42 protein-coding genes are annotated in these 57,671 nt (G+C 69.6%); 14 read left to right on the top strand and 28 right to left on the bottom strand.

Going from position 1 to position 57,671, the window contains the following annotated elements; genetic code table 11:
• Nucleotides 1-69: 69 nt before the first annotated feature.
• Both ACFQV6_RS32325 and ACFQV6_RS32320 read right to left on the bottom strand, forming a co-directional pair.
• Complete coding sequence (locus ACFQV6_RS32325) at nt 70-1,203, bottom strand: sugar ABC transporter substrate-binding protein (protein ID WP_378031433.1); 1,134 nt, start codon at nt 1,201-1,203, stop codon at nt 70-72.
• A 357-nt stretch (nt 1,204-1,560) separates the two neighbouring features.
• Nucleotides 1,561-2,988, bottom strand: coding sequence for an NAD-dependent succinate-semialdehyde dehydrogenase (locus ACFQV6_RS32320; protein WP_378031432.1), 1,428 nt, complete (start codon nt 2,986-2,988; stop codon nt 1,561-1,563).
• A gap of 270 nt (nt 2,989-3,258) precedes the next feature.
• Here ACFQV6_RS32320 and ACFQV6_RS32315 point away from each other — a divergent pair, with 270 nt between their 5' ends.
• Nucleotides 3,259-5,013 carry an alpha-amylase family glycosyl hydrolase gene (locus ACFQV6_RS32315; RefSeq protein WP_378031431.1) on the top strand — a complete coding sequence of 585 codons (1,755 nt, stop codon included), beginning with the start codon at nt 3,259-3,261 and terminating at the stop codon, nt 5,011-5,013.
• 174 nt (nt 5,014-5,187) lie between these two features.
• Here ACFQV6_RS32315 and ACFQV6_RS32310 read toward each other — a convergent pair whose 3' ends face one another.
• The gene (locus tag ACFQV6_RS32310) at nt 5,188-6,807 is read right to left on the bottom strand and encodes a DUF222 domain-containing protein (protein WP_378031430.1); all 1,620 of its coding nucleotides are present in this window, start codon (nt 6,805-6,807) and stop codon (nt 5,188-5,190) included.
• A gap of 72 nt (nt 6,808-6,879) precedes the next feature.
• Entirely contained in the window at nt 6,880-7,323 is a 444-nt protein-coding gene (locus tag ACFQV6_RS32305; RefSeq protein WP_378031429.1) for an NUDIX hydrolase, read from the bottom strand.
• 274 nt (nt 7,324-7,597) lie between these two features.
• On the opposite strand from ACFQV6_RS32305, the gene ACFQV6_RS32300 reads away from it, so the two are divergent.
• Nucleotides 7,598-8,221, top strand: coding sequence for an L-threonylcarbamoyladenylate synthase (locus tag ACFQV6_RS32300; RefSeq protein ID WP_378031428.1), 624 nt, complete (start codon nt 7,598-7,600; stop codon nt 8,219-8,221).
• 51 nt (nt 8,222-8,272) lie between these two features.
• Here ACFQV6_RS32300 and ACFQV6_RS32295 read toward each other — a convergent pair whose 3' ends face one another.
• The 4 genes from ACFQV6_RS32295 to ACFQV6_RS32280 form a co-directional block, all read right to left on the bottom strand.
• Nucleotides 8,273-9,706, bottom strand: a complete 1,434-nt coding sequence (locus ACFQV6_RS32295; protein WP_378031427.1) for an SGNH/GDSL hydrolase family protein — start codon at nt 9,704-9,706, stop codon at nt 8,273-8,275.
• A gap of 296 nt (nt 9,707-10,002) precedes the next feature.
• On the bottom strand, nt 10,003-11,127 hold the full coding sequence (locus tag ACFQV6_RS32290; protein ID WP_378031458.1) for a lytic polysaccharide monooxygenase: 1,125 nt from the start codon (nt 11,125-11,127) through the stop codon (nt 10,003-10,005).
• Nucleotides 11,128-11,149: 22 nt separating this feature from the next.
• A complete protein-coding gene (locus ACFQV6_RS32285) occupies nt 11,150-14,035 on the bottom strand; it encodes a glycoside hydrolase family 48 protein (RefSeq protein ID WP_378031457.1) in 2,886 nt (961 codons plus the stop codon).
• 172 nt (nt 14,036-14,207) lie between these two features.
• Nucleotides 14,208-16,985: a cellulose binding domain-containing protein gene (locus ACFQV6_RS32280; protein ID WP_378031426.1), complete on the bottom strand. Its 2,778-nt coding sequence runs from the start codon at nt 16,983-16,985 to the stop codon at nt 14,208-14,210.
• 559 nt (nt 16,986-17,544) lie between these two features.
• Here ACFQV6_RS32280 and ACFQV6_RS32275 point away from each other — a divergent pair.
• The 4 genes from ACFQV6_RS32275 to ACFQV6_RS32260 all read left to right on the top strand — a co-directional run bounded on the left by ACFQV6_RS32275 (nt 17,545) and on the right by ACFQV6_RS32260 (nt 22,928).
• On the top strand, nt 17,545-19,047 hold the full coding sequence (locus ACFQV6_RS32275; protein ID WP_378031425.1) for a UDP-glucose dehydrogenase family protein: 1,503 nt from the start codon (nt 17,545-17,547) through the stop codon (nt 19,045-19,047).
• Nucleotides 19,048-19,437: 390 nt separating this feature from the next.
• Nucleotides 19,438-20,805 carry an ABC transporter substrate-binding protein gene (locus ACFQV6_RS32270; RefSeq protein ID WP_378031424.1) on the top strand — a complete coding sequence of 456 codons (1,368 nt, stop codon included), beginning with the start codon at nt 19,438-19,440 and terminating at the stop codon, nt 20,803-20,805.
• A gap of 234 nt (nt 20,806-21,039) precedes the next feature.
• A complete protein-coding gene (locus ACFQV6_RS32265; RefSeq protein ID WP_378031423.1) occupies nt 21,040-22,017 on the top strand; it encodes a carbohydrate ABC transporter permease in 978 nt (325 codons plus the stop codon).
• Entirely contained in the window at nt 22,017-22,928 is a 912-nt protein-coding gene (locus tag ACFQV6_RS32260; protein ID WP_378031422.1) for a carbohydrate ABC transporter permease, read from the top strand. Before ACFQV6_RS32265 ends, ACFQV6_RS32260 begins: the two co-directional genes overlap by 1 nt.
• A gap of 284 nt (nt 22,929-23,212) precedes the next feature.
• On the opposite strand, the gene ACFQV6_RS32255 is transcribed toward ACFQV6_RS32260, so the two are convergent.
• The 17 genes from ACFQV6_RS32255 to ACFQV6_RS32175 all read right to left on the bottom strand — a co-directional run bounded on the left by ACFQV6_RS32255 (nt 23,213) and on the right by ACFQV6_RS32175 (nt 45,124).
• On the bottom strand, nt 23,213-23,881 hold the full coding sequence (locus ACFQV6_RS32255; protein WP_378031421.1) for an ABC transporter ATP-binding protein: 669 nt from the start codon (nt 23,879-23,881) through the stop codon (nt 23,213-23,215).
• A complete protein-coding gene (locus tag ACFQV6_RS32250) occupies nt 23,881-24,996 on the bottom strand; it encodes an ABC transporter ATP-binding protein (RefSeq protein ID WP_378031420.1) in 1,116 nt (371 codons plus the stop codon). Before ACFQV6_RS32250 ends, ACFQV6_RS32255 begins: the two co-directional genes overlap by 1 nt.
• Before the next feature lies 1 nt (nt 24,997).
• Nucleotides 24,998-27,691 (bottom strand): FtsX-like permease family protein, encoded by a 2,694-nt coding sequence (locus ACFQV6_RS32245; protein ID WP_378031419.1) that lies wholly within the window; start codon nt 27,689-27,691, stop codon nt 24,998-25,000.
• Nucleotides 27,688-30,660, bottom strand: a complete 2,973-nt coding sequence (locus ACFQV6_RS32240; RefSeq protein ID WP_378031418.1) for an FtsX-like permease family protein — start codon at nt 30,658-30,660, stop codon at nt 27,688-27,690. Before ACFQV6_RS32240 ends, ACFQV6_RS32245 begins: the two co-directional genes overlap by 4 nt.
• Before the next feature lie 163 nt (nt 30,661-30,823).
• Nucleotides 30,824-32,725, bottom strand: coding sequence for a hypothetical protein (locus ACFQV6_RS32235; protein ID WP_378031417.1), 1,902 nt, complete (start codon nt 32,723-32,725; stop codon nt 30,824-30,826).
• Nucleotides 32,726-32,963: 238 nt separating this feature from the next.
• A complete protein-coding gene (locus ACFQV6_RS32230; protein WP_378031416.1) occupies nt 32,964-33,380 on the bottom strand; it encodes a hypothetical protein in 417 nt (138 codons plus the stop codon).
• Nucleotides 33,381-33,633: 253 nt separating this feature from the next.
• A complete protein-coding gene (locus ACFQV6_RS32225; protein WP_378031415.1) occupies nt 33,634-34,002 on the bottom strand; it encodes a hypothetical protein in 369 nt (122 codons plus the stop codon).
• Nucleotides 34,003-34,074: 72 nt separating this feature from the next.
• Nucleotides 34,075-34,467, bottom strand: coding sequence for a hypothetical protein (locus ACFQV6_RS32220; protein ID WP_378031414.1), 393 nt, complete (start codon nt 34,465-34,467; stop codon nt 34,075-34,077).
• A 244-nt stretch (nt 34,468-34,711) separates the two neighbouring features.
• On the bottom strand, nt 34,712-36,070 hold the full coding sequence (locus tag ACFQV6_RS32215; RefSeq protein WP_378031413.1) for an MFS transporter: 1,359 nt from the start codon (nt 36,068-36,070) through the stop codon (nt 34,712-34,714).
• 1 nt (nt 36,071) lies between these two features.
• Nucleotides 36,072-36,383 carry a Rieske (2Fe-2S) protein gene (locus ACFQV6_RS32210; protein ID WP_378031412.1) on the bottom strand — a complete coding sequence of 104 codons (312 nt, stop codon included), beginning with the start codon at nt 36,381-36,383 and terminating at the stop codon, nt 36,072-36,074.
• Nucleotides 36,380-38,842 carry a nitrite reductase large subunit NirB gene (gene nirB, locus ACFQV6_RS32205; protein WP_378031411.1) on the bottom strand — a complete coding sequence of 821 codons (2,463 nt, stop codon included), beginning with the start codon at nt 38,840-38,842 and terminating at the stop codon, nt 36,380-36,382. Before nirB ends, ACFQV6_RS32210 begins: the two co-directional genes overlap by 4 nt.
• Complete coding sequence (locus ACFQV6_RS32200; RefSeq protein WP_378031410.1) at nt 38,842-39,189, bottom strand: molybdopterin oxidoreductase; 348 nt, start codon at nt 39,187-39,189, stop codon at nt 38,842-38,844. The genes nirB and ACFQV6_RS32200 overlap by 1 nt, the downstream gene beginning before the upstream one ends.
• A 1-nt stretch (nt 39,190) precedes the next feature.
• On the bottom strand, nt 39,191-41,335 hold the full coding sequence (locus ACFQV6_RS32195) for a molybdopterin oxidoreductase family protein (RefSeq protein ID WP_378031456.1): 2,145 nt from the start codon (nt 41,333-41,335) through the stop codon (nt 39,191-39,193).
• 93 nt (nt 41,336-41,428) lie between these two features.
• Complete coding sequence (locus tag ACFQV6_RS32190; protein WP_378031409.1) at nt 41,429-42,100, bottom strand: sirohydrochlorin chelatase; 672 nt, start codon at nt 42,098-42,100, stop codon at nt 41,429-41,431.
• Between the two features lie 168 nt (nt 42,101-42,268).
• Nucleotides 42,269-43,369 (bottom strand): uroporphyrinogen-III synthase, encoded by a 1,101-nt coding sequence (locus tag ACFQV6_RS32185; RefSeq protein ID WP_378031455.1) that lies wholly within the window; start codon nt 43,367-43,369, stop codon nt 42,269-42,271.
• Between the two features lie 172 nt (nt 43,370-43,541).
• A complete protein-coding gene (locus tag ACFQV6_RS32180) occupies nt 43,542-43,832 on the bottom strand; it encodes a hypothetical protein (RefSeq protein WP_378031408.1) in 291 nt (96 codons plus the stop codon).
• 383 nt (nt 43,833-44,215) lie between these two features.
• Complete coding sequence (locus tag ACFQV6_RS32175; RefSeq protein WP_378031407.1) at nt 44,216-45,124, bottom strand: diiron oxygenase; 909 nt, start codon at nt 45,122-45,124, stop codon at nt 44,216-44,218.
• A gap of 51 nt (nt 45,125-45,175) precedes the next feature.
• Between ACFQV6_RS32175 and ACFQV6_RS32170 the strand changes: the two genes are divergently transcribed.
• From ACFQV6_RS32170 to ACFQV6_RS32150, 5 genes are read left to right on the top strand one after another with little or no spacing between them, the layout of a single operon-like run.
• Nucleotides 45,176-45,904: a TetR/AcrR family transcriptional regulator gene (locus ACFQV6_RS32170; protein ID WP_378031406.1), complete on the top strand. Its 729-nt coding sequence runs from the start codon at nt 45,176-45,178 to the stop codon at nt 45,902-45,904.
• Complete coding sequence (locus ACFQV6_RS32165; RefSeq protein WP_378031405.1) at nt 45,901-46,233, top strand: DUF4873 domain-containing protein; 333 nt, start codon at nt 45,901-45,903, stop codon at nt 46,231-46,233. Before ACFQV6_RS32170 ends, ACFQV6_RS32165 begins: the two co-directional genes overlap by 4 nt.
• Nucleotides 46,223-47,692 carry a flavin-containing monooxygenase gene (locus tag ACFQV6_RS32160; RefSeq protein WP_378031404.1) on the top strand — a complete coding sequence of 490 codons (1,470 nt, stop codon included), beginning with the start codon at nt 46,223-46,225 and terminating at the stop codon, nt 47,690-47,692. Before ACFQV6_RS32165 ends, ACFQV6_RS32160 begins: the two co-directional genes overlap by 11 nt.
• Entirely contained in the window at nt 47,689-48,555 is an 867-nt protein-coding gene (locus ACFQV6_RS32155) for an SDR family NAD(P)-dependent oxidoreductase (protein ID WP_378031403.1), read from the top strand. Before ACFQV6_RS32160 ends, ACFQV6_RS32155 begins: the two co-directional genes overlap by 4 nt.
• Entirely contained in the window at nt 48,552-49,388 is an 837-nt protein-coding gene (locus tag ACFQV6_RS32150) for an alpha/beta fold hydrolase (protein ID WP_378031402.1), read from the top strand. Before ACFQV6_RS32155 ends, ACFQV6_RS32150 begins: the two co-directional genes overlap by 4 nt.
• Nucleotides 49,389-49,523: 135 nt before the next feature.
• On the opposite strand, the gene ACFQV6_RS32145 is transcribed toward ACFQV6_RS32150, so the two are convergent.
• Together ACFQV6_RS32145 and ACFQV6_RS32140 are read right to left on the bottom strand one after the other, a co-directional pair.
• Entirely contained in the window at nt 49,524-50,390 is an 867-nt protein-coding gene (locus ACFQV6_RS32145) for a hypothetical protein (RefSeq protein ID WP_378031401.1), read from the bottom strand.
• A gap of 364 nt (nt 50,391-50,754) precedes the next feature.
• Complete coding sequence (locus ACFQV6_RS32140) at nt 50,755-51,936, bottom strand: citrate synthase 2 (RefSeq protein WP_378031400.1); 1,182 nt, start codon at nt 51,934-51,936, stop codon at nt 50,755-50,757.
• A gap of 67 nt (nt 51,937-52,003) precedes the next feature.
• Here ACFQV6_RS32140 and ACFQV6_RS32135 point away from each other — a divergent pair, with 67 nt between their 5' ends.
• Together ACFQV6_RS32135 and ACFQV6_RS32130 are read left to right on the top strand one after the other, a co-directional pair.
• Entirely contained in the window at nt 52,004-53,290 is a 1,287-nt protein-coding gene (locus ACFQV6_RS32135; protein WP_378031399.1) for a citrate synthase family protein, read from the top strand.
• 767 nt (nt 53,291-54,057) lie between these two features.
• Complete coding sequence (locus ACFQV6_RS32130) at nt 54,058-54,693, top strand: nitroreductase family protein (RefSeq protein WP_378031398.1); 636 nt, start codon at nt 54,058-54,060, stop codon at nt 54,691-54,693.
• Nucleotides 54,694-54,867: 174 nt separating this feature from the next.
• Here the strand turns inward: ACFQV6_RS32130 and ACFQV6_RS32125 are convergent, their stop codons facing one another.
• Nucleotides 54,868-56,649: an ABC transporter ATP-binding protein gene (locus tag ACFQV6_RS32125; protein WP_378031397.1), complete on the bottom strand. Its 1,782-nt coding sequence runs from the start codon at nt 56,647-56,649 to the stop codon at nt 54,868-54,870.
• Nucleotides 56,650-57,059: 410 nt separating this feature from the next.
• On the opposite strand from ACFQV6_RS32125, the gene ACFQV6_RS32120 reads away from it, so the two are divergent.
• A complete protein-coding gene (locus ACFQV6_RS32120) occupies nt 57,060-57,452 on the top strand; it encodes a MarR family winged helix-turn-helix transcriptional regulator (RefSeq protein ID WP_378031454.1) in 393 nt (130 codons plus the stop codon).
• The last annotated feature ends 219 nt before the right edge of the window (nt 57,453-57,671 follow it).

Here is a 57,671-nt window from a genome sequence, read left to right as displayed (position 1 = left end):
TTGGTGGTCAACCTTGGCTGTTCAGCCCGGCGCTCAGCCCGGCGCTCAGCCCGGCGCTCAGCCCGGCGCTCAGCCCTGGTTGATCAGGCCGGCTCGCTGGCAGGCCTTCCTGAACTTGGCGGTGCAGAGCGTCTGCGCCGAGACGAACTCGTCCTCCACCACGAACTTGATGTTCTTGAAGGTGATGGCGACCGGCGTGAGGCTGACGAACGGGATGTAGGCGCCCGACTGCGGGTCCTTCAACTTCTCCGAGACGCTCGGCTTCACGTCCTTGAAGAGGTTGATGGCCAGCTTCGAGGCCTCGTCCGCCTCCTTCTTGATCGACTTGTAGACGGTCATGCACTGGTCGCCGGCGAGGATGTTCTGCAGACCCTGAACCGTCGCGTCCTGCCCGGTGACCGGCACGTCGCCGTTGAGCTTCTTCTCCCGCAGCACCTCGATGGCCGCGTTACCGAGGCCGTCGTTGGCGGCGAGCACGCCGCCGATGTTCGGGTACTGGTCCAGCATCTGCGTGAAGATCTCGCGGGCCTCGTCGTTGTCCCACTCCGGGACGAACTGGTCCGGGCCCTTGGTGTAGGTCGCCGACTCGTACAGCGGCTGCAGAACGCCGTCGTAGCCCTCCTTGAACAGGGTGGCGTTGTTGTCCGTACGCGACCCGTTGAGCTCGGCAACGATCGGGTTGACGCGCTTCTTGGCGGAGAGGCACTGCTGAAGGTGCTGCCCCTGAAGCTTGCCGACCAGGTTGTTGTTGAAGCTCACGTAGTAGTCGGCGCCGCCGTTCAGCGTCATCCGGTCGTAGTCGATGACGGGGACCTTGCGGGCCTTGGCGCGATCGATCACGGCCTTGCCGCTGACCGAGTCGAGGTTCGCGATGACCAGCACCTTGACCTCGTCGCTCAGCATCTGGTCGGCGATCCGCTTGAACTGTTCCTTGTCGCCTTCGGCGTTCTGGATCTGGTACGGCACGCCGGCGTTCTCGAACGCCTCCTTGAGGTACTTCGGGTCGTCGTCCTTCCACCGCTGCGAGCTCTTGGTGTCCGGCAGGATCACGCCGATGCCACCCTTGCCGGAGGAGCTACCGCTGCCGGTGGTCGCCGTGCCGCTGTCGCCATTGTCACCGGGATCGCCGCCGTCATCACAGGCAGTGAGGGTCACCGATGCCATCAGGCCGGCGGCGACCAGAGCGAGCAAAGACTTTCGCATCGCGATAGGTGTCCTCTCAGGGGTGACCCGAGCTGCGGGGGGCGCCGAACGGTCCGCCAAGTATCGGCCAGTGAGCCACGGACGCAACATCGGGAGGGGGGCCAGAGGAAAAGATTATTCATTTCTCAACCGTTACTGCCAAACCATCACGGAGCGTAGCTGCGCCGTGATCATCCGTACCTAACGTGAGGGCCGTTCGCATGATGGCGAACGGCCCTGTCGGCGGTGTATTGACCTCGAAGGGCCGGCGCAGTTCCGGAACGGCGCGAGCGCTGCCCGGCAGAGCAGCCTGAAGAGTGCGCCAGCCTCAAGAGTGCGCCAGCCTCAAGAGTGCGCCGGCCCCAAAGAGTGCTTGCCCTACCAGTTGAGGGCGATGTACTTCGACTCCAGGTACTCGAGCAGACCCTCATGGCCACCCTCACGGCCGATACCGCTCTGCTTCACTCCGCCGAACGGTGCCGCCGGATCGCTGACCAGACCGCGGTTCAAGCCGACCATGCCGGCGTCGATCGCCTCGCTCACCCGGAGACCGCGGGACAGGTCGGCGGTGTAGACGTACGCAACAAGGCCGTACTCGGTGTCGTTGGCGAGCCGGACGGCCTCCTCCTCGCCGTTGAACGTCACGATCGGCGCAACCGGGCCGAAAATCTCCTCGCGAAGAATGGGCGCGTCGGCCGCCACCCCGGTCAGCACCGTCGGCGGGTAGTAGTAGCCAGGCCCCTCAGGGCGGCTGCCACCGGTCACCGCCTCCGCCCCGCTGTCCAGCGCCGCCCGGACCAGCCCGTCGACCTTCGCCACGGTGTCCTCGTTCACCAGCGGGCCGACCTGGGTCTTCTCGTCCGTACCGGGGCCGACGACCAGGCCCGACATGCGCTGCGCGAGCCGGCGGGCGAACTCGTCGGCGAGCGGCGACTCGACGTAGAACCGGTTCGCGGCGGTGCACGCCTCCCCGCCGTTGCGCATCTTGGCGATCATCGCGCCCTCGAGCGCGGCGTCCAGGTCGGCGTCGGCGAAGACCACGAACGGCGCGTTGCCGCCCAGCTCCATCGACGTGTTCACCACGGTGTCAGCGGCCTGCGCGAGCAGGGTCCGGCCCACCTCGGTCGAACCGGTGAACGAAAGCTTGCGCACCCGCTGATCGCGCAGCATCGCCGAGACCACCTTGCCGGAACTGCGCGACGGCAGCACGTTGACCACGCCCTCCGGCGCACCCGCCTCGGCCAGGATCGCGGCCATGGCGAGCGCGGTCAGCGGGGTGTCGCTGGCCGGCTTCAGGATCACCGTGCAGCCCGCGGCGAGCGCGGGGCCGATCTTGCGGGTGGCCATCGCGGCCGGGAAGTTCCAGGGCGTCACCAGCACACAAACACCGACAGGCTGGCGTACGACGAGAATGCGGTTCGCCCCGGACGGCGCGGTCGCCAGCACGCCCTCACCCCGCACCGCCTCCTCCGCGAACCAGCGGAAGAACTCAGCCGCGTACGTCACCTCGCCCTTGGCGTCGACGAGCGCCTTGCCGTTCTCCAGGCTGATCAGCTTGGCGAGCTCGGATGCGCGCTCGGTCATCAGCTCGAAGGCTTTGCGGAGCACCTCCGACCGTACCCTCGGAGCTGTCGCAGCCCAGGCCGGACCCGCAGCAGCAGCGGCCTCCACCGCGGAGATCGCGTCCACCTCGCTGCCGTCGGCGACCGACGCGATCACGTCGCCGGTCGCCGGGTCGAGCACGTCGAAGCGGCTGCCCGAGGAGGCCGGCACCCACTTGCCGCCGATGAACAGTTCGGTTTCCACAACAGCTCCTCATCTAGATCCGCGCATATCGGTCCCGCGCCGAGTTCCGAGTCCCAGCATGGTCCGGATCTCTGTCCCCCGCCACGCATCCCTGACACCGTGTTGTCTCGTCGGCTGTCTCGCCGGCTCCCCCACCGTGTTCCACGCCCCACGCATTCCTGTACTTGCGTCGGGCACACTGCCCTCATGACGGAGCAGCGCTCATGAGAAACAGCTCTCATGACGAAACAGCGCTCATGACAAAACAGCGCTCATGACAAAACAGCGCTCATGACGGAGTGGTGGCGGGACGGTGTCGTCTACCAGGTCTACCCGCGCTCCTTCGCGGACGCGTCCGGGGATGGGGTGGGCGACCTCGCGGGCCTGACGGCCCGGCTCGATCACATCGCCGGCCTGGGTGCCGACGCGATCTGGCTGACGCCGTTCCAGCGTTCACCCCAGAAAGATCATGGGTACGACGTGAGCGACTACATCGACGTCGACCCCCTCTTCGGCGACCTCGCCGAGTTCGACGCGATGCTGGCCCGCGCACACGAGGCCGGACTCCGCGTGGTCATCGACATCGTCCCGAACCATTGCTCGTCAGAGCATCCCGTCTTCCAGGCAGCGTTGAGCGGCGACGCGTCCGCCCGCGCCCGTTTCCACTTCACGGACAGTCCCGGCCCAAACAGTCCCGGCCCAAACGGTCCCGGCCCAAACGGCCCCGGCACGGGCAGCCCCGGCACAGGCAGCCCCGGCACAGGCGATCCCGGCACAGGCGATCCCGGCACAGGCGATCCCGGCGTTATGCCCAACAACTGGCCCAGCGTCTTCGGTGGGCCGGCTTGGAGCCGTGCTCCCGACGGCGCTTGGTACCTGCACCTCTACGCCCCCGAGCAGCCCGACTGGAACTGGCGGGATCCGCGTACCGCGCCGTTCTTCGACGAAGTGGTGCGCTTCTGGTTCGACCGGGGCGTCGACGGGCTACGGGTTGACGTGGCGCACGGGCTGTTCAAGGCCCCCGGCCTGCCGTCGCTGCCACCCGGGATCGAACCGGAACCAGGCAGGCTGCGAGGCAATCCCCTCGCCTGCGATCAGCCGGAGACACCCGATGTCTACCGGCGGTGGCGGGCGATCGCAGACACGTACGATCCGCCGCGCATCCTGATCGGCGAGGTCAACCTGGCTCCGGAGCGGGTAGCCCGCTACGTCGGGGCGGACCGGCTGCATCAGGCGTTCGCCTTCGGGTTCGTGATGGCCCCGTGGGATGCCGACATCTGGCGGGAGACTGGCGAGCAGTTACTGCGGGAACGCCCGGTCACCTGGGTGGTGGAGAACCATGACGTACGCCGAACGCCCACCCGGTACAGCGATAGCGGCGCCCCCACTGCCAGCCATCCCACTGCCAGCCAACCTGATACCAGCCACCCCGCTGCCGGCCATCCCGCTGCCGGCCAACCTGATGCCGGCCCACCCGGTTCCAGCCCACCCGGTTCCAGCCCACCCAACGCCGGCCGGGCTCGTGCCGCGCTGATCACGATCCTCGGGCTCCCCGGCGCGGCCTACCTCTATCAGGGCCAGGAGTACGGGTTGCCGGAGGTCGACGTACCCGCGGAGGCCCGGCAGGATCCCGCATGGCGGCGCGCAGGCACGTCTCGGGACGGTTGCCGCGTACCTCTGCCGTGGACCGAATCGCCGGCCGGCGCGTACGGGTTCAGCCCGCCCGGCGCAGCGCCGCCCTGGCTGCCGGTCCCGGACGGCTGGGGCGCATACCTGGCGTCGCCCACCCTGCCGTTGTGCCGGGCGGCCATCGCGCTACGCCGCCGCCTGCACGCTGACGGTGTGCTCTCGGCGGACGACCCGGTTTTGTGGTCGGTGGACGGTGACCAGCGGTTGATCGCTCGCCGCCCCGGACTCACCCTGGTGGTGGCGATGGGTTCGGCACCGGTGGCGCTGCCGCCCGGAACGCCACTGCTGACCAGTTCACCGTTGACCGCGGACGGGCGTCTACCTCAGGACGCCGCGGCTTGGCTGAGCACGCAATGAACCATCCCAACAACGAGCCAATCCAACAAACGAGCCAATTCAGCAACGAGTCATTCCAGCACCCCCCCCTCCAGCGACGCTCCCCTTTAGCGACGCCCCTTCCAGCGACGAACCAACCCAGCGATGACCCCCTCCCCGCGCACGCGCTCTGATTGCACGGGCCTTCCGGGAACCTCACGTGCGCCGGTGGAATTCGTTGACGCGGGGCGTGCGCTGCGAGTCGAGCCATGCGGGTGGCAGGAACTCCGGGTGTCCATCAGGTCCGGGCCGGATCTGCCAGCCCATGCCGTCGTCGTGGATGACGCGGTGGTGACGATCGCAGAGCAGGGCGAGGTTGCCGAGGTCGGTAGGCCCGCCGTCGGCCCAGGCGATGATGTGGTGGGCGTCGCACCAGCGAGCCGGCCGGTCGCAGCCTGGGAACGTGCAGCCCTGATCGCGGACGACCAGCGCCCGCCGCAGTGACCCGGTGACCAGCCTGCGGGCCCGGCCGGCGTCCAGGATCTGGCTTTCCCCGTCCAGGATCAGGGGCAGGATCCGGGCGTCGCAGGCCATCCGCCGCACAGTTTTCGCCGACACCGTCTCGCCGGTGTCGAGGGTTCCGCCGGTGAGTTCCTTGCGCAGTGGGTCGTAGCCGACGGTCACGGCCATCTGCGGCCGGTCGCCGCCGTGCTCAGGTAGCGCGCCACCGTTCAGAATCAGCCGGCACACCTCCACCAGCGCATCAGCCCGCCGCTGCCCTGGCGATCGCGTGTCCTCAGCGGAAACGCCTGACCCAGCTTGTCCCAGCGAGCCACCTGGTGCGGACGGTTCGGCCTGTGCCGACGAACCACCATGTGCCGACGAACCACCATGTGCGGACGAACCACCATGTGCCGACGAACCACCATGTGCCGACGAACCACCATGTGCGGACGACTCAGCCTGTTTCAGCGACCCACTCCGACCGAGCGAGCCCCCTTGCGCAAGCGAGCCGATGAACGCCCCGGTTTCGCCAAGCGATCCCCCTTGCGCCGCCGAACCGAGTTGCGCAGCCGAACCAAATCTCGCAGCCGAACCAATTCTCGCTGCCGACCCAACTTGCGCAGACGATCCGAGTTGACCGGGCGGCCCCGCCTGCGCAGGGGATCCAGCCGGCTTGCACAACGGGTCGATGGCCGCGAAGACGGCCGCCGCGGCGTGGGCGTCCAGGAGGCCACGGAGCCGAATGCGGCCGTCGCCGAGGGGACTCAGCGTGAAGAATCGCTGTTCGTGGGCCTGCTTCTCGGCCTCGCGCAGCCGCGCCTCCTCCGCCGCCTCCGCGACCTCGGGTGCAACGTGTTCCAGGATCCGCCGCCCGCAGGCGCGCAACCCTCTGGGATCCAAGCGCGGCGCCCACTCCGTCAGCAGGACGGCCGCCTGTTCCCGGGCGTCCGCGTCCAGGCCCTTCGGCAGCTCGCCGACCGTGGCCGCGATGGCGCTCAGCTGCTCGGCGTTGATTCGGCCCTCGCTGAGGGCTCGGTCCAGGATCGGGTCGGTGTGGAGGAGCTTGGCGTGTGTGACCATCTGAGCCGCGCTGCCGGCGCTGACCCGCAGCCGGCCGCGCAGCCACACCGCGGTCGAGGTGGCCGCGTGCGCGGCGGGGATGGCGCGCCCGTCGATCTCCCGCACCACGTGCAGCATGGCCGCCTGGAGCATCTGTTGCGCCGTATGGAGTCCGTCGAGCGCGGTGAGCAGGTCACCCTCCGACAGCGGCCACACCGGCGCCTGGGCGCACGACGCCGCTGTCTCGCTGAGCTGCTCCACGACTTCCCGCACCCGACCATCTTCGAACACACGTACGACAAATGCAGGACGCCCCGAGCCGCCCCTCAGATGAAGCACAAAGCCTCAAACGAGGCTTCGGGCGATCTCTGCCAGCTGCGGCGGCTCCAGGCGGTCGGCCAGCGAGCTCAGATCAGCCGGGGCCACCCAGGCGTGTTCCAGGAGTTCGATCTCCTCGTACGGAAGAAGCCCCTCCCGGACCACCAACGGCCGTGACGTGCTGAATCGCGCCATGAAGAACTGCTCGGCGCCCACGAAGTGGCGGCCCTTCCACCAGACGTCGCGCTCCACGTCGACGTAGGCCGGACCGATCGCACCCGCATCCAGGCCCGTCTCCTCGACCAGCTCGCGCCGCGCCGCTTCCAGGGGCGTCTCCCCCGGGTCGATGCCGCCGCCGGGCGGCTCCCAGAGCCGCGATCCGTCGGACGGGTCCTCCCAGTGGAGCAGCAGAATCCGGCCGTCGGCGTCGAGACAGATCACACGGACGGCGGGCCGGTAAACAGGATCCATGATCCGACCCTACGCATCGAGATCCGCGGCCCTCCGATCCCGAGCCCTTCGATCCCGAGCCCTTCCCATCCCGAGCCCGGGTGATCCCGAGCCCGTGATCCCCGAGCCCGTGAACCCCGAGCCCGTGAACTCCGAGCCCGTGTGGTCCCCGAGCTGCACGAGCGCCCGAGCTCCGAAGTGCGGGCTTGACAAAGTCTCCAGCTCTTCGAATACCGGGGCCGCGATACGCGAGCACTGTGATCCGTGACAACGGCGTGAGCCTAAGCTTGGACGAGTGGCCAAGTACTTCGACGTGCACCCCGACAACCCGCAGCCGCGGACGATCCACCAGGTCGTGGATCTGGTTCGTAAGGACGGGCTGATTGCGTATCCGACCGATTCGTGTTTCGCGCTCGGCTGCCAGATGGGGAGCAAGGACGCCCTGGACCGGATCAGGACGATCCGGCACCTCGACGACCGGCATCACTTCACCCTGATGTGCCACGACTTCGCTCAGCTCGGACAGTTCGTGCAGATCAACAACGCGCTGTTCCGGGCCGTGAAGGCGTCCACGCCGGGCCCGTACACGTTCATCCTGCCGGCCACCCGCGAGGTGCCACGGCGTCTGCTTCACCCCAAGAAGAAGACCGTTGGGGTACGGATCACGAGCCACACCACAGCCCAAGCCATCCTCGCCGAACTCGGTGAGCCACTGGTCTCCAGCACGCTGCTGCTGCCCGGCGAGGAGGAGCCGATGACGCAGGGCTGGGAGATCAAGGAGGCTCTCGACCACTCCGTCGACGCGGTGGTCGATTCGGGCGAGTGCGGCACAGAGCCCACCACGGTGGTCGACCTGTCCGGAGGCGCCCCGGAGATCCTGCGGGTGGGCGCCGGTGACCCCACCAGGTTCAGCGACTGAACTCCGAAGGCCTCAACCCGAAACTCAACCCGAAGGCAGTCCCGAAAGCAGTCAGGTGAACAGGTCCAGTGGCACGGCCGTGGCCAGCGCCGCCATTCCGGCATCGCTCGGGTGCAGGTGGTCCCCGCTGTCGTAGGCGGGCAGCATTCGCCGCGGACGGGCGGGATCACGGATCACCGCGTCGAAGTCGGCCACCGCGTCGAAGGCGCCGGTCGTACGCAACCAGGTGTTGAACCTGACCCTCTCGATCTGGTTGGCCCGGCTGTCGAAGTGCGCGGGAGCCCCGCCGAACGGCAGCATCGTCCCGCCGATCACCCGCAGCCCCGCCTTGTGCGCACGCGCGGCGAGCTCGCGATGCCCGGCGATCAGGTCCTCAGCGGTGGTGCCCGCCGACCGGCCCAGGTCGTTCACACCGATGAGCGTGATCAGGTGCCGGACGCCGGAGTGGGCGAGGACGTCCCGATCGAAGCGGCTCAGCGCCGACGGCCCGATGTGCGCGGAATGCCCGGCCCGTTTCGCGACGGGACGTCCGGTGGGTCGCTCGTAGCCGGTGAGCAGCCGATTCCCGCTGATCCCCAGATTGAGAACACCGAGCTCGAGACCAGCGTCGCTCACATCAGCACCGCTCACATCAGCACCGCCCAGATCAGCACCGCTCACATCAGTGCCGCCCAGATCAGCACCGCCCAGATCAGTGCCGCCCATATCAGTGCGCTCTTGGCCTGCCAGGCGCAGCCGGGTGGCGAGGAGGTCGGGCCAGCGGTGGTTGGTGTTCGTGCGGCTTCCGACGCCGCAGGTGATGGAGTCGCCGAGGGCGGCGATCGCGGCGCTGTTCCGGCTGGTGCGCACGTCGACGCCGGCGAGGAGGAAGTAGCGGCCGTACCGGCGGCGCAGGCCCAGGGAGATCGAGGCGGGATCCAGGTGGACGATGTCGCGCAGGGCGGTGACGTTGCCCTTCGCGACGACAGTGGTCTGGAAGGAGCGCGGGCTGGCGGTCTCGAGCCTGGTCCGCTCCGGGAAGTAGAGGCTGATCACCAGGTCGGCGCCGGGCGGCACGGTCAGGTCGGCGGGGTCGCTGACAAGGGTTCCGCCCGCGGGGAGGACCGCGGTGCGGCGGCCGGCGAAGGTGAGCGGCCGGTCGGTGCCGGGGATCACGGCGGTGCTGGCGCCCGTCCCGGCGCGCAGTCCGATCCGGGCGGCGCCGAGGTGCACGGCTGTCGTACCGAACTCGTTGGTGAGGCGAACGGCCGGTTGGTCACCGCCGAGGCTGAGGTGGACGACCTGTCGTATCGTCTGGTTCGCCACCACGATCAACTTGTCGGGCTCCACGGCTGTGGGCGCGGTGGCCCAGGTGCCGACCCGGGTGTGCGACTGGCGTGCCGGATCGCGCTGTCCCGCGGCACCCGGCGTGGCCGCCACCAGGGCCGCACCGGCGCCGCCGAGGAGCAGCGCCCGCCGCGTGGTCGCCCGGCCGAAGGCCGCCAACCGGCCGGAGCCGGGCAGGCCGGAGCCGGGCAGGCCGGAGCCGGGCAGGCCGGAGCCGGGCAGGCCGGAGCCGGGCAGGCCGGGACCGAGCGCGCCAGCGCTGGAACTGCCCGCGCTGCGCCCACTGGAGCTGATGAGAATATTTTTCCGCTTTATGGCGATAAAGCTAAAGAACGCCCCTTCGTCCCGTCAAGACACCCGGAAGACGCACCAGCCCCCGGCCGTGTGACTCTCGTCGCACGACCGGGGGCCGTAGGTGGAGCAATGGACCCCAAAGGGTCGCTATCGGGCCAGATCTATGGCGTCGTACAGGTCAGGTTGTTGACCGTCGGCGCAGTAGCTCCCGAGGCCAGGAACCCGAACGTGACGTACCCGTTCGCCGGCACCGAACCGTTCCACGCCTCGTTCTTCACGTTGATCAACGATCCGGTGACCGTCGACTTACCGCTCCAGACCTGAGCCAGCGTCTGGTTGCCGGGGAACGTCCACGAGATGTTCCAGCCGTTCACCGGCGTGGCACCGGCGTGGACCATCACCTCACCCTGGAACCCACCGCTCCAGGCAGACGTGATCGAGTACATCGCGCTGCAACCGCCCGTGCCCGGGTTCGGGTTGGACGGGCTCGGGCTCGGGCCCGGGTTGGAAGGGCTCGGGCTGGAAGGGCTCGGGCCCGGGTTGGACGGGCTGGGGCTGGCGGGCGTCGACGGGCTGGGCGACTGGGTGCCGCCGTTGCCGACGCCGGTGACCTCACCGTTGCCGCCGTCGAAGACCACGTCCGAGCAGCCGTAGAAGGTCTCCGTGCTGTCCGAGCGCGACCACACCGAGTAGATCAGGTGCTTGCCGGTCTTGCCGCTGGGCAGCTTCCCGTTCCAGTAGTAGTGCCCGTCGTCGGTGCCCGGGCCGCCGTTGGCCGCCGGGTTGGTCACCTGATCGAACGGCGTCGGCTCGAGGTCGCCCCAGGCCAGCGGCTTCGTCGGGTTGTAGCCGTCCTTGGTGATGTAGAGCGAGAACGTACCGGGGTGCTTGGCCCAGTTGTTGTACTTGAACTGGATGTTCGCCCCGGCGGTCAGGTGCGTGGTCGGCCAGTCGTTACGGGCCAGGTTGAAACCGGTGAAATTGTACGGTCCACCGGTGCCGCCGCTGCACAGCGTGCCGTCCGGGAGGAACCCGTTGACCCGGCCGGCACCGTCGGAGCGGAGCACGGCGAACCAGTTGTAGAGCGAGTTCACCCCGCTCTGCGCGACCGCGGCCGCGCAGGCGGCGTTCTTCGGCTCGATGGCGCCGGTCTGCGGGTTACGGCCGTCCTGGTAACAGAACCAGGTACGGCTGCCCGGGACCTGAATGGCGCCGTGTGCCTGAGCCGGCGACGCTGGCAGTGCCAGGATCCCGGCTGCCGCAGCGAACAGGGCCACGGCAGCCATACGGAAGGTTTTTCTCACTTGATCACCCCTGGGGGAAGAGCCGGGCGTAGTCGGCGTAGCCGGTGGCTACATCGACCTGGGCCCAGAACCGGTGATAGTTGAACGTGGGCGCGGGTCCGCCCTTGAGGTACGCGTCGACCTTCGGGAAGTCGGGGTCGCTGCGGTAGAAGGAGCGGATGTCGAGGAACGACACACCCGGCTGGATGACGTCGCCGTTCGGCATCTCGCCGCGCCAGCCCTGCGGGATGTAGATGCCCTGGCCGGTGGAGGCGTTGTAGGTGTCGTCCATCCGGTTGTAGTCGGCGCGGGTCTCGGTCACCGAGACGCCCTTGCTGTCCTTGTACGCCCAGATCGCGTCGAGCAGCCCCTTGGCGGCCGTCTTCGCCTGTGCGTTGCCGGACTTCGCGGCGTAGTAGGTGAGCAGCTTGGCGTAGGAGCCCGCCACACCGAGGTCCTGGCCGCGGCTGGTGACCTCGACGTGCAGGTTGGTGTTGGCCTGCGGGTTCGAGGCGTTCCAGGTGTTCGGCGCGCCCGTCCACTCCATGTCGGACGGGATGAGGAAGCTGTCGTCCTCGATGGTGGTGTTGGACAGCGCCCACGGCACCCACTTGTCGAGCACCGACTTGGCCTTGGCGTCACCGGTCAGGTAGTAGTACTCGGCCAGCCGCTCCAGCGACCAGGTCTGCATGCCGAACCAGCGGTTGGACGGCGGGTCCTCGTAGACCGGGGCTTCGACGTACGCGAGACCGTAGAAGGTCGGCGTGCCGGCCGGGCGTGCCGAGTAGTTGCCGTTCCAGCTGTTCGTCGCACCGCCGGCGATGGCGCCCTCGGACGACTGCAGCCACTGGTAGAACTCGAGCTGCCGGTTGAGGCTCGCCTGCCAGTCCGCTTTCGCGGTCGGCGACTTCGGGGCGAACGCGCTGACGTTGCTCAGGATGTACGCCGCCATCGGGTTCTGGTAGCCGAAGTGGCTGGTGCTGGAGCCGATGCGCCACGCCCATCCGGCGCTGGTGTCGTACGCGCCACCCCAGGCGTAGTACCACGACATCAGGTTGTTCGAGCTGCTCTTGCCACTGCCCGCGGCGCAGGAGGTGGAGGCGCAGCCGGGGTTCTTGAAGTACTTGTCGTAGAACGAGTACCGCAGGTAGTCACCCATCTTGGCGGCCTTGGCGACCGCGTCGGAGATCTGCGACTGCTTGCCCTGCTGGGTCGCCCAGGTGTACGCCCAGTACGCCACCTGCACCGCGCGCGAGTCCGCGTCCGGGGCGTTGGTGTACTTCCACTGCTTGGCGTACGAGGCGTCCTTGGTGAACAGGTCGAGGTAGCCGTTCGGGCCGCCGTGCGCGAACGTGTCGCAGGACGGCTGCGGGACGGTCTCGAAGGTCGACTCCTGCGGGCCGCGCTGGAAGGTGTTGATGTAGGTGACGCGGGAGGTGCCGTCACCGCAGTGCCCGAAGCCGTACGTGTTGTCGACGTCGAGCAGCCAGTGCATGCCGTAGATGTCGTCGGTGCCGTACGCCGCCTTCAGCTCGGCGGCCAGCGGGTCGGTGCCGACCGAGACCCCGGTGTCGAGCTGCGACGGGTACTGCGACGGCAGCGGGTACTCCGCGGCGTACGTCGCCGGCTTGGCCGGGTTGTAGTTGGCGTTCGTCGGCTGGTCGGCGTGCGACGGGATGATGTACTTCTCCATCGTCGCCCAGGCGTTGTTGAACGGCGCCCAGTCGCCGCTGACCTGGCCGTGCTCGGCCTCGAGCCAGAGCCAGTAGCTGAACGCCTCACTGGTGGTCTCGTGGCCGTGGTCGGGTGCCTCGTCGATCAGCGTCTCGATCGAGTGGTAGGGCACACCCTCGGGGCTGAAGTACCCGTTGGCCGGGTTCTTCAGGTCGTTGTAGAGCTGCGTGAAGCGGGTGTCGACCGAGCCCTCTTCGACGACCGTGACCCCGAGCTGGGCCGCGGTGTAGCCGTTGGCGGTGGCCGAGATGGTCGCCGTGGCACCCGCGGCGGCGGTACTGGCCGCTGCGACAGTCACGGTCTGGCCGGTGCTCCAGTTCGACGTCGTGAAGGTGAGCGTCGCCGGTGTCACGGTGACCGCTGTGGAGCCGGCCGACCGTGCCACTGCCACGCTGACGTTCGCGGTCGGCGCCTTGCTCAGCGCGAGCTTGTAGGAGCCGCTCTTCCCGGGTGAGATCGAGAGCGAGGTGGCGTCGGCGAGGATCGCCGGGGTGGTCGCCGCGTCGACGAAGACCGGGACGTCGGCGGTGCTGCTCTTGAGGCCCGCGCCGTCGAAGGCGACGGCCTGCACGTGGTAGGCCGCCGACTGGGCGGGGACACCGCTCCAGGTGTACGTGTACGGCGCGGCCGTGTCACTGCCGAGCAGCAGCCCGTCGTGGTAGAACTCGACCCGGCTGATGGTCTGCCCGCTCGCCGCCGTGGCGGTGGCCGCGATCGGGATCGACGCCGGTGCGGTGTACCGGGTGTTCGCGGCCGGTGCGGTGATCTGCACGGCCGGCGCGTTGGCGGTCTGGTTGCAGGTGGTGCCGTTCAGCGTGAACGCCGTGGGTACCGGGTTCGCCGACCCGAACGTGCCGTTGAAGCCGGTGCCGATGGTGGCGTTGGTGCCCAGGCTGCCGTTCCAGGCGGCGTTGTTCACGGTCACGTGCTGGCCGGACTGGCTGTAGGTGCCACTCCAGCCCTGCGTGGCCTTCTGTGCGGCGTCCGGGAAGTCGAACTCCAGCCGCCAGCTGGTCAGCGGGTCACCGGTGTTCTTGATCTGGATGTCGCCGGTGAAGCCGCCGGTCCACTGGCTCTGCACCTTGTACACGACCGTGCAGCCGGCTGCGGCATACGCCGGTGCACCGCCTGCCAGAATCGCGCCGGCGCCGAGGACGGCGACGCCGGCGGTGGCAATTCTGCGCCTCGCATTCAGGCTGCGGCCATTTCTCAGACCAAGACGGCGTACGCGTACGCCTCCTGAGTTTTTGGAACGAAACAGTTCCACGGGGTTCCTTTCCGCGAGGCGGTGGCGTCCCTGGTGGAGGAACGGAACGCCACCGCCCCAGCCTTCGGGGAGCGGGAGGGTGTTACCGGGTGGAGCAGGTGATCGGGGACGGGACGGGGTTGGTGGTGCCGGTGTTGCTGCCGAGGAATCCGAAGGTCGTGGATGCCCCGGACGTGAGGGCGCCGTTGTAGCCGGCGTTGACGACGGTCACGGCGGTTCCGGTGCCTGAGGGGACCGAGGTGGCGGTGCCGCCCCAGCTCTGGGTCACGGTCTGCCCGCCGGTATAGGCCCAGCCGACGCTCCAGCCGCCGGTGGTGGCGGTGCCGTTGTTCTTCACGGTCACCTCACCCTGGAAGCCGCCGCCCCACTGCCCGGTGACCTTGTAGGTGGCCGTGCAGCCACCAGCGCCGGTCGAAGGGCTGGGCGAGACGGACACCGAAGGCGAAACAGACACCGAAGGCGAAACAGAGACCGAGGGCGAGACAGACACTGAAGGCGAGACAGACGCCGACGGCGAGACCGAGGTCGAGGGTGAGGCCGACGCGCTGCCCGACGGGGACGGTGAGGCGCTGCCGCCCGTGCGGTCGGCGTACAGGATGCCCCTGCCGTTGGTGCCCAGGTAGACGCGGCCCCAGATGCGCGGATCGCCGGCCAGGGCGTCGCCGGCGTTCCCGTACTGGTGCTGGTCGTCGTTGATGCGCACCCAGCTCGCGCCGGTGTTGTCGGACCGGAACACCCCGGTGACGCCGTCGACGGTGCCGACCAGGAAGACCGCGGGCCGGGTCGCGCCCGGCGCGGCCTTGCCGAAGGCGACGTTGATGCCCGACGTCACCGTGGACACCTTGGTGAACGTCGCGCCGGAGTCGGTCGAGCGCAGCAGCCCGGTCTCCCCGGCCACCCAGACCTCACCGGCGGTACCGGGTACGGCCTTGAGGTTGACCCTGCCGGTGGACGGCATGATGGCGCCCGGCCCAACGCTCGACGCGGTGAAGGTCACCCCGCCATCCGTGCTGGTGTAGAACTTGCCTCCGGCGTACCCGTAGAAGGTCTTGGGGTTGATCCGGTCCGATTCGACCTTGGCGCCGGCGGGGATGCCTGCCGACGCGGTCCAGGTGCTGCCCCGCGTGGTCGAGTAGTGCACGCCGGCACCGACCGGCGACCAGACCACCGCGTTGGCGTCGGTGCCGACCGCGACATTGCCGCCGCCGGTGATGCCCGCCGGCTCCTGGCCCGCGTACCAGGTCTTGCCGCCGTCGTTGGAGACGCCGATGTGCTGCGGGACGGCACCACCGGTGTCGCTCGGCGCGTTGCCGACGCGGACGAAGAACGACGGGCTCGCCTCGGCGAAGTCGATGCCGGTGTTGCTGCCCAGGGCCGGGGTGTCGTGGAAGTTCGCCGGCACGGTGTCGAGGTCGGCGTGGTGGAAGCCGCCGATGTCGCCGAGCGCGCTGACCAGCGGGGCGCCGGTGGGCGGGCTGGCCAGGTCGAGGACCGCGGTCTCCTCGAGGCCCTTGGCGAACGGCTTGATGGTGAACGTGGTGTTGGCGTCCCAGTTGGTGAGCTGGGTGGTGCCGTAGACGGTGGCGCCGGTGCCGTAGAGCAGGCGGTTGGAGTCGAACGGGTCGATCGCCAGCGACTCGTTCATCCAGCCGAGCTTCGGGCTCTCCTCGGGTGCCTGGGCGGTGCTGTTGAAGTCCAGCCAGGGGTTCGCGGAGATGTCCATGGTGAAGCGCTTGGTGCGGCTGGGGTAGCCGTTCCAGTCCCAGATCCGGGTCCAGGTGGCGCCGTAGTCGGTGCTGCGGAAGAAGATCGCGTCCGGCCACCAGGAGATCTGCGTGGCGACCATCAGGGTGCCGGGCTTCTGGGCGTCGACGGTCAGGCCCGAATAGCCGAAGTAACGGTCGGCGACCGGCATGGGTGAGATGTCGGTCCAGGTGCCGGTGGTGGTGTCCAGGCGGGCGACCTGGCCGGCTGCTCCGTCGTACGGGCCACCGGTGTCACTCGTCGCGATGAACAGGTACTTGCCCTGTACGACACCCTTGTGCGCGATGTACCCGGTCGGCTGGCCGGCGACCCGCTCCCAGGTGGCGCCGGAGTCGAGCGACCGGTAGACCGGGTTCTCCTTGTCGGCCACCCCGACGTAGATCGCGGGCGAGGCTGTGCTTCCGGCCTGCCCCGGGTCGAAGGTGACCCACGTGAGGCCCTGGTTCTGGCTGAGGTAACCGTTGGTGTCGGCCGGGTCCTGGACGTAGTTGCCGACGTTCGGGAAGTTGCTGACCTTGGCCCAGGTGACGCCGAAATCGGTGCTCCGCCAGAGCCCGTTTCCGCCCTCGGCGGCAAAATAGACGTTCCGGTTGTTTCTCGGGTCGACGGCGAGCCGCTCCCCCATGCCGCGACCCGGCATGTTGCCGCCGACCTTGAACGGCAGAGCGGTCTTCTGCCAGGTCGCGCCCTTGTCGGTGGACCGCAGGATGGCGCCGTTGTTCGGGTCCCAGCTGTTGGTGTACATGCCGACCGCGGCGTAGACGCGGTTCGTGGCGACCGGGTCGGGCGCGATGCTGAGGACACCGTTGTAGCCCCAGTCGCTCTGTCCCACCCAGTCGAGAAGGGGCGTCCAGCTCTGCGCGGTCTGGTTCCACCGGTAGGCGCCACCGATGTCGGTACGCGCGTAGATCAGGTTCTTCTCACCCGGGTTGAAGACGATGCCAGGAACGAAACCGCCGCCGTCGATCCTGACGTTCTTCCAGGTGTAGGGCTCGGTGGGGGCCGCCGTAGCCGAGTGTGGGCCGGACACGACGGCGACCGCCGTCGCGGCTACGACCAGGGCGGCTATGAGAGCACCGCCGGGGGACCTACGCATGCAACACCTTCCATCGATGGGGCATATCGACGAACGTTCATGTGGGAGCGCTCCCAGAAGCGTCGGTCGCCGTCATCGTGATGTCAAGAGCCGGAAACTCCGCGTTGATATCCGGGTTATGTCTGCCGCCCGGCGGATCGGGTCGCCGGCCGGTCGGCGGGGCCGACCGGCCGAGCCTTCATCGGCCACTCGGACGACTACGGAGCGCAGTCGTCCGATATCGCATCGGCGCAGGTCGACGCCGCGACCGGGTTCAATGGGACAGATGTGGGTAACCGGGCTTCCCAGCGCAGGACGAAGGGGTCCATCCAGCGACAAAAGGACGCGGTTTCCGCTGTGTATCATTCGGCGGAACACGCAGGCCGACGCCACCGGAACGTCATCCGGCCGGCCGGTCAGGCAGCCGGTTGGCCGTCACCGGCGGTACGTGGCGTAACCACGGCCGGCGAGTTCCAGGCCCGCGCGTCGGGCCTGTGTTATGAAGCCCGCGCGTCAGAGGGCTTGGGGTAGTCAGAGGGCTTGGGTATCAGAGGGCTTGGGTATCGGTGGAGGAGATTGCATGAAGGTTTGCGTTGTCGGTACCGGCTATGTCGGCCTGACCACCGGTGTCAGCCTCGCCTTCCTGGGCCATGAGGTGACCTGCGTGGACCTCGACCAGGCCAAGGTCGACATGCTGCGGGCCGGACGCTGCCCCATCTACGAGCCCGGGATGGAGGACCTGCTCTCCGAGGCGGCGCCGAACCTGACGTTTACCACCTCGTACGAGGACGCTGTCCCCGGTGCTGACGTGGTGTTCGTGGCGGTGCAGACCCCGTCGGCCGAGGACGGCAGCCCGGACCTGCGCTACCTGCGCAGCGCGGCGGAGAGCGTGGCGCAGGCGCTGGACCACGAGTTCACCGTCGTGGTGAACAAGTCGACGGTCCCGATCGGCAGCGGCAACTGGGTCGACGCCATCCTGCGCGACTCCTTCGACCAGCGCCCCGCCAACGGTGCTGCTGGTAACGGTGCTGCTGGTAACGGTGCTGCTGGTAACGGTGCTGCTGGTAACAGCGCGGCTGGTAACAGCGCGGCTAGTAACAGCGCGGGTAGTAGCAGCGCGGCTAGTAACAGTGCCGGGGCCAAGAACAGCGGGGGCACCGAGTTCGCGGTCGCGTCGAACCCGGAGTTCCTCCGTGAGGGCAACGCCATCGCCGACACCCTCTACCCGGACCGGATCGTCATCGGATCGGACAACCCGCGCAGCCTCGAGGTGCTCAACCGCCTCTACCGGCCGATCATCAACCAGACCTTCACCGCGCCGTCCTTCCTGCCGCGGCCCGAGGACGTCAACGCGGTGCCGCTGGTCTCCACCGACCTCGCGTCGGCCGAGCTGATCAAGTACGCGGCCAACGCCTTCCTGGCCCTCAAGATCAGCTACGCCAACGAGATCGGCCAGCTCGCCGCGAAGGTCGGCGCCGACATCACCGAGGTGGCCCGCGGCATGGGCCTCGACCAGCGGATCGGCTCCCGGTTCCTGCAGCCCGGCGTCGGCTGGGGCGGCTCCTGCTTCGGCAAGGACACCAAGGCGCTGATCGCGACCGCCGCCGAGTACAACCTCGAGATGCCGATCGTGAAGGCGGCCCGCGACGTCAACAGCCGGCAGCGCGCCATCGCTGTGGAACGGCTCCAGGACGAGCTGCGCATCCTCAAGGGCCGCAAGATCGGCCTGCTCGGGCTGGCGTTCAAGCCGAACACAGACGACCTGCGTGACGCCCCGGCTCTGGACATCGCGAACTCGCTGCTGGCCCGCGGCGCCCGGGTGAAGCTGCACGACCCGGTGGCGACCGAGCGGTTCCGGGCCGAGCAGCCCGAACTGGCGCCCTACCTGAGCGAGACGATCGACGACCTGTTCGCCGACTGCGACGCGGTCGTCCTGGTCACCGAGTGGGCGCAGTACCTCGAACTTGACTGGTCCAAGTTCCTCGGGCTCATGCGTACGCCCATCGTGCTCGACGGCCGCCACGTCCTCGACGCCGAGCGCATGCGGCGCCTCGGCTACAAGTACCTGGCAGTCGCCGGCTGACGGGGCCGCCTCCCCGATCTACCCGAACCGCCGTGGTGGCCCTGAGCCGCCGCGGCGGTTCTTTTTGCGGGTGAACCGCGAGATGTGCTACTTGGCGGCAGAAGCTGCTAGCCCCGAAGGATAACAAAACCGACTCACTGCGACCGATAACCCCGATTCGCGCGGCCAAATGTGGGTATAACAGGGCAGAGGATGCCCACTCGGGTGCATCCTTCCGCCAATCTTCTTAACCGGTTAAGGCACTTGAGCGTCGCGGCTATATCGTTACCGACTCGATCACGCGGAAATCATTGCGCAACCTGCCGGTTACCTCTTGACTGTTGGTCAAGAAGCGCTTCGGACGGCGACGTCGTTCTGACGTCGGAGGCGCTATATGACATAGGGAGCGGTATGTTCGGTCACAGTGGGAGTTCGCGATCCCGGGTCGCGCTCGCCGGTGCCCTCAGCGTCGGGCTGGCGTTCAGCCTGACCGCTTGCGGCGGCAGCGACGATTCCGAGGGCGGTTCCACCGACAGTTCGGCGGCGGCCATCGACTGCGCGCCTTACGCGGCGTTCGGTGACATCAAGGGCAAGACGGTCACGATCTACACGGGCATCGTGACCCCCGAGGACACCCCGCACAAGGAGTCCTACAAGCCTTTCGAGCAGTGCACCGGTGCCACCATCAAGTATGAGGGTGACAAGGCATTCGAGACCCAGATCCTGGTTCGCGCGCAGGCCGGCAACCCGCCGGACGTCGCGTTCGTTCCGCAGCCTGGTCTGCTGCAGCAGCTGGTCGCCACCGGTAAGGCCGTCGAGGCCCCGAAGGAGACCTCTGACAACGTCGACAAGCACTTCGGCGCCGACTGGAAGGCGTACGGGACGGTCGACGGCAAGTTCTACGCCGCGCCGCTCGGCGCGAACGTGAAGTCCCTGGTGTGGTATTCGCCCAAGGAGTTCAAGGACGCCGGCTACACCGTTCCGACCACGCTGGACCAGCTCAAGGCCCTCAGCGACAAGATGGTCACGGACGGCAAGAAGCCGTGGTGCGCCGGCATCAGCAGCGGTGAGGCAACCGGCTGGCCGCTCACCGACTGGATGGAAGACTTCATGCTCCGGCTCTCCGGGCCGGAGACCTACGACAAGTGGGTCAAGCACGAGATTCCGTTCAACGGCCCCGAGGCCACCGCGGCTCTCGACGCCGTCGGCGCCTACCTCAAGAACGACCAGTACGTGAACGGCGGCCTCGGCGACGTCAAGAGCATCGCCAGCACCACCTTCCAGGACGCCGGCCTGCCGATTCTGGAAGGCACGTGCTCGCTGCACCGCCAGGCCAGCTTCTACGCGGCCAACTTCCCGAAGGACACCCAGATCGGCGAGGACGGCGACATCTTCGCCTTCTACCTGCCGGGCAAGGACGAGACCGCCAAGCCCGTTCTCGGCGGTGGCGAGTTCGTCCTGGCGTTCGCGGACCGTCCCGAGGTCAAGGCGTTCCAGACCTACCTGTCCAGCGACACCTGGGCCAACGCCAAGGCGAAGCTGTCCTCCGGCTGGGTCAGCGCCAACAAGGGCCTGGACGTCAACAACCTGAAGAACCCGATCGACAAACTGTCGGCCGAGATCCTGCTCGACCCGAACTCGCAGTTCCGCTTCGACGGCTCGGACATGATGCCCGCCGCGGTCGGTTCCAACGCGTTCTGGAAGCAGACCACGAACTGGATCACCGGTCAGGACACCAAGGCCACCGTGGACAACATCGAGAAGGCCTGGCCGAAGTAATGCGGCCGAAGTAATGCGATAGCACCACCGCGGGGCCGGTCGGGGATGCCCGACCGGCCCCTAGCAGTCTCAGCAACTTTGCACTTCACTGATTTCTCGCGCTCCGGACCTTTCGCGCTTCAGATCTTCTCGCGTTACCGATCCGGCCGAGCTTAAGATCCATTCAAGTTTGAGAACCACCAGCGCAACAGACCCACCCGTGCTTCGGAACCCGCCCAAGGAGGAAGGGGCAGCGTGTTCACCACCGCCTCCACCACCTCAGACAAGATTCTGCAGATGTTCGCAGCGATCCTGCTGTTCGCTGCCGCCGTCGGCGTAATCTTGTTCATTGCCGGACGTTTTGCCGGCAAACGTGATAAAGCAGTCGCCTACCTCTATCTGGCCCCCGTCATTTTGATGCTCAGCGTGGGGCTGCTCTATCCCGGTCTTCGCACCATCTACCAGTCGTTCTTCGACGCCGCGGGTGACGCGTTCATCGGGATCGACAACTACAAGACCATCTTCACCGACTCGGAGCAGCTGGTCGTGCTCCGGAACACCGCGTTCTGGGTGCTGCTGACCCCGTTCCTGGCGACCGGCGTGGGCCTGCTCTACGCGATCCTGGTGGACAAGGCGAGCATCGAGTCGTTCGCCAAGGCACTGATCTTCCTGCCGATGTCGATCTCCTTCGTGGCGGCTTCGGTCATCTGGAAGTTCATGTACGAGTACCGCCCCGACCAGGGCAATGTGAAGCAGATCGGCCTGATCAACCAGTTCATCGTGTGGGCCGGCGGCAAACCGGTGCAGCTGCTGATCGAATCGCCGCTGAACACGTTCCTGCTGATCATCGTGATGATCTGGATCCAGGCCGGCTTCGCGATGACCGTGCTGTCGGCGGCCATCAAGGCGATCCCGGACGACATCATCGAAGCCGCACGGCTCGACGGCGTCACCCCGTGGGGCATGTTCCGCTTCGTCACCCTCCCGGCGATCCGCCCGGCGGTCGTGGTCGTGCTGACGACCATCGCGATCGGCACGCTCAAGGTCTTCGACGTCGTGCAGACGATGACCGGTGGCCGCTTCGACACGAGCGTGATCGCCAACGAGTTCTACAGCCAGAGTTTCCGCAGTGCCAACACCGGTCTCGGTGCGGCGCTCGCGGTGGTGCTGTTCGTTCTCGTCGTTCCGATCGTCGTGTACAACATCCGGCAGCTTCGCCGTTCGGAGGCGTGATGACCACCGCTACACCGCTCACCACCACGCCGCCGGTCGCCGTGGAGAAGAAGGAATCCGCGGCGGCGAAGGCGAAGAAGAAGCTCACCTCCCCGTGGGCGTCGCTCGCCGCGCTGATCATCGCGGTGCTCTGGACCCTGCCGACGTTCGGCCTGCTGATCTCCTCGTTCCGCGAGGAGCGGGCGATCAAAACGACCGGCTGGTGGACGTTCGTCACCGACCCCCGGTGGACGTTCGACAACTACCGGTCGGTCTTCGACCCGGACGCCATCAACCTGGCCGACTTCTTCCTGAACTCGCTCGTCATCGCCCTGCCGGCGGTCATCATCCCGCTCTGCCTGGCGTCGCTCGCGGCGTACGCGTTCGCGTGGATGAACTTCCCCGGTAAAAACTTCCTGTTCATCGCGATCTTCGCTCTGCAGATCGTGCCGCTGCAGGTCACGCTGATCCCGCTGCTGTCGCTCTACGTCGACATGGGTATCGCCAACACGTTCTGGACGTTGTGGCTGTCCCACTCGGCGTTCGCGCTGCCGCTGGCCATCTACATCCTGCACAACTTCATCAAGGAAGTGCCGTCCAGCCTGATCGAAGCCGCCCGCATGGACGGCGCCGGTCACGTGGCGATCTTCTTCCGGGTGCTGCTGCCACTGCTCACCCCGGCCCTCGCCGCGTTCGGCATCTTCCAGTTCCTCTGGGTCTGGAACGACCTGCTGATCTCGCTGACCTTCGCCGGCTCGCCGGAGATCTCCCCGATCACCGTCCAGCTGGCCAACCTGAGCGGCACCCGCGGCACCGCCTGGCACCTGCTCTCCGCGGGCGCCTTCGTCTCCATCATCGTGCCCGTCACGGTGTTCCTGCTCCTCCAGCGCTACTTCGTCCGCGGCCTCCTCGCAGGCAGCGTCAAGGGGTAGCGCACCCCCGCACCGCCGGTCACACCGAGGGCCGCATCCCCGCCAGGATGCGGCCCTCACCCTTTCCCGGGCAGCGCTGCGCACCCAATGAGTGCAGCCACCCACGCCAGCAGCGCGAGGCAGGCGCCGCGCGAGGCAGGCGCCGCGCGAGGCAGGCGCCGCGCGAGGCAGGCGCAGCGCGAGGCAGGCGCAGCGCAGCGCGAGGCAGGCGCAGCGCGAGGCAGGCGCGGCGCAGCGCGAGGCAGGCGCGGAGCGGGGCAGAGCGGGGCGCGCGGGTTTGGGAGTCAGGTTAGGCGGCCGTCGCGGAGGGTGAGGACGCGGTCGGCGCGGTCGATGAGGGCTGGGTCGTGGGTGGCGACGAGGGCGGTCATGCCGCGGGCGTCGACCACGGCGCGGAGCAGGTCCATGATGGCGCGGCCGGTGTCGGAGTCGAGTTGGCCGGTGGGTTCGTCGGCGATCAGCAGTTCGGGATCGTTGGCCAGGGCCCGGGCCACCGCCACCCGCTGCTGCTGGCCGCCGGAGAGTTCGCCGGGGCGCTGGGCTGCCTGGGCACCGAGTCCGACGAGTTCGAGCAGTACGGCGACGCGCTGGTCACGTTCGGCGGGATCACGTTTGGCCAGCCGCATCGGGACGCTGACGTTCTCGGCGGCGGACAGGATCGGTACCAGGCCGAACGACTGGAAGACGAAGCCGATCACGTCGCGGCGCAGTTCGAGGAGTTCCTGCTCCCCCGCACCGGTGACCTTGCGACCGGCGACCGTGATGGTGCCGGCGTCCGGCCGGTCCAGCCCGCCGATCAGATTCAGCAGGGTGGTCTTGCCTGCGCCGGAGCGGCCACGGACGGCGACCAGCTCCCCCTTGGCGACGCCGAACGAGACGTCACTGAGTGCGTGCACCACCCGATCCCCGGACCCGTAGTCACGGCCCACACCGGCAACCTCGACGACGTTCATCAGCGCTGATCCTCCGAAAACGACGAGGGAGACGAGGAAGGCGGCGAGGACGGCGGCAGCGAGGACGGCGGCGGCGAGGACGGGGGCGAGGAAGCGGTAGAAGAGGACGACGACGAGGGGCGCACCTCCACGTGATCAGGCTCCAGATTCAGGCGGACCCGATCACGCAAACTCAGCGCCTCCACAAAAGCCGCCGGCAACTGCAACCGGCCCGCCCGGTCCAGAACCGCGTACTCCTCCGAGACATGCTGCTCGGTGCCATCCGCTGCGATGTGAGCGCTTCGGCGTACCTCAGAAGCGGTCTTCCCGTCCCTGATCGCGACCGCACGACGCACCTGGCCCGAAACGGTCATGTCGTGGGTGACCACCACGACCGTCACGCCCAGTTCGGCGTTCACCGTGCGCAGCGCGCCGAACACCTCGTCCGCGGTGGCCTCGTCCAGCTCACCCGTCGGTTCGTCGGCGAACAGCACCTCGGGATCATTGGCCAGCGCCACCGCGACCGCGCACCGCTGCTGCTCCCCACCGCTCATCTGATCCGGGCGGCGATCGGCCCGGTCAGCGACCCCGACCATCTCCAACAGCTCGCCGGCACGATCAAAAGGCGTCAAACGGCCGGAGCGCTTGAGCTGGCCGGAGCGCTGAGGCTGGCCGGAGCGCTGAGGCTGGCCGGAGCGGGACCCCGCCAGGCGCATCGGCAACTCGACATTCTCCCGCGCGGTGAGATAGGGCAACAGATTCCGCGCCGTCTGCTGCCACACGAAGCCGACAATCCGCCGCCGATACTCGAGGCGCTTCTTCGCCGACATGCCGAGCAGGTCGTAACCCGCCACCCGGGCGACACCCGCCGTCGGCTCGTCGAGTCCGGAGAGGATGTTCAGCATCGTGGACTTCCCGGAGCCCGAGGCGCCGACCACCGCGAGCAGTTCCCCGCGGTCCACCACCAGATCAAGGCCCTGGAGGGCGACCACCTCGACGCCCTCGGTGCGGAAGATCCGGACGAGACCGTCGCACACGATGTGCCCCGACAGCCGGTCCTGGCCTCCGGCGCGGGCGGCCGCGCGCTCCGCGGCCTTACGCTCCAATTCAGCAAGATTCATATCAGCGGAATCCATGTCAGGACTGCTCCTCTCCGAGCCGCAGAACAGTGCCGAGACCCAGACGGCGGTTGGCTGCGTCCTCGACCACCAGCGCCCCGGCCACCGCGAGAGCCGCGACGATCAGAACACCGGCCGCGAGCAGCGGGTCGACGCTGATCACGGCGGGCATCCCGGCGGTGAAGTCGTCCAGGCCCAGTGCGGGCCCGATGAGGGTGGGCAGGGCGATCCCGACGAGGCTGCCGACGAGCACGGCGACACCGATCAGGGGTACGAGTTCGAACACGAGCAGCCGCCTGCCCTGCCGTGCGGACAGTCCCAGGGTGCGCAGGCGCGACAGGGTCCGGCCGCGTGCCGGTGCACCGGCCAGGACGGTGAGCGCGACCGCGAGCAGGGCCAGCACGGCGCAGGCCACGATGCCCGCCGCGAAGGTGAAGCTGAGCACCCCGTCGACGCCCCGCTCGTCGAGGTCGGCGCGGTAGCCGTCGCGGGTGGTGACGGTGGCGGGCATGGCCAGTTGCCAGTCCTCGATCGCGCGACCCAGCACGGCCTTCGTGTACTCCCGCTGACCCGCGTCGGCGGCTTCGCGGACGGCGGCGGGGTCGAACCCGCTGCCGCGTACGAGAACGCGGTTGGACACGACCGGCTGGGTGGCCGGGACCGGCAGGGCCTGGAGCGGCACGATCAGGAAGTCGCGGACACCGGCGGCGAACCCGGGTGCGGTGTCGCTGACGGCGGCGACCTGGAAGGCGTACCGGCGGCCCTGGACGTCGATGGTGCCCCGGGGGCCGATCCGCTGGGCGACGCGCGTGGAGACGAGGGCGGGGACGGCCTGCGCGCCGGGGCGGGCGCTGGTGAGTTCGGCGGGCAGGTCGAGGCCGGTACTGGTGTCGACGACCATGGCCTGGACCTGGGTGATGAGTGTGCTGGCGTCGCTGCGGAGGTTGGCGGCGGACTCCAGGCGGAACGCCGCCGCGCCGGTGACACCGTCCACGGCGGCGATCCGCTGTGCGGTGTCCGATCCGAAGGCGAAGCCGGCGGCGACCGCGTCGGCGGGTACCGCGAGTTCGGCGGCGCGGTCGCGAGCGTGTCCGACAGTGGTCGTCACGGTGCTGCTGAAGATGCCGGTGGCGATCGCGATGACCAGCACCGCGAGCGGGCCGGAACGCAGCGGCGCGCCACGGCCGGCGCCGGTGAGACCGAGGAAGGCCACGGCGCCGCGGGCCCGGGCGGCGAGCCGGCCGGTCCACCGCAGCGGGAACGGGACCAGGCGCAGCGCGACCACGGAGGCGGCGAGCGCGAGCAGGACCGGCACGGCGATGAGGTACGGGTCGACGCCCGCCGGCCCGGTCTCCAGCCCGCGACGGCGTACCAGGAACGTCCCGCCGGCGGCGAGCAGGACGAGGAAGGCCTCGGCGGTGATCCGTCGCGGTGACGGCCGGTCCGCGACGAGGTCACGCCGGTGACCGGTGAAGTCGGGGTGGCGGGCACCGGCGGCGGCGTACGCGGCCGGTGCGAGGGCCGCGAGCAGGGCCACACCGGCGACCAGGAACGGTTCCCCCGCGTCGGCGCGACCGGCCGAGAGGTGTCCGGCGAGCCAGCCGGCCGCCGTGGCGGGCACGACCACCAGCAGTGTCTCGGCCAGCATCCGGCCACCGATCGTGCGCACCGAGCCGCCGCGGGCACGGATCAGCGCGTACTCGGCGCGCCGGCGGTCCACGGCGAGACGGGCGGCGAGCAGGATCAGCCCGGCCATGGTGGCGAGCAGCCCGGCCTGGATGACCGCGAGCAGGGCACGGACCCCGCGCAGCCGTCTGTCGAACTCGGCCAGCGTGGTGTCCACGCTGCTCACCAGCGTGGTCCCGTCGGGTGGCTGGCGCCGGGCGGTGGCGACGGCGGTGGTGAGCTCGCCGATCCGGTCGGCGGTGAGGCGCTGCTCGTCGATCCGGTAGCGCCAGCGTTCGTGCATCTCGGTGGTCAGGCCGCCGGCCGTGAGCGACCCGGCGGTGTCGGTGAGCAGGGTGACCCGGAAGCGGGTGCCGTCGGACGGGTTGGGGCAGGCGACCCTGGTCAGCAGCATGTCGGCCCAGAACGGCGCGGCCGGGTCCAGGGCTTCGTAGAGGCCGACCACGCGGGCCTTGGCGTTCTCCCAGCGCGACAGCACGGTCACCGTGTCGCCGACACGGACGCCGAGAGCCTTGGCCTCGTCGCGTCCGGCGATGACCTCGGCGATATCTCCAGAGGGCGAGTCTCCCGAGGGCGAGTCCCCAGAAGCGGGGCGGCGGCCCTCGACGATCCGGGTCGCCTCGTCGGTGCCGGTCTGCCGCCGGATCGCGGCCAGCTGCGGGCACTCGCCGGTGATGCCGTTGTTGACGCTGGCGTCGGCCGGGCCGACCTCGGCGACGAACCAGGCGTCCGAGATGACGCCGCCCAGTGCGGGTGGCAGGTCGCGGCGGATCTCGTCGAGCCGCCCGGAGTGGTCCGCCGGCGGCTCCAAGTCGAAGCTGCTGCCGGTGGACGTGGTGAAGGTGAGGTCGCGCTGGCCGGAGATCAGCCGGTTGATGTCGGCGCGCAGGCCCACGTCGGTGCGGTCGTTGGCCAGGCGCGGCGGCCCGGAGGCGAGGAAGGCGGCGAGCCCCACAAGGGCGGCGAGCAGGCCGAGTTGACCCGCGTAGGAACGAGCGCGATGCACCGTACGAAAAAGGCTCTTCATTGATCTGCTCCCAGCCGCAGGCGCGTTGCCGGGAGCCGGCGCGCCGCCGAGGTCGCGGTCGCCGCGCTCAGCGCGAGCGCGATGCTCACCAGAAGGGCGACGCTGCCCAGCGTGGGCAGCCAGCCGATCTGCAGCACCGGCTCCGGCACCGGGCGCACCGCGGCCGGGGTGAGCACCAGCAGCGGCGCCATCGCACCGGCCACCAGCAACCCGACCGTCAGGCCGGCGAGGGAACCGACCCCGGCGAGGAACGCCTGCTCGACCACGAGCGATCGGGCCAGCAGCCGCGGCCCGGCGCCGAGCGTGTGCAGGACGGCCAGCTCACCGGCGCGGCGGCGGGCGGTGGCCCGGGCGTCGGCGGCGATGCCCGCGGCGGCGAGCAGGACCGCGCCGAAGGCGGCGAGGAAGAGCGCGACGCGGGAACCGGAGCCGACCGGGTCGCGGGAGGCCGCACCGGCAAGCTCACGACGGTCAAGAACACGCAGGCCAGGCAGATCGTGTACGCCGGGCGGCGCCCCGCTCAGCCACCACTCACCGGGGCTCTGGACGATGCCCCAGCCCTCGAAGAGACGGGCGTCCAGCACGGCCCGGTCGGCGAGGATGGCCGCGCCGCCGGACGTACCCGGCACCCGGTCGATCACGGCCACCACGTGGATCGGCACGCCCCTGCCGGCGACCGTGAGGAACGAGTTCTCGCCGACCTTCGCGGTCAGCGCGGTGAGGGCGGCCGGTGTCATCGCGACCGGCACCGGCGCCCGGGTGGCCGGCCGGGTCACGGCGAACCGGCCCGTGTAGCTCAGAGTCCCGTCGTCGGTGGAGATCCGGATCTCACCGCTGCGCCCGGCCGCCTGCCAGCGGCCGTCCTGGCCGGTGATCTGCCAGGTGATCTCGGCCGGTCCGGGGCCGGCAACTCCGGGGTCGACCACGAACCCGGCCAGTCCCGGCCCGGCCTCGGAGAAGCTCAGCGGTCTCCCCCGGTCGCTCTGGCCCAGGTCGACGCGGCGGCCGTCGGTGAAGATCACCGTGGTCCGGGCCGGTCCGCTGGTGACGATTCGCCCGGGCCGCAGCTCCCGCTCGGCGCCGTCGTCCTGGCGGGCGCCGGCGAGCCGGCGGAACAGCTCGGCGGGTGAGCCGCCGGTCGCGTCGTCGCGGGCCAGCACCACCGGCCCGGCCTTCGCGGCGTCGATCACGACCAGGTCGGCCGGGTCGGCGCCGGCGGTCAGCGGCACGGTGTCCCGCCAGCCGGGCACGATCGTGCCCGCGCCGGGCAGTGCGGAGAGCTGTTCGAGGCGGTCGCCGGGTGCGGTGCCACCCTCCTCGACCAGCCGCATCTCCGCGCCGACCTGCTGTTCGGCCTGGTCGTCGAGGGAGCCGCGGGCGGTGCCGGCGAAACACCAGGAGACCGTGGCGGCGGCGACGGCGAGCGCGAGCATCACCATCGGGCCGGCGTGCGAGCGGCGGCCGGCCTGCCAGGTGCCGAGCAGCCGGGCGCGGGTCACGCCCCGGTCCAGGCGGGACGCCGCGAGCCGGGCGATCGGCGGAAGCAGGCGGATCGCGACCACGGCGCCGGTCAGCACGCCCAGCGTGGGCGCGGCGGCCAGCAGCGGGTCGATGCCCAGGCCGGCACCGACCGGTGAGGAGTACTGCCGCAGCTGCACCCAGCCCAGGACCGCGAGGGCGACCACGACCAGGTCGAGACCGGCGCGGCGGAACAGCGGCAGCCGCGACCGGCTCGCTGTCTCGGCGACGTAGGTGCGGGCGCGGCGCAGCGCCGGGATGGTGAGCGCGAGGACGCCGCCGGCCACCGCGAGCGCGCCGGTCAGCCAGACCGAGGCGTCGAGCACCGGGGTGACCGCCGGGCCGCCGGGGAACGGGACGGTCCGGACCAGCAGCACGGCGAGCGGCGGTGCGAGCAGACCGGCGGGCAGCATCAGGGCGAGTGCCTCGATCCCGGCCATCGCGCCGAGCCGTCCGCGGGAGGCGCCGCGGGCGCGCAGCAGGGCGGTCTCGGCCCGGCGGGCCTCACCGAGGAGCAGAGCGACGAGGGTCAGCGCGTAACCGGCCAGGACCGCGAGCAGCAGAATGGGCGTGACCAGGGCCGATCGCCGGACCAGGTCGGCGCGATCCAGGCGCTGGGCCAGGCCGGGGAGGCCGCTGGTGATGGTGGCGGAGGTGCTGAGCCCGGTGCTTGCGGGCAGGCCGTCGCTGATAACGGTGGCAGACGATGCGGTACGGGAGACCTCCTCCAAAGTCGTTCCGGACATGTCCGGTACGACCACCCACCCCGCGGAGGCGCCGGTGGCGAACCCGCTGTCGAAGCTCTTCCGGTCGACAACGATCGGCCCGTGCGTCGCGGTCTGCGGCGCCCGGCCGGCGAACACGTCAGGCGTCAGCCGCCAGTACGCGTCCCCGGCGTCGCGCGCACGCCAGATGCCGGAGACGAGAATCGGGACGATCCGGCTGGTACGCCGGTCGACGAGGCGCAGCGTGCCACCGGTCTCCACGCCGAGCAGCCGGGCTGCCGGTTCGGCGAGGGCGGCGGCGCGCGGACCGGACGGCCAGTCACCGGAGACCAGGGTGGCGTGGGCGGGCAGGTTGTCCAGGGCCATCACGTTGCCGTAGACGACACCGTTGGAGTCGGCTGTCGCACCGGCGCCCGGGCGGTCGACGGCCCAGCCGGACCCGTACACGGCGCTGTCGACGGTCACCGGGGCGCCGCCGAGGCCGCCCGCGTACGCCGCCCGGACGGCCCGGTCGTGCTCGGACAGGTCTGCCCCACCGGCACCGCGGATCAGCACCGAGCGATCCGCCGGGGCGGCGGCGGCGACAGCGGCACGGATACCGGCCTCGCCGGACGCGCCCGCGTAGGCGGTGAGGCCGGCCAGCAGCAGGACCGCGATGAACATGACCGCGGCCCCGGCAGCCAGAAGGCCCTTGGCGGCAGCGGCGCGCCGGACGATCAGCGACATGGGAAACCGGGGACGAGCATGCGGCGGATCTTGCCATATGGACAGCGGGCCGGTGTGCCCACCGGCCCGCTGCTGGCTTGCTGTTCGGTTCTGTTGTCGCTGTTCTACTGCTGGCTGTTACGTCTTTACGGCTGGGCTCTACTACTTCTTTACGGCTGGTTCTTTACGGCTGGCTGCGCGGGCTGTCCGGGGCCAGGGTGTCGATGAACTCGTGCGGGTCGTGCAGCTTGGTGGAACTGCGGGCCTCGTTCGCCTCGGCCTTCAGCGCGCTCGCCACCGAAGCGACGTCAACACCCGGGATGCTCGCCACCGTGTAGTAGGCCTTCTCCGCGAGGGCGTACGCCGCCCGGTACTCGTGCGCGGCGAACGCCTTCGACGCCAGGGCGAGCAGGGCGTCGGCCGTCTTCAGCCCGGTGCGGCCCTTGCCCGCCGGTACGGTCGCGGCAAGCCGGTTCGCGGCCTCCCAGTACGCGGCGGTCAGGAACCGGTCGCTGTTGTCCCTGTCGAACTGGCTGAAGTCCCAGTTCACGTCGATGTAGCTCATCATCGAGTTGTTCTCGTCGCCGGCGTTGACGAAGAAGAACTCGTTGCCCGGGCCGTAGTCGACGCCGGTGGCGCTGTCGTAACCGTCGTGCGGGTGGCTCATGCCCAGGTGGTGGCCGACCTCGTGGATCTGGGTGGTGGTCAGGCCGTACCCGGAGGCGACGACCTCCGGGGAGATGAAGGAGAACACGTACGACTGGGTGCCGGTCTCCCAGTCGTCGTCGGCGAAGCCGAGGCCGGGTGTGCCGACTCCCTCGGCGACCGCGTAGTTGAACAGCGGCACCTCGTAGTCGACCTTGCCCTGGTCGTCGAGCGCCCGGTCGATGTTCTCCCGGTTGTAGAGGAACAGGTTGGCGCCCGCCGGGAAGTTCAGATCCGGGTAGCACGGCTCGTCGGCGAGAAGGCCGACGTAGCACCCCTCGGCGCGGGCGTCGTACGGCAGATCCTGCGTGTCGTACGACAGGCGGTTGCGCCAGCGCAGCTCGGACAGTTCCGCCTTGAGCAGGCTCGGTGTCGTGTACTGCTCGGAGGCGTCGACGCCGGGCCAGCCCTCGTACGTGTTGTCGTCCAGGTTGATCGTCCTGGGCGGCTCGGGCGACGGCAGCTCGACCGGGTAGAGCGGTGACGTGGTGAAGAGCAGGTTCAGCGCCACGTACCGGGTGATCTTGCCGAGGTCACCGGCGAGCGCGGCCGGCGAGCGGAAGCCGCCGGCCGTGTACTCCCAGGTGGGCGGCATGCGGTAGTCCGGGATCCCGTCGCCGTCGACGTCCGGGTTGTCCACGTCGTAGTTGACGGTCCACGACTCCGGGCCGGCCGACAGGTCGTGGAACCAGACCCGGCGGGTGGCGCCCAGGCCGGTCTCCTCGTCGTCAGCGGTGGTGCCGCCCCACGCGATGATCTTGCGGCTCTCCCGGTTGACGCCGAAGTCGTAGCCGGTGTCCGGGTCGGGCTCGCCGGTCTTGGTGTAGATGTGGTGCTTGAAGTCCGAGCGACCGAACCAGTTCACGAAGAAGACCGTGTTGCGGCGGGTGTCCACGCCCGCCGGCGGGTGGAAGGCCAGCCACTTCTCCACGCTCGGCGCGTCGATGAGGTTGTTGTCCTTGATGTCCAGGACGTTGTTCTCCTGGTCGTTGTACGCCTGCTGGAAGGTCGTCAGCGGGGCGGGCTTGGCCAGCTTCGACAGCTGACCGAAGAATTTGTCCTCGTAGGACTTGTTGGTGTAGTTCAGGCGATAGTCGTATTTGTAGGTGATGCCGAGCTTCTCGGTCACTCCGTACCAGAGTCGGGAGCGCACCACGGGCTCGTACGAGCCGGCCAGCTCACTCAGAAACTTGCTCTTGGCGACCTGGTTCGGCTCGTAGCCGACGAAGACCACGTTGACCGGCACCTTCTCGACCAGGCGCGGCTGACCGCCGGGATCCAGGTAACCCAGTCTCGACGCGGGCGCGGCGCCGGCGGGTCCCGCCGAGGCTGCCATGAGTGCCGCGACGAGCGTCACGACGAACGGACTCTTCCATCTCATGTGGACACGCTGCCATCAACCCCTGCCGATGGGAAGAGGTGGCGGTGTCGGTGGCGTTACAGTGCGGCTCGTCGATGCGGCTCGTCGATGCGGGCAGCACCTGGGTGGGGCAACGACGGTCGAGGGCCGCACCCCCGGGATTGCGGGGTACGGCCCTCGGCCGATCAGGCAAGCGTGAACTCAGGCACCGAGCTCATGTGTCACCCGAGCTCAAATTACCGAGCTCAAATTACCGAGCTCAGTGCTTCCAGCCCGGCCCCTGGGGGCCCGGCTTGTGCGGGAAGCCCGGCTTCTGCGGGAAACCCGGCTTGTGCGGGAAGCCCGGCTGGCCGTGCTGGAACTTCGGGCCGTAGTAGACCTTCAGCGCCCAGTCGCCGCGGTGGAATCCGCGCCAGACCTGGAAGCACTCGTAGCGGTTCCAGTCACGCTTCCAGACGCCCATCTTGCCGTACTTGTGGCAGGTCCGCGGGCTCTCGTAGAACCGAACGATCCGGTCCCTGACCTTGGCCTGCTGCGCCGCGGCAACCGGCTTCTTGGCCATCTTGGCGTCGTCGCCGGCGGGCGCGGGGGATGCGGTCGCCGGACCGGCGGCCATGGTCAGGCCCGCGGCAACCGCGACGCCCGTCATGACGAACGCACGCGTGTACTTGTTCATCGGGGGATCTCCTTCATCGTCCAGGAAAATCGGACAAGGGAGACCTTAAGCGGACGGAACACCAGAAGAGTGTGACAACACCACCACTATCGGGTGACATTGCCTCAAAACGGCGAAAACTCCAACGGCGGGAGCTGGAACGGCGGCGGGAGCTGGAACGGCGAGGGCGGGAGCTGGAACGGCGAGGGCGGGAGCTGGAACGGCGAGAGCCGCACCGAATCGGTGCGGCTCCCATGAAACCGAGAACAGGCTTTCACCAGGGCCAGGTCCAGGGCGGCCCGTCGTAGTACCTGTTGACCTCGACGTACAGGCCGAACTTGCCCGCGTAGCGGCCTTCGGCCTTGATGCATTCGTAGTTGAACCAGTAGGTCTTCGCGATCCCCTTGAAGCCGAAGTCCCGGCACTCCTTCTCCGAGTCGTACCAGTCGTAGAACTCGAGAGGCGGGAGATTGACCGGGAGAGCGGCCGAGGAGGACGGCATCCGAAGGCCGGGCCCGGCAGCACTCGGCGCAGCCGCGGACGCCGCAGTACCGCCGACAACTGCACCGCCGAGCGCCCCACTGACAGCCATGCTGAGAGCAGCCACCCCGGCGACGAGCGCCGAACGCGTTGAAGAATTCATGGAAGCAGCCTTTCCGGTCGACCTACCAGGGCTTTCCTGAACCATTCATAAATCGTTTCCGGGGCACCGTTATTAACGGACGGCAGCGAGGATGTCTTCGAAGTCATCGTCCTCGCACCATTCGTCGTCCCAGTCGCACTCGTCCGGGTCCTCTTCGGTGTAGGCCACGTAGAGAGCGAATTTGCCCTCATTCCGGCCGTCACCCTCCTCGCAGTCGAAGTCGTACCACTCGTCGCGGTTCTCGCCTTTCTTGCCGGCCTGGCGACACGACTTGTAGGTCTTGTACCACTGGTAGAACTCGAACTCGTCCAGGACCGTCGAGGTTTGCTGTACGCCCTGCTGGGTAGTGATCGCCTGCGGTGATGTGGTGGTCTGCGGTGAGGCGGCCGCGACACCGACGCCGAGGCTGACAGTGGTTGCCAGAGCCATACCAGCAGTGAGCGCCATGCGCGTCATCTTGTTCATGAAAAGCGCCTTTCGGAAGGGTTTTTCAGTGGGCGTGCTCATCTTAGGAGCCACCTGGCAAACCGCTCCGAGGAAGTCGGCTAAACGTTTTTCACGAGCCGTTCCGGAGTAGAATGTCAACTCCGAAAACGACAGACCGATAAGACGAGCAGCATTCAGAACGAGCACCGCGATCAAGACGAGCGCACAAAACGGCCCGGGCGCCTGCACGCACCCGGGCCGCTCCGCGCGGAGAAACGATTTCTCAGACGGCGATCCTGGTGCGCGCCGCGGGCCGCAGGTAGACCGCCCAGGTGACCAGCACGCACAGCGCGTAGAACCCGATGAAGCCGATGTACGCGGCGTCAGCGTCCTGGTAGGTCAGGAACGACTGGCGGAAGGCCAGGTTGACCAGCACCCCGCCGACCGCACCGACAGCACCGGCGATCCCGATGACCGAACCGGCGATCCGGCGGGCCTGGTGCTCGTCGCCGGCGTACTTCTGCCGGAAGATGGCCGGGATCATCTTGTAGGTGGAGCCGTTGCCGAGGCCGCTCAGGACGAACAGCGCGATGAACCCGACGATGTAGAGCGGCAGCGACCGCTGCTGTGCCGCGACCAGCACGATCGACGCGCCGATCGCCATCGCGATGAAGTTGACGAAGGTGACCTTCGCGCCGCCGAGCCGGTCGGCGAGCGCCCCGCCGAGCGGGCGGATCAGCGAGCCCAGCAGCGGGCCGAGGAAGGTCAGGTAGGCGGCCTTGATCGGGGTGTCGAACTGCTCGGCGAACTGCACCTGCAGCACCTGCCCGAACGCGAAGCCGAAGCCGATGAACGAGCCGAACGTGCCGATGTAGAGCAGCGACATGACCCAGGTGTGCGACTCCCTGGCGGCGTCGCGCATGCCCCGCTTCTCGTTGCGGGCCTGGGTCAGGTTGTCCATGTAGAGCGCCGAGGCGACAGCGGCGATCACGATGAACGGGATGTAGATGCCCGCCACGATGCCGGGCGAGCCCGCGCCGAAGGTCGCCAGGACGAAGAGGCCGACCAGCTGCGCCACCGCCACGCCGAGGTTGCCTCCGCCGGCGTTGATACCGAGCGCCCAGCCCTTGAGGCGGTCCGGGTAGAAGGCGTTGATGTTCGCCATCGAGGAGGCGAAGTTGCCGCCGCCGACACCGGCCAGCGCGCCCAGGATCAGCAGCGTGGAGAAGGAGACGCCCGGCTCGATCAGGAGGGCCGCGGCGATCGACGGCACGAGCAGCAGCGAGGCGCTGATGATGGTCCAGTTCCGGCCGCCGAACTTGGCCACCGCGAACGTGTACGGGATCCGCAGCGCCGCGCCGACGAGCGCCGGAACCGCGGTGAGCAGGAACTTCTGGGCCGGGTCGATCCCGTAGGCGGGGCCGAGGAAGAGCACCAGCACGGACCACAGCGTCCACACCGAGAACCCGATGTGCTCGGAGAAGATCGAGACGATCAGGTTGCGCCTGGCGATTCTGGCACCGCCGTTGTCCCAGAACTCCCGGTCCTCGGGGCGCCAGTCGTCGATCCAGTGTCCCCGGATGGTGACCGGCCTGGCGGAAGCGGGCCGGGCCGAAACAGTGGGTGGCAGGGTGGCAGTCACTTCAGTCTCCCAACAGGATGTGATCGCCGTCGGCCCGGACCGGGTAGACGGTGATCGGGGGCTGGCCGGACTGGGAGCACCCGGTGGCGAGGTCCCATGCGTTGAGGTGCAGCGGGCAGACGACGACCCGGTTGTCGATCTGGCCGTCGGCGAGCGGGCCGCCCTTGTGCGGGCAGACCGCGGACACCGCGCGCAGGGAGCCGTCGCGGAGGCGGAAGACGGCGATCATGTCGCCGTCGACGGTGTAGGTACGCCCTTCGCCGAGAGGGATCTCGGACAGCGGGCCGAGGACGACAGCGGTGGGAATGGTCATGCGCGCACCGGAACCTGAGGGAGGACGGTCAGGGGAAGGGAGGTACGGAACTGGCCGGGCGTGGCCTCCTCGGCCCGTTCCTTCCAGGGGTCCTTGTAGGCCTGCACGGCCTCCTCGACGGCGGCGTCCAACTGGGCGGCGATGCCGTCGGAGTCCTCGACGACGATCTCCCGGATCCGGTCGACGCCGATCCGCGGCACGAACGAGTAGGTGCGTTCCAGCCAGTTCGCGTTCTCGCGGTAGTACTGCAGGAACCGGCCGGTCAGGCGGATCACCTCTTCGGCCGAGCCGACGGTGGTGAGCAGGTCGCCCTTGCGGATGTGGGCGCCGGCGGCACCGCCGACGTAGATCTCCCATTTGCCGCCGTCGATCGCAACGACACCGAGGTCTTTGACGTACGCCTCGGCGCAGTTGCGCGGGCACCCGGTGACCGCCAGCTTCATCTTCCCGGGGCCTTCGAGACCCTGGTACCGCTCCTCGAGCGCGATGCCCAGCGCGGTGGAGTCGCCGACCCCGAAGCGGCAGAAGTCCGAGCCGACACAGGTCTTCACGGTGCGGAAGCTCTTGCCGTAGGCGTACCCCGAAGGCATGTCCAGATCTGCCCACACCTCAGGCAGCTTCTCCTTGGGGATGCCGAGCAGGTCGATGCGCTGGCCGCCGGTGAGCTTGACCATCGGCACGTCGTGTTTCTCCGCCACCTCGGCGATGCGGCGCAGCTGGGCCGGTGTGGTGACGCCGCCCTTCATCTGCGGTACCACCGAGAACGTGCCGTCGCGCTGGATGTTGGCGTGCACCCGGTCGTTGATGAAGCGGGCGTCGCGCTCGTCGACGTACTCGCCGGCCCACATCATCTTGAGCAGCGAGGCCAGGCCCATCTTGCTCTTGGCGTCGTGGGTGCTGCCCGGTACCAGCTTGTCGAAGACCGCGGAGACGCTCTTCAGCTCGTACTTGCGGATCGCGTCCATCAGCTCGGGCTTGGGCATCGGTACGCCGGGGACGTACCAGGAGGCCGCCGGGTCCTCCTCGACCTCGCCGCCGGCCGCCCACTCGACGATCCGCTGCACGAGCGGCTTGCAGGTGCCGCAGCCCTTGCCGGCGCGGGTCTTGTCCATCACCCCGCTGACCGTCTTGCAGCCGGCGTTGACCACACCGCAGATCGCGCCCTTGCTGACGCCGTTGCAGTTGCAGACCTGCGCGTCGTCCGGCATGTTCTCGGGCTTCACCTCGCCGGCCGGCCCGCCGATGTCGAACATCAGCTCGGCGCGCTCCTCGGGCAGCGCCATGCCGCGGTCGAAGGCCTGGATCAGCCCGGCGGCCTTGCTGTTGTCGCCGACCAGGGTGGCGCCGACGAGCACGCCGTCACGGATGATGACCTGCTTGTAGATGCCCTTGCGCGGCTCGCTGTAGACGATCACCTCGTCCTCGTCGGACGCCGGTTCCTTCAGGCCCATCGAGGCGACGTCGATACCCGCGACCTTGAGCTTCGTGGAGATCTTGGAGCCGTGGTAGGCCGCTTCCAGGTCCCGCCCGGTGATGTGGTCGGCGAGCACCTTCGCCTGGTCCCACAGCGGCGCGACCAGGCCGTACATCTCACCGCGGTGCTGGGCGCACTCGCCAACCACGTAGATGTCCCGCTCACCCTCGGCCCGCATGTGGTCGTCCACGACGATGCCGCGCTCCACGGTCAGGTCGCTGGCCGCCGCCACCGCGGTGTTCGGCCGGATGCCGGCCGCCACCACCACGACGTCGCACTCGATGACCGTGCCGTCGGCCAGCTTCACGCCGGTGACCCGGTCCTTGCCGAGGATCTCGCTGGTCATCGCGTTGACGATGACGTCGATGCCCAGCTTGCCCTCGACGCTGGCCTTGAGCATCTCGCCGGCCTTCTCGTCGAGCTGGGTGTTCATCAGGTGGCCCATGGCGTGCAGCAGGGTCACGTGGCTCAGGTGGTTCTGCAGGCCGCGCGCCGCCTCCAGGCCGAGCAGGCCGCCGCCGATCACCACCGCCCGCTCGTGGTCCCGGGCGTACCGGATCATCGCCCGGGTGTCGTCGAGCGTGCGGAAGGCGAAGACGCCCTGGTGGTAACCCCGCTTCGGGTTGTGGATGCCTTTGATCGGCGGGGTCCACGCGCTGCTGCCGGTGGCGATGATGAGCTTGTCGTACGGGGTGGCCGTCCCGTCCTGCGCGTACACCATCTTCGCGAACCGGTCGATCCGCTCGATCTTCGTACCGGCGTGCAGGGTGATGCCGTTCTCCTGGTACCAGGCCAGGTCGTTGAGGAAGATGCCCTCCTCGGTCTCCACGCCCGCCAGCAGGTTGGAAAGCATGATCCGGTTGTAGTTGCCGTACGGCTCGTCGCCGAACATCGTGACGGTGAAATCGCCGTTGCGGGCGAGGATCTCCTCCACCGTCCGGGCTCCGGCCATGCCGTTGCCGATAACAACCAAGCGCTGGGTCATCAGATCTCCACCAGTCCGAGGTCGACGATCGTTTCTCCGGTGAGGCCGGCCGGCGCGGCGAGCCACAGCTCGACGGTGGTGCCGCCGGGCAGGTCCTCCAGCACCCGCAGCGGCACGTGGACGTCGCCCTTGGCGCCGACCGGGAAGTACCGCATCGGTGTGCCGTCGCGTACCAGCACGACGCAGATCAGTTCGGCGGAGGCGTTGCCGCCGCGGAAGTAGACGGCCTGCGCGGTGGCGCCGCCGGGCACGGTCCAGCTGAGCGCGGGGCTCAGCGGGCCGGGCTGGTCGAGGCCCTTGCCCTCGAAGGCGAAGACGCCCTGCAGGAAACGGGGTGTGGAGTGCACGTCAGGAGCTCCTTTCCGGTGTGTCGGCGGCGCGGGTGATGGCGATCGCGCACACCTTGAAGGCGGGCATCTTGGAGTGGGGGTCCAGTGCCGGGTTGGTCAGCGCGTTGGCACCGGGCCAGTGGAACGGCGCGAACACCGTGTCCGGCCGGATGCCGTCGGTGAGCCGGGCCCGCAGCGTTGCGGTGCCCCGGCGGCTGCGGAGCTCGACCATGTCCCCGTCGGCGATCCCGTGCCGGCGGGCCAGGTCGGGGTGGATCTCGGCGCGGGCTTCCGGCAGCGCCACGGTGAGCGCCTTCACCCGCCGGGTCTGGTTGCCGCTCTGGTACTGCTGCATGTTGCGGCCGGTCGTCAGCACGTACGGAAAAGATCTGTCCGGAAGCTCGGCCGCGTCACGGTGCTCGACCCGCACGAACCTGGCCCGGCCGGAGGCCGTCGGGAAGCCGGTCGCGAACAGCCGCGGTGTGCCCGGATGGTCCTCGCTCGGGCACGGCCAGAAGACGCCCTCCTCGGCCTCGATGCGCTCGTAGGTGATGCCGGCGTAGTCGGCGATCCCGCCGGCGCTGGCCCGGCGCAGCTCCTCGAAGACCGTGCGCGGGTCGTCGCTGAAGAACTGACCGCGGCCGAGCAGCCCGGCCAGCTCGGTGATGACCTGGAGGTCGCTCTTCACCAGCGGTGGCGGCGGCAGCGCCATCTTCCGGCGGATCACGCGGCCCTCGAGGTTGGTCATGGTGCCCTCCTCCTCGGCCCACTGGGCGGTGGGGAGGACGACGTCCGCCAGCTCGGCCGTCTCCGAGCGGAAGATGTCCGAGACGACCAGGAAATCAAGGGCGCGCAGGCGGTCGATCACACGGTTGCTGTGCGGCGCGGAGACAGCGATATTGCTGGCCAGGACCATCAGGACGCGTACGCCTCCGTCGGTACCGAGACGGTCGAGCATCTCGTAGGCCGACTGGCCCGGCTGCGGCAGCTCGTCCGGGTCGATCCCCCACACCCCGGCCACGTGCGCCCGCGCCGCCGGGTCGTCGAGTTTGCGGTACCCGGGCAGCTGGTCGGCCTTCTGCCCGTGCTCGCGGCCGCCCTGCCCGTTGCCCTGGCCGGTGATCGTCCCGTACCCGGAGTACGGCTTGCCGACCAGCCCGAGCGCGAGCGCCAGGTTGAGCCAGGCCTGCGCGGTGTCGGTGCCGTTGCTGTGCTGCTCGGCGCCGCGGGCGGTCAGGATCATCGACGGGCCCTCGGTGGCGAGCAGCCGCACGGTCTCGTGCAGCTGCGCCTCCGGGACGCCGGTGATCCGCTCGACCCGCTCCGGCCAGTAGGAGTTGGTGGCCCGCTTGACCGCTTCGAACCCCTCGGTCCGCTCCTCGACGTAGGCGGCGTCGACCCAGCCCGCGCGGATCGCGATGTGCAGCATCCCGTTGGCCAGGGCCAGGTCGGTGCCGGGCATCGGGGCCAGGTGCAGGTGGGCGCCGTTCGCGGTGGTGGTGCGGCGCGGGTCGATCACGATGTGCTTGGCGCCCTCGGCCCGGCCCGCGTCCAGGTACTGCATGGACGGCGGCATCGCGTCGGCCGGGTTCGCGCCGACCAGCAGCACGGTCCGGGCCTGTGCGACGTCAGCCAGCGGGAACGGCAGGCCCCGGTCGATGCCGAGCGACCGGTTGGCCGCCGTCGCCGCGCTCGACATGCAGAACCGGCCGTTGTAGTCGATCGATGAGGAGCGCAGGGCCACCCGGACGAACTTGCCGAGCGCGTACGCCTTCTCGTTGGTCAGCCCGCCGCCGCCGAAGGCACCGACGCTGTCCCGGCCGGACTCCCGCTGACTGCGGGTGATCGCGGTGACGATCTGCTCGTACGCCTCCTCCCAGGAGGCCTCGCGCAGCGGGCTCTCCCGGTTGCCGGGCTCCTTGCGGACCAGCGGCGTCAACAGCCGGTCCGGGTGGTCCAGCAGGTCCGCCGCGGTGAATCCCTTGGCGCACAGGCCGCCCCGGTTGACCGGGAACTCGGCCGGTTCGAGCCGCACGCCCGGCATCCCCGGCCGGAGGGGGATCTGGGGCGTCAGCGTCATCCCGCACTGCAGGGCGCAGTACGGGCAATGCGTCTGGGTCGCCGCTTGCTGGGTCGCCTTTTGCTGAATCGCCCGTTGCTGGATCGCCCGTTGCTGGATCGCCGTCACGGGATGAAGCTTGTCGGTGGTCCGTTAACCCTTGGGACGCCTGGCCGTGACGCTGTTGTCAGCAAATCCCTACAACGCGCGGCCGGCCGTTGTGAGCTTTCTGTCCCACACAGCGGAATCAAATCGCCGCAATACGAGATCGGCCACCGCCGGGTCGTGGCACAGCGGCGGGGTCACCGCGTCGGCGCCGCAGCCGCGCAGCGTACGGTAGAAAAGGCCCTCGGCCAGGAGATATGCGGCTACCGCGACGGTCCGCGCGCCGTTTTCGCGCAAGCGCGAGACCACGTCGGCCACCCGCGGGCCGCTCCCCGAGGTGTAACCGACGGCGGCTGCTCCTAGCCTCACCGCAACACCCTCGACATCTGCGAGCCACAACGGGTCGGAGGAACCGGCCGCGGCGAGGACAACGGCGTCGGCGTCCGGCAGGTTGCGGCGCAGGCTGTCCAGCAGGATGTCGTCGGGTCCCAGCGGCGCGGTGACCGGGATGTCCGTGCCGGCTACGGCCTCGGCGATGTCGACCCGCACGTGATATCCGCACGACAGCAGCAGCGGGACCACCACCGCGTCGCGGACGGCCGGCACGATTTCGGCGACCTTGGGCTCCTGCACGTCGACGTAGCAGAGCCGCACGTCCAGACCGGGACGGCGGCGGGCGACGGCGGCGGCCAGCTCCTGGATCTGCCGGCGGCCGGCCGGCGAACGGGTCCCATGGGCAACGGCGATCAGCGTCGTCTCACTCACGATCTACTCCCTTGAGGATCTGCGGGGAGCGGCCCGGCAAGGCATCGGGCGCGCGAGGTGGGGCCCGGCGCCCTTGCCGGGTTTTCTTTTCCGTACGGTCGGGCCGCGCCGTTTTTCCGGGGCGCTCTCCCTTTTCAGGCCGTTTCGTCTTTCAGGCCGCTTCGTCTTTCAGGCCGCTTCGTCGACTCGGAGGCGGTAGCCGCGTTTGATGACGGTCTCGATGTGCTTGCCGGAGCCGAGCGCTGCGCGCAGGCGGGCCACCGCCACGTCCACCGCGTGCCCGTCGTTGCCCCGGGGCAGTGACTCGGCCAGCTGATCCTTCGACACGACGGCGCCCGGGCGGCGGGCCAGCGCCGACAGGATCGCCATCGCGGCCGGGGCGAGCGCGTGGGTCGTACCGTCGATCAGGACCGCGTGCCCGCGCACCTCCAGGGTGGAACCGGCGACCTGGAGCCGGACCGCCCGCCGGGGCAGCTCGTCGGTGACCGTCTTGATCAGCGCACCGAGCCGATATCGCTCCGGCATCACCACCGGGACACCCAGCTCGGCCAGCGGCGCCGCCGTCACCGGGCCGACGCACGCGGCGAGGGTCCCGCTCCGGAACGCCCCCGCGACGTCCGCGCCGCACTCCCCCGCGACCTGCAGGAACGCCTTGACCGCCGGGGCACTGGTGAACGTGACCGCGTCGATCTGCCCGCCCGCGACCTGGTCGGCGAGCCGCTTCACCGGCGCCACGTCCGGCGGCATGGCCCACCGGTAGACCGGTACCTCCACCACGGCGGCACCCGCCGTCCGCAGCGCGTCGACGAACTCGGTCTGCGGCTCGCCGTGCTCCTGCACCACGATCCGCTTGCCCGCAACACCCTCCTCCAGCAGCCGCTGAAGGATCTCCTCGTTGGCCTCCGTCTTGGCCGCCCACTCCTCGGACAGCCCCGCCGCCCGGATCGCACCACACGGCTTCGGCCCGCGCGCCAGGATGCGGGCGCCGCGCAACGACGTACGCAGCTGCTCGCCCATCCCCCAGCCCTCGGCCGCCTCCAGCCAGCCCCGGAACCCGAACCCGGTGGTCGCGACGACCAGGTGCGGCTTCAGCCCGATGCAGGCCGCGGTGGCCGCGTGCAGCGCGTCGTCGTCGATGAGCGGAATGATGGTGATGGCCGGCGCGCTGATCACCCGCGCCCCGCGCCGCTCCAGCAGCGCCTCCATCTCGGCCCGGCGCCGCTCAGCGGTGACCGCCACGGTGAAACCGGCCAGTGCGCCCTCGATCATCCGGTCCCCATCCTGCTTGCCCACGACGCAATGGTCCACGACGCTCGGTCTCCCCTGATGACCGAACCTCGTCGCAAGACTCCTAAGACCGGGTTTCGGGACCGGCGCGGACATGTTTCCGCCAGAATAACGACCGGTCACCTGGGGGCCGGCCGCCGATGTGACCAGTTGATCATGCTCCCGAGACATCGTCCGGATGCTCGAACAGCCTCCCCTCGGGTTGCTCGAACAGCGACCCCTCGGGTTGCTCGAACAGCGACCCCTCGGGTTGTTCGAACAGCGACCCCTCCACGCCGAGGACCTTGCGGATCTCGGCCATCAGATGAAAAGCGGCGATCCGCCCGTCCAGCAACCCGACCCGGTAATCCGCGCCCACCTCCGGGTCCTCGGCGATCCGCGGGTCCCGGAGTCCGGCGGCCCCGTCCACCCGCCCGGAGTTGTAGGCCACCAGAGCGTCGTCCATCAGTGCGGTCCCTCTTCCCAGCGCGCGCCTCGTAGTCCCACCGGGTCCTCCCGGAGACAGACATCGCGACAATCTCGCACGCGCCCCGCTCCCCGCCCACCCACCAACCGTCCCGATCACAGCAGCCCCTCGGTTGCCCGCCAGCCCCACCCGTCGCCAGCAACCCGGCAACCGCCCCGAAACCCTCCCGCACCCGCGCACGCCCAGCCGCCACCCCAGCTGGCCCTCAGCGGCGCCTCCCGCCCCGAAAACCACCCCTCACGACCAGCCGGCCAACCCAGCTGGCCCTCAGCGGCGCCTCCCGCCCCGAAAACCACCCCTCACGACCAGCCGGCGCTCAGCGGGCTTCCGGCCCTTGGCGCGACGGCAGCACCGGGAGCCGGCTAGGACTTGGGGGTGCCGAGGAGGCCCGACGCGCGCCACAGTGGGACGCCCGGTCCGCCGATCAGGTCCAGGTCGCGGAGGAACTCGACGACCCGCTCCCCCGCCCACCGCATCGTCTCCCGGTGGTACGGGTTGGCCCGCGCCGCCCGCCGGCCCTCCTCCGGGTCGATGCCGATCGCCCGGTACACGCGCGGGTCGATGAGCCGGGTGCCGGTCAGGTACGCCGCCCGCCCGATCACCAGCTTGTCGAAGGCCAGCCGCCCCCGGCCGGCGGACCGGATCTGCCGGGCCAGTTCCTCCCGGGCGTACCGGACGTGGCGGGCCTCCTCGACGACGTGGATGCGGGACACCATGCGGACCAGCGGCTGCACGTCCTCGCAGGCCATCGCCTCGCGCTGCAGGGTGTCCAGGATCTCCTCGGCGATCAGGATCGCGGCGTACATCCGGGGGCCGGTGCCGGTGTGCCCGATCCACTTGCCGAGCCACTGGTTGAAGCCGTCGGGCTGGTAGACCGGGGTGCCGAGGCGGGCGATCATGCGGCCGAACATCACCGAGTGGCGGCACTCGTCGCCGATCTCGGTGAGCGCGTACTGGGCGTGCGGTGCGGTGGGGTCCTGCTTGAAGTACTCCCGGACTAGCAGCTGCATGAGGATCGTCTCGAACCAGACGCCGAGGCCGGCGATGCTGGCGACCTCGTGCTTGGTGAGCTCGATCCGCTGCTCCTCGGTGAGCCGGTCCCAGAGCGCGGTGCCGTAGAGGCTGGACCGGTGCGGCGGCACGAAGTATTTGCCCTCGGCGAACGGCGCCTCCCAGTCGATCTCCACCTCCGGGTCGTACGAGTGCTCGGCCGAGGAGCGGAGCAGCCGGGTGGCGGTGCGATCCCGATCGGGAGGAGTCACTGTCGTCATTTCGGCCTCCGGAGCTTGACGTTACCGGCGGTAACAGTTACTTCTAGTACTATGAGCCCGGTCATCCCACCCGTCAATCCCGCCCCAGCAGAGGGAAACCGGCCCGAAAAAGGCCGCCCCGAGAAGGACGGCCGGCGCGGCCGATGGGAGAACCACCGGGAGCAACGCCGCGCCGAGCTCACCGCCGCGGCCATCGAGGCGATCCGGGCGCAGGGCCCGGACATCGGCATGGAGGCGATCGCGGCGCACGCCGGCGTCAGCAAGCCGGTGCTGTACCGCTACTTCGCCGACAAGTCCGAGCTGTGGCTGGCGGTCGGGCAGCAGGCAGGCGCGATGGTGGTCGAGGCGATGGTCCCGGCCGTCGCCGCCGTCCGCGAGGAGCGGGCGATCATCGCCGCGGCGATCGACGTCTACCTGGCGCACATCGAGAACGACCTGAACCTGTACCGGTTCGTGGTGCACCAGCCCGACATCGCCCGGCACCGCGACGTGGTCGCCGACGTGATGGACACCGTGGCCAGCGGGCTCGCCCGGATCTTCGGGGACCGGCTGCGGGCGCGCGGGCTGGACTCCGGCGCCGCGCTGCCCTGGGCGTACGGGGTGGTCGGCTACGTGCAGGCGGTCGGCGACTGGTGGCTGCGGCAGCAGCAGCCGATCAGCCGCGACGCCCTCTGCGATTACCTGACGACGTTCCTCTGGGGCGGCATCGCCGGCATGCGCCGCGCCGCCGACATCCCCGGAGGCCTGGCAGCACACGAGGGGTGGGCGAGAGACCTGTGACCGACAACCCGGTTGGGGACGGCGAGGAATACCGCGGACCGGCCACATTGACGCTCGACGACGGGCAGGTAGCGGTGGAGATCAGGATGTCGGCACGGTTCGAGCCGGTCGAGGGGCGGTTCCGCTGGGCGGGCCGCACCGGGCCGGACGACGTGCTGCGCGAACGGGTCGGCAGCGGCCTGCGGAAGGCGACGATTCTCGTGCCGGGAGCCATCGAGACGGCGGTCAGGCTGAGCGAACCGGACCCCTGGGGTGGCGTCCGGATCTCCGGCACCGGCACGCCGCCGTGGTTCCCGGCCTCTCGGAAGGGAGCCGACCATGCCGGCTGAGACCCACTTCGACGTCCTGATCGTGGGCGCCGGCCTGTCCGGGATCGGCGCCGCCTGGCGGTTGCAGAAGCAACGGCCGCGGGACACGTACGCCATCCTCGAGGCCCGCGACGCGATCGGCGGCACCTGGGACCTCTTCCGTTATCCCGGCGTGCGCTCCGACTCCGACATGTACACCCTGAGCTATCCGTTCCGGCCCTGGCGGGAACCGGAGTCGCTGGCGTCCGGCGACAAGATCCGCCGCTACGTCCAGGAGACCGCCGACGAGGCAGGCATCACCGGCCACATCCGTTTCGGCACGCGGGTCGTCCGCGCCGACTGGTCCACCCCGGACGCGCGCTGGACCGTGCGGACCAGCGGCGGGCAGATCTACACCTGCAAATTCCTGTACGGGTGCTCCGGCTACTACAGCTACACGGAGGGTTACCAGCCGGACTTCCCCGGGCTCGCCGACTTCCACGGCCGTGTCGTGCATCCGCAGTTCTGGCCCGAAGACCTCGACTACCGGGGCAGACGCGTGATCGTGATCGGCAGCGGCGCGACCGCGGTGACCCTGGTGCCCGCCATGGCGGACGACGCCGAACATGTCACGATGCTCCAGCGCTCCCCCTCGTACGTCACGCCCTTGCCCGACCGTGACGTGATCGCCGACCTGGCCCGCCGGATCCTGCCGCCGAGGGCGGCCAACCGCGTAGCCCGCGCCAAGAACATCCTGCTCACGCAGGCCTTCTATCAGCTCGCGCGGCGCCGGCCGCGGCTGGTGCGCCGGGCGCTGCGCGGCATCGCGATCCGCTTCCTGCAGAACCCGGGGTACGTGGACGAGCACTTCAAGCCCACCTACGACCCCTGGGACCAGCGGCTCTGCGTGATCCCGTCCGGTGATCTCTACACGTCGATCACGTCGGGGCGCGCGTCGGTGGTGACCGACCACATCGAGACGTTCGTGCCCGAGGGCATCCGGCTCCGGTCCGGTGCCGTCGTGGAGGCCGACGTGGTGGTGTCCGCGACCGGCCTGTCGCTGCTGCCGGTGGGTGGCATCGAGCTGGCGGTCGACGGTGAGCCGATCGACGTGGGCAAGCGGGCGGCCTACCGCGGCCTGATGCTCAGCGGGGTGCCGAACTTCGCCTACTGCATCGGCTACGTCAACGCGTCATGGACGCTGCGGGCCGACCTGTCACATCGCTATCTGCTCAAACTGCTCGATCACATGCAACGGCACGGGTACGCGAGCGCCGCACCCACCAGCCCCACCGGCATCGGCCGCCCGCTGCTCGACCTGTCCTCGGGATATGTCCGGCGGGCCCTCGACAAGTTCCCCGTCCAGGGTGACCGCGACCCGTGGATCGTCCGGCAGAACTACCTGCGCGACGTCGTGGTCACCCCGCGGGCCGACGTCACCAGGGACATGACCTTCACCCGGCGTACCGTTCCGCTCCGCAAGGAAGAGGTGGTCCGATGAGACTCCCCGCATACCGGTTCGCCGGGCGTACCGCCGTTCTCACCGGCGCCGCCGGCGGTATCGGTGAACAGCTCGCCCACGGCCTGGCCGCACGCGGCAGCGACCTGGTCCTGGTCGACGTCGACGAGGGCCGCCTCGAGCCGGTCGCCGACCGGATCCGAACCGCACACCCCGGCCTCACCGTGCGGACCCTCGTCGCCGATCTCGCCGACCGGTCCGCCGTCGAGGGTGTCGCCGCGCGGGTGCTGGCCGAGCACCCGGCGATCGGACTCCTGATCAACAACGCCGGGATCGCGCTCGGCGGCCGCTTCGACCAGGTGTCGGTCGAGCAGTTCGAGACCGTCATGAACGTCAACTTCCGCGCACCGATGCTGCTGACGCACGCGCTGCTCCCCGCACTGACCGCGACACCGGGCGGGCACCTGGTCAACGTGTCGAGCCTCTTCGGGCTGATCGCACCGCCCGGGCAGAGCGCGTACAGCTCCAGCAAGTTCGCCCTGCGCGGGCTGAGTGAGTCGCTGCGCGGTGAGCTCGCCGAGAACGGGGTGGGCGTCACCACGGTCCACCCCGGGGGCATCCGGACGAGGATCGCCGAGTCCGCGCTGGTGGGCACAGGCGTACCCGAGCAGGAGATCGAAACCAACCGCAAGCGCTTCGCCGCCCTGCTCAGCTTCCCTCCCGACCGGGCCGCGGATCTGATCCTGCGGGCCGTCGCGAAGCGCAAGGCCCGGCTGCTGATCGCCGCCAGCGCCAAGGCACCCGACATCCTGGCCAGGCTTCTGCCGGTCGGTCACGCTCGCGTCGTGCGCGCGCTCACCGGCGTGCGCAGCGGCGGCGCGGCCAGGCCGGTGGTCAGGCGATGAGACATGCGGACGTACGGGGTACGCGCATTCGGGTTCACGAGACCGGAGACCCGGAGGCGCCGCCCGTGGTGCTGCTGCACGGGATCGGGCGCAGCCTGGAGGACTGGTCGCTGCAGCACGCCCTCCTCGACGGCGACTACCGTGTGATCAGCCTGGACATGCCCGGTTTCGGGCTGTCCCAGCGCCTGCCCGCGCCGACCAGCCTGCCGGTTCTCGCCGACGGGGTGTGGGCGACCCTCGACGTGCTCGGCACCGGTCCGGTGCACCTGATGGGCAACTCGCTGGGCGGCGCGGTGGCCATGACCATGCTCGCCTCGGCGCCCGGCCGGGTGTCCACGCTGACCCTGGTGAACAGCGCCGGCTTCGGCAAGGAGGTCACTGCCGCACTGCGCCTGCTGGCCGTGCCGTTCGTGGGCCGCCAGATGCTGCGCAGGATCGACCGGGTCACCGCGCCACGAGTCGAACGCACCCTGTTCGCCGACCGCGCCCTGGTCACCCCGGAACGGGTGGCGATGGCCATCAAGATCGCACGCCAGCCCGACTTCCTGCCGGTGTATCTGGAGATCGCCAAGGCCCTCGGCGGGTTCCGGGGTGTGGGTGCGGCCTGGCGCAGCCAGCTGCTGGAGAGCGTCGCACCGCACGTCAAACCCACGATGATCATGTGGGGCGAACGCGACATGATCCTGCCGTGCGCCCATCTGGAGGCGGCCCGGGCGGCGTTCCCGCACGCTCAGTCGCACATGTTCGCCCGCACCGGGCACATGCCCCAGATCGAGCGGCCCGAGGAGTTCGCGGAGCTGGTGCGGCCGGTGCTGGCTCGGGTCTCTGTCTGAGGACCCGGCCCGGGCGGCGGCTGACCCGGGCCGTACTCTTCCGCGCTTTCACCGTGCGGTGCGCTTTCCCCGTGCGGTGCGCTTTCCCCGTGCGGTGCGCTTTCCCCGTGCGGTGCGCTTTCCCCGTGCGGTGGCCTATTCAGCCTGGCGCTGCACAGTGACCGCGTCCCGTGCCAGGTGCTGTGGGAGGGCGTCGAGCGACTCCCCTGTGCGGATGGTCTTGGCGGTAGCCGGGTCGACGACGATGACGTCCAGCAGGAAGAGGTCGTCGCCGCCGCGGTCCAGGCGCACCGGGTCACAGGTGAAGTCCCGCTCTCCCCGGCAGGCGCCCTCAGCGATGAACCTGCCACCCGCACCGTGCCGCGACAGCAGCCAGACCTGATACCCGTCCGGGTGGTACGCGGTACCTGAGACATCTGCCGTACCGGATAGCGTCGCGCCGTCACCCGGACTGCTCACCCTGACGGACGCGGTCTCCGCACGCGGCGTCCCGCCAGCGAACCGTCCCTTCCCGCTCTTCTTCTGCCCCTTGTCCTTCTGCCCCTTGTCCTTCTGCCCCTTGTCCTTCTGCCCCTTGTCCTTCTGCCCCGAGCTGGTCCTGTCGTCCGATGCCGGGTCAGCCGCCATTGTCCCGGCCGCCGCGGCACTGGCCGCTGGTTCTCCATGCGGTGCAGTTCCTGCTGCCGGGCCGTTCGTTGCCGCCGAACTGGCCGCCGGCAGAGCCGAGTCGCTCGTCATGCTGCTGCCGCCCACAGTCGGCGACAGTGTTCCGGCCGTCGTCCGAGCCGCCTGACCCGACGCATACGGCGCGAACGGCGCCAGCCCCGGCGACCCCGAACCAGCCGACGAGGCCGCGGCAGACGTCGCCGGACTGACGGCGCCCGCCGTGAACCGCGGAAGCTCGTTGCGCCCGTTCCCCAGCGCGAGCGCCGAGATCGCCAGCACGACAAGACCCACCGCGGCCACCACCAGCGTCGTCAGCGGGGCCCCAGCACGCGGCACCCTCACCCGCAGCCCACCGGCGCGCGGCAACCTCACCCCCAGCCCGTCAGCGCGCGGCAACCTCGCCCCCAGCCCGTCAGCGCGCGGCAACCTCGCCCCCAGCCCGTCAGCGCGCGGCAACCTCGCTCTGCCACCGATCGGGGCTTCGCGGCGGCGGCCGGACGTGGCCGGCTCCTCGTGCGGGCTGTCGGGTACCCGCGGGGTGACAACCATCGAAATGCCTTCCGCGTGTCCAAGGCCGGCACAACGCGCCGGCCGGAACACCGCCCGGCGGCGGGCTCCGCGCGGATAACCGCATCGTTGCCGAATTGGATGCGGGTGCCCGGTGTGTCGCAACCCCCACGCCGTCCGGGAGGGGCGGGGGTCAGGTGTTGCGGGAGAGGGCCTGGGGCCAGCCCTGGACGTGGGTGGCTTCGCGTTCGGCCGGGCCTATGTAGTCGGCGGAGGGGCGGATGATTTTGCCGAGGCGTTTCTGTTCGAGGATGTGGGCGCTCCAGCCGGCGGTACGGGCGCAGCTGAAGACGGCGGTGAGCATGTCAGCGGGCACTCCGGCGAAGTCGAGGACTACGGCGGCCCAGAACTCGACGTTGGTCTCCAGGACCCGGTCGGGCTTGCGTTCGCGCAGTTCGGCGAGGGCGGCGATCTCCAGTTCCCGGGCTACCTCGTAGCGCGGGGCGCCCAGCTCCCGGGCGGCCTGGCGCAGGATCCGGGCACGCGGGTCCTCGGCCCGGTAGATGGCGTGCCCGAAGCCCATCAGGCGGCGGCCGCTGTCCAGGACCTGCCGGACGTACGTGCGGGCGTCGGCACCCCCCTCGACGGCTTCGATCATGGAGAGTGCGCGGGCGGGAGCACCGCCGTGCAGGGGGCCGGACAGGGCGGCGACGGCAGCGGAGAGGCAGGCGGGGGCGTCGGCGCCGGTGCTGGCCACGACGCGGGCGGTGAAGGTGGAGGCGTTCATGCCGTGCTCGGCGGCGCAGGTCCAGTAGCGGTCGAGGGCGGCTACGTGGCGGGGGTCGGGGTCACCCTGCCAGCGGATCATGAACTGCTCGGCGGCGTTGCGCCCGGCGTCGACGCGGTGCTGCGGCACGGCCGGGCGGCTGCTGCCCCGGGCGGCCTGGCGGTCGCTGTCGCGAGCGGCCTGGCGGTCGCTGCCCCGGGCGGCCTGGCGGTCGCTGTCGCGAGCGGCCTGGGCGACGTACGACAGGAGGGCCGCGGAGGACCGGGCCAGGTCGTCGCGGGCCTGACGGTCGTCGATGTCGATCAGCTGCCCGAGTCGCCAGTGGGAGGCGAGCATCGACACCGCTGCCTGTACGTCTACCCGGATGTCGCCGGTGACTACAGGAATCCGGAGTGGTTCGGCGGCGGGAAGCGGGGTGTCGAAGTCGCCGTCGACAAGCAGTCCCCAGACGTCGGAGAAGGAGACCTGGCCGGCGATCGACTGGATGTCGACACCGCGGTAGCGCAGTGAGCCGCCGAGACGGTCCGGTTCGGCGATCTCGGTGTCGAACGCGACGACACCGGCGAGTCCTGGATTGACAGTCAACATGACTACAATCTGAAATCAACACGACTTGAAGTCAATGTTGATCCAGTCAACATGAGAAGATGAGCACATGGACGCCGCCCCCAACGCAAGACACGACTCGACGTTGCGCCACGACCCGACGTTGCGCCACGACCCGACGTTGCGCCACGACCCGACGTTGCGCCACGACCCGACATTGCGTAATGCCGACCTGCTCACCACCGAGCAGGTCGCTGACCGGCTGGGCGTCAAGCCGGCCACCGTGTATGCGTATGTCAGTCGTGGCCTGCTGAGCAGCCATCGCAACGCCGACGGCAAGAACAGCCTGTTCCTGAAGTCGGAGGTGGACACGTTCGTCGCGAGCCGCAAACGTACGTCCACTCCGAACATCCAGACCGGCATCACGCTGATCAAGGATGGCGGGCTCTTCTACCGGGGGCGGGACGCGACAGTGCTGGCCGGGACAGCGACTTACGAGGCCGTCGCCACCCTGCTCTGGACCGGCGACCTGCAGCACGTCGCCCTCCCGGTCAACCACGAGCTGATCGGCCTGGCCGAGGCGGTCACCCGCCCGCTGCCGGCGGCCGCCCGCCTCACCGACCGGCTCCGGGTGATCGTCGCGGCCGTCGCCGCCGCCGACCAGCTGCGTTTCGACACCGCGCCGGCCGCTGTCGTCGCCACCGGGCGGCAGCTGATCGCGACGATGGTGCGCGCTCTGCCGCCCCGCACCGCGGTGCCGCTGAAGGCCGCCGGGCTCGCCGAGTGGTTCTGGTGCAGGCTGACCGCCGAGCCGCCCACCGAGGCCGGGTTGAACATCCTCAACGCGGCCCTCATCCTGCTGGCCGATCACGATCTCGCCGCGTCGACGCTGGCCGCCCGGGTCGCCGCGTCCACCCGCGCTCACCCCTATGCGGTGGTCAGCGCGGGTCTCGCCGCGCTCGACGGGCCGTTGCACGGGGCGGCGAGTGCTCTGGCGTACCCCCTGCTCTTGGAGGCCGTCAACGGCCCGGACCCGGTCGCCGGGATCTCCGACCGCCTGCGTTCGGGTCTGCCGGTTCCCGGCTTCGGCCATCCGCTCTATGCCGGCGACGACCCGCGGGCGACGACGTTGTTCGAGCTGCTGGAGGACGGGCCGGCGTTGCGGACCGCGACGCGGCTGGCGGACGCCATGCGTACCCGATCGGGAACCGCGCCCAACGTCGACCTCGCGCTTGCCGCGCTCGCCCTGCATCACGGCATGCCGGCGGACGCCGGCGAGGCTATCTTCGCGGTGGCGCGCACGGCGGGGTGGCTGGCGCACGCCCTCGAGGAGTACGCGGACCGCCCGTCCCGTTTCCGGCCCAGCGGCCGATATGCCGGTCGTCCCCCTGTCTGAAGTCTTTCTCAAGTCGCACTCGCCGTCCGGCGATCACTGTCCACTTCGACTACCGTTGATCCCGTGACTGCCGGACGGGTCGGTTGGGGCGTCCTCGGGTTGCTCACGCTGGCAACGGCCGTTGTCGTGAGCTTCAGGTACGGCGTGTCCGCGATTCTCGCCGCGACGGTGTTCCTGGCCGTGCCGTGGCTGCCGTGGAGACCGCTGCGGAAAGCGTGGATTCCACTGGCCGGGCTCGTTGTCTACACGTTCTCGCCGGTGTGGCCACCGCTGTTCGCGGCCGGTCTGGGATGGCTGACCGGGATCGCCGCGGTGCGGGTGTTCCGCGGGACGGACGAGACGCGGGAGCCGGGGCGGTTGGGGTTTCGGGTCCTAGGACTCGATCTCGCACCGGCGGAGGAGCCGGTTTCCCGGAGCGAACCCGGGCTTAGGGCGGGGCGGGCCTCCATTCCGAAGCCGCGGCCGACGGCAAACACGTCGACTCGGGCCGCTGAGCCCCCTGCCGGGACCGAACCTCAGCCGTCAACGGAGTCCCAGCCGGCGAAGCCGCAACCGGGGACGAAGCAGCCTCCCCGCTTCCCGGCGAACCGGCGACCGCGTGCGGCGTCCAAGCCGGAGCCGAGACCCGCGCCGAAACGAGGTTCGGAAACCGGGGCAAGACCCGAAGCCGGGCCGGATTGCGGGCCGACCCGCTGAGCGCAGCCGGGCCGCATCGGAGGACGATGACCCGCTGAAGGCCGCCGGAGCGCGGCCGTAGGCTTCCGCGCATGACCTCACCCGAGCCGCAGGAGCTCAGCCTGCTGGAGGCGTTGCACTCGACGCCGGCCCGCCGCTACCTGTCCGGCAAGCCGATCAGCGACGACGTGATCCGGGCGATCCTGGACGCGGCGATCCGTGGTCCGTCCGCCGGTAACGGGCAGTTCTGGACGTGGATCGTGGTGCGCGACCCGGAGACGAAACGGCAGGTCGCGCAGTGGTACCGGGAGGGGTGGGAACGCCACTACGGCTCACGGCGGGACCAGATACTCAACGCGCCCGACGGCGGCCCGCTGAGCAAGCGCAGCTTCCTCGCCGCGGACCACCTGGCGGCCCACCTGGAGGAGGCGCCGGTCTGGATCTTCCCGGTGCTCCTGGGCGCCGCGAAGTCGAGCAACCCGCGGCTGGGGTCGTCGATCTACGGTGCGGTGCAGCAGCTGATCCTGGCGGCCCGCGCGTACGGGCTCGGCGCCACCCTGACCACGCTGCACGTCGGGCACGAGGACGACGTACGGGAACTGCTCGGCCTACCGGAGGACGCGCTGACGATGGCGCTGATCCCCCTCGGTTACCCGAGCAAGGGCCGCTGGTCGCAGCCGAAGCGCCGCCCGATCGACGAGGTCGTCCACTTCGAACGCTTCAGCTGAGCAGCACGAGATCGTGGCGAGTTGCACCCACATACGAACCGCAACTCGCCAAGATCTCGAACAAGCCGGGCTCGAACAAGCTGGGCTCGAACAAGCTGGGCTCGAACAAGCTGGGCTCGAACAAGCCGGGCTCGAACAAGCCGACCGTCAAGCCGGCTGCGAACGAGCCGGCCGTCAAGCCGCCAGCGTCGCATACCGCCCACCACGGCTCAGCAGCGAATCGTGCGTCCCCGACTCCAGAATCCGTCCGTGATCGATCACCGCGATCTGATCAGCGTCGCGCACCGTCGACAACCGGTGCGCGATGGTCACCGTCGTACGCCCCCGCGACAACTCGTCGAACGCCCGCTGCACGGCCCGCTCCGTCTCGTTGTCCAGAGCGCTCGTGGCCTCGTCCAGAACCAGGATCCGCGGGTCCCGCAGCAGCGTACGGGCGATCGCGATCCGCTGCTTCTCCCCGCCCGAGAAGCGGTGCCCGCGTGACCCGACCATGGTGTCGTACCCGTCCGGCAGCGCCGCGATCAGATCGTGGATCTGGGCCGCCCGCGCCGCCGCCACGAGCTCCGCGTCGGTCGCGTCCGGTTTCGCATAGCGCAGGTTCTCCCGGATCGTGGTGTGCAGCAGGTACGTCTCCTGGCTCACGACACCGACGATGTCCGCGAGATCGGCGAGGGCGAGCGACGAGATGTCCACACCGTCGATCGTCACGCGGCCCGAGGTCGGGTCGTACAGCCGGGCGATCAGCGCCGCGATGGTGCTCTTGCCGGATCCGGTCTCCCCGACGAGGGCGAGCGATGTTCCCGCCGGTACGTCCAGGCTCACACCCGCGAGTGCGGCGGTCGTGCTTGCGTCGTACGCGAAAGTCACGTCCTCGAAGCGCAGGTGGCCCCGCACCTGATCGAGTCGCACGGGCCTGGCCGGCTCCTCGACCTCGATCGGCAGGTCAAGGTATTCGAAGATGCGCGCGAACAGCGCCATCGAGCTGACCCAGGTCACGCCCACGTCGAGCAGGCTCATCAGCGGGCGGAACAGGTTGCCCTGCAGGGCGGTGAAGGCCACGAGCGTACCGATGCTCATCGCGCCGGCGGCGAACGGAAGCCCGGCGGCCAGGTAGATCGACGCCGGGATGACGGCGAAGACGATGCTCATGGCGGCCATCCGCCAGCGCCCGGCCAGCTCGGAGCGGAGCTCGAGGTCGATGAGGCGGCGCGAGGAGTCGGTGAAACGGTCGACCTGCGCGGCGCCGGCGCCCATCGTCTTGCTCAGCTGGATGCCGCTGATCGACAGGCCCTCCTCGATGATGACGTTGAGGTCGGCGAGCTCGCGCTGGCGCTGAGCGGTGATCTTCTGGCGCATCCGGGCGACCCGGCGGGTCAGGATGATCGCCGGCGGCAGCGCGATCAGCGAGACCAGCGTGAGCTGCCAGGAGAGCGCGGCCATCGCGGCGAGCGTGGCGACGACAGTGGTGAAGTTCGAGGCGACGGAACTGGCGGTCGACGTGACCACCTGCTGCATGCCGCCGATGTCGTTGGTGATGCGCGACTGCACCTCACCGGTCCGGGTGCGCGTGAAGAAGCCGACCGACTGCCGCTGCAGGTGCGTGAAAACCTCGGTCCGCAGCCGGTGCATGACCTTCTGACCGACCGACGTGGAGATCCACGTCTGCACGACACCGAGCGCGGACGTGACCGCGGCGACGCCCACCATGCCGGCGACCAGCCAGATCAGCAGGCGCACGTCACTCTGCGGCAGGGCGACGTCGATGACCTCGCGCAGCAGGAACGGCGAGACCATCGCCACGACGGACGAGACGACGATGACGGCCACGACGACGGCGAGCTGCCGGCGGTGACCTCGGAACAGGGCGCCGATCCGGCGCAGGGAGACGGCCCGTGCCTGCGCCTTCTCCGCGGGGGTGGGGGTGCGTGCCGCGCCGCGGCCTTGATTTTGTGGCAAAGAGCAACAACCTTTCGGGTACGGGCTAAGCGTTCTCAGCATTCGTTCTCGGCATTGATGAGGTTACCTCAACATGAGGGTACAACCGCAACCGCTGCTACCTTGTTCCCGTGGAGTCCGATCCCGCCCCGCCCGCCTCGACGCCGCCCACATCCCCCGGCGCCGGCTCCGCTTCCACCGGCCCTGACCCCGCTCCCGCCGGCCCTCACCCCGCTCCTGCCGACGCCGGCTCCGCTTCCACCGGCCCTGACCCCGCTCCTGCCGGCCCTCACCCCGCTCCTGCCGGCGCCGGCTCCGCTTCCACCGGCCCTGACCCCGCTCCCGCCGGCCCTCACCCCGCTCCTGCCGGCCCTCACCCCGCTCCTGCCGGCCCTGACCCCGCGGGGCCTGGTTCTTCGGGGGACGAGTCCCTGCTCGAGGCGTTCTGGGCTGTTACCCGCCGCCTGCGCCACCGAACCCGGGTCGCCCTGGAACCGTGGAACATCTCCCCGTCCCAGTCACGGGCCCTCGGCGTGCTGATCGGCCACGGCGAGATGCGGCTCAGCGCCCTCGCCGAACATCTGCGGATCGCACCCCGCTCCGCCACCGAGGTGGTCGACGACCTCCAGGCCCGGGCCCTCGTGGAACGCCGCCCCGACCCGGCCGACCGCCGAGCAACGCTGGTCGCCCTGACCCCGTCCGGCGTAGCCACCGGCGAAGCCATCCGCCATGCCCGCTCCGCCGAGGGCGAACGCCTCTTCGCCGACCTGAGCCCCGCCGACCGCACCGAACTCTCCCGCATCCTCCGCAAACTTCGCGACTGACCTCCCAGCTGGCACTGAGCGGCCCTTTCCGCGCCCGAACACCCCCCTCACGGCCAGCCAAGCCACCCAGCTGGCGCTGAGCGGTGCTTTCCGCGCCCGAACACCCCCCTCACGGCCAGCCGAACCACCCAGCTGGCGCAGAGCGGTGCTTTCCGCGCCCGAACACCCCCCTCACGGCCAGCCGAGCCACCCGGCTGGCGCAGAGCGGTGCTTTCCGCG

Source organism: Actinoplanes sp. GCM10030250, from assembly GCF_042666575.1.
Classification (GTDB): domain Bacteria; phylum Actinomycetota; class Actinomycetes; order Mycobacteriales; family Micromonosporaceae; genus Actinoplanes.
Note: the sequence above shows the minus strand (reverse complement) of the source record. Positions and strands in the feature narration are given on the sequence as shown.

What these genes read in the sequence shown, in the direction of transcription:
- ACFQV6_RS32280 (WP_378031426.1), bottom strand. Translation starts at nt 16,985, where the DNA reads ATGCGTAGGTCCCCCGGCGGTGCTCTCATAGCCGCCCTGGTCGTAGCC.
- ACFQV6_RS32220 (WP_378031414.1), bottom strand. Translation starts at nt 34,467, where the DNA reads ATGAACAAGATGACGCGCATGGCGCTCACTGCTGGTATGGCTCTGGCA.
- ACFQV6_RS32260 (WP_378031422.1), top strand. Translation starts at nt 22,017, where the DNA reads ATGACCACCGCTACACCGCTCACCACCACGCCGCCGGTCGCCGTGGAG.
- nirB (WP_378031411.1), bottom strand. Translation starts at nt 38,842, where the DNA reads ATGACCCAGCGCTTGGTTGTTATCGGCAACGGCATGGCCGGAGCCCGG.
- ACFQV6_RS32160 (WP_378031404.1), top strand. Translation starts at nt 46,223, where the DNA reads ATGCCGGCTGAGACCCACTTCGACGTCCTGATCGTGGGCGCCGGCCTG.
- ACFQV6_RS32245 (WP_378031419.1), bottom strand. Translation starts at nt 27,691, where the DNA reads ATGAAGAGCCTTTTTCGTACGGTGCATCGCGCTCGTTCCTACGCGGGT.
- ACFQV6_RS32240 (WP_378031418.1), bottom strand. Translation starts at nt 30,660, where the DNA reads ATGTCGCTGATCGTCCGGCGCGCCGCTGCCGCCAAGGGCCTTCTGGCT.
- ACFQV6_RS32250 (WP_378031420.1), bottom strand. Translation starts at nt 24,996, where the DNA reads ATGGATTCCGCTGATATGAATCTTGCTGAATTGGAGCGTAAGGCCGCG.
- ACFQV6_RS32315 (WP_378031431.1), top strand. Translation starts at nt 3,259, where the DNA reads ATGACGGAGTGGTGGCGGGACGGTGTCGTCTACCAGGTCTACCCGCGC.
- ACFQV6_RS32170 (WP_378031406.1), top strand. Translation starts at nt 45,176, where the DNA reads ATGAGCCCGGTCATCCCACCCGTCAATCCCGCCCCAGCAGAGGGAAAC.
- ACFQV6_RS32130 (WP_378031398.1), top strand. Translation starts at nt 54,058, where the DNA reads ATGACCTCACCCGAGCCGCAGGAGCTCAGCCTGCTGGAGGCGTTGCAC.
- ACFQV6_RS32290 (WP_378031458.1), bottom strand. Translation starts at nt 11,127, where the DNA reads ATGGCTGCCGTGGCCCTGTTCGCTGCGGCAGCCGGGATCCTGGCACTG.
- ACFQV6_RS32230 (WP_378031416.1), bottom strand. Translation starts at nt 33,380, where the DNA reads ATGAACAAGTACACGCGTGCGTTCGTCATGACGGGCGTCGCGGTTGCC.
- ACFQV6_RS32275 (WP_378031425.1), top strand. Translation starts at nt 17,545, where the DNA reads ATGAAGGTTTGCGTTGTCGGTACCGGCTATGTCGGCCTGACCACCGGT.
- ACFQV6_RS32270 (WP_378031424.1), top strand. Translation starts at nt 19,438, where the DNA reads ATGTTCGGTCACAGTGGGAGTTCGCGATCCCGGGTCGCGCTCGCCGGT.
- ACFQV6_RS32180 (WP_378031408.1), bottom strand. Translation starts at nt 43,832, where the DNA reads ATGGACGACGCTCTGGTGGCCTACAACTCCGGGCGGGTGGACGGGGCC.
- ACFQV6_RS32325 (WP_378031433.1), bottom strand. Translation starts at nt 1,203, where the DNA reads ATGCGAAAGTCTTTGCTCGCTCTGGTCGCCGCCGGCCTGATGGCATCG.
- ACFQV6_RS32235 (WP_378031417.1), bottom strand. Translation starts at nt 32,725, where the DNA reads ATGAGATGGAAGAGTCCGTTCGTCGTGACGCTCGTCGCGGCACTCATG.
- ACFQV6_RS32155 (WP_378031403.1), top strand. Translation starts at nt 47,689, where the DNA reads ATGAGACTCCCCGCATACCGGTTCGCCGGGCGTACCGCCGTTCTCACC.
- ACFQV6_RS32225 (WP_378031415.1), bottom strand. Translation starts at nt 34,002, where the DNA reads ATGAATTCTTCAACGCGTTCGGCGCTCGTCGCCGGGGTGGCTGCTCTC.
- ACFQV6_RS32135 (WP_378031399.1), top strand. Translation starts at nt 52,004, where the DNA reads ATGGACGCCGCCCCCAACGCAAGACACGACTCGACGTTGCGCCACGAC.
- ACFQV6_RS32305 (WP_378031429.1), bottom strand. Translation starts at nt 7,323, where the DNA reads ATGGATCCTGTTTACCGGCCCGCCGTCCGTGTGATCTGTCTCGACGCC.
- ACFQV6_RS32210 (WP_378031412.1), bottom strand. Translation starts at nt 36,383, where the DNA reads ATGACCATTCCCACCGCTGTCGTCCTCGGCCCGCTGTCCGAGATCCCT.
- ACFQV6_RS32150 (WP_378031402.1), top strand. Translation starts at nt 48,552, where the DNA reads ATGAGACATGCGGACGTACGGGGTACGCGCATTCGGGTTCACGAGACC.
- ACFQV6_RS32140 (WP_378031400.1), bottom strand. Translation starts at nt 51,936, where the DNA reads ATGTTGACTGTCAATCCAGGACTCGCCGGTGTCGTCGCGTTCGACACC.
- ACFQV6_RS32255 (WP_378031421.1), bottom strand. Translation starts at nt 23,881, where the DNA reads ATGAACGTCGTCGAGGTTGCCGGTGTGGGCCGTGACTACGGGTCCGGG.
- ACFQV6_RS32175 (WP_378031407.1), bottom strand. Translation starts at nt 45,124, where the DNA reads ATGACGACAGTGACTCCTCCCGATCGGGATCGCACCGCCACCCGGCTG.
- ACFQV6_RS32185 (WP_378031455.1), bottom strand. Translation starts at nt 43,369, where the DNA reads ATGATCGAGGGCGCACTGGCCGGTTTCACCGTGGCGGTCACCGCTGAG.